The sequence below is a fragment of the Peptoniphilus hominis (ex Hitch et al. 2025) genome (genome assembly GCF_040096015.1).
Classification (GTDB): domain Bacteria; phylum Bacillota; class Clostridia; order Tissierellales; family Peptoniphilaceae; genus Peptoniphilus_A; species Peptoniphilus_A hominis.
In genome coordinates, this window is the sequence record NZ_JBBMFO010000001.1 from 1 (window position 1) to 57,671 (window position 57,671).

Annotated in this window: 58 protein-coding genes and 1 other annotated feature (1 of these 59 running past the window's edge); of the genes, 47 read left to right on the forward strand and 11 right to left on the reverse strand. The window is 32.2% G+C overall.

Features of this window, described 5'->3' with window-relative positions:
• On the forward strand, positions 1-461 hold a 461-nt coding region (locus WMO19_RS00005; RefSeq protein ID WP_349169623.1), incomplete at its 5' end, for a transposase.
• A 202-nt stretch (positions 462-663) separates the two neighbouring features.
• Here the strand turns inward: WMO19_RS00005 and WMO19_RS00010 are convergent.
• Positions 664-1,683: a PTS transporter subunit IIC gene (locus WMO19_RS00010; RefSeq protein WP_316718839.1), complete on the reverse strand. Its 1,020-nt coding sequence runs from the start codon at positions 1,681-1,683 to the stop codon at positions 664-666.
• Entirely contained in the window at positions 1,683-2,264 is a 582-nt protein-coding gene (locus WMO19_RS00015) for a nitroreductase family protein (protein ID WP_349169625.1), read from the reverse strand. The genes WMO19_RS00010 and WMO19_RS00015 overlap by 1 nt, the downstream gene beginning before the upstream one ends.
• Positions 2,265-2,583: 319 nt before the next feature.
• On the opposite strand from WMO19_RS00015, the gene WMO19_RS00020 reads away from it, so the two are divergent.
• Together WMO19_RS00020 and WMO19_RS00025 are read left to right on the forward strand one after the other, a co-directional pair.
• Positions 2,584-4,521, forward strand: a complete 1,938-nt coding sequence (locus WMO19_RS00020; RefSeq protein WP_349169627.1) for an acyl-CoA dehydrogenase family protein — start codon at positions 2,584-2,586, stop codon at positions 4,519-4,521.
• A gap of 11 nt (positions 4,522-4,532) precedes the next feature.
• Positions 4,533-5,774, forward strand: a complete 1,242-nt coding sequence (locus WMO19_RS00025) for an FprA family A-type flavoprotein (RefSeq protein ID WP_297392365.1) — start codon at positions 4,533-4,535, stop codon at positions 5,772-5,774.
• Positions 5,775-6,079: 305 nt separating this feature from the next.
• Here the strand turns inward: WMO19_RS00025 and WMO19_RS00030 are convergent, their stop codons facing one another.
• The 3 genes from WMO19_RS00030 to WMO19_RS00040 are packed head-to-tail and all read right to left on the reverse strand — an operon-like array spanning position 6,080 to position 8,161.
• Complete coding sequence (locus WMO19_RS00030) at positions 6,080-6,391, reverse strand: DUF5960 family protein (protein WP_316718842.1); 312 nt, start codon at positions 6,389-6,391, stop codon at positions 6,080-6,082.
• The gene (locus WMO19_RS00035) at positions 6,388-6,732 is read right to left on the reverse strand and encodes a hypothetical protein (protein WP_349169629.1); all 345 of its coding nucleotides are present in this window, start codon (positions 6,730-6,732) and stop codon (positions 6,388-6,390) included. Before WMO19_RS00035 ends, WMO19_RS00030 begins: the two co-directional genes overlap by 4 nt.
• A gap of 16 nt (positions 6,733-6,748) precedes the next feature.
• Entirely contained in the window at positions 6,749-8,161 is a 1,413-nt protein-coding gene (locus WMO19_RS00040) for a Y-family DNA polymerase (protein ID WP_349169631.1), read from the reverse strand.
• 400 nt (positions 8,162-8,561) lie between these two features.
• Between WMO19_RS00040 and WMO19_RS00045 the strand changes: the two genes are divergently transcribed.
• Positions 8,562-9,566: a DNA adenine methylase gene (locus tag WMO19_RS00045; RefSeq protein WP_349169633.1), complete on the forward strand. Its 1,005-nt coding sequence runs from the start codon at positions 8,562-8,564 to the stop codon at positions 9,564-9,566.
• A gap of 1 nt (position 9,567) precedes the next feature.
• Positions 9,568-10,356: a TRM11 family SAM-dependent methyltransferase gene (locus WMO19_RS00050; RefSeq protein ID WP_349169635.1), complete on the forward strand. Its 789-nt coding sequence runs from the start codon at positions 9,568-9,570 to the stop codon at positions 10,354-10,356.
• Between the two features lie 23 nt (positions 10,357-10,379).
• Here the strand turns inward: WMO19_RS00050 and WMO19_RS00055 are convergent, their stop codons facing one another.
• The 3 genes from WMO19_RS00055 to WMO19_RS00065 are packed head-to-tail and all read right to left on the reverse strand — an operon-like array spanning position 10,380 to position 12,340.
• Positions 10,380-11,510 (reverse strand): hypothetical protein, encoded by a 1,131-nt coding sequence (locus WMO19_RS00055; protein ID WP_349169637.1) that lies wholly within the window; start codon positions 11,508-11,510, stop codon positions 10,380-10,382.
• Position 11,511: 1 nt separating this feature from the next.
• Positions 11,512-12,120 (reverse strand): hypothetical protein, encoded by a 609-nt coding sequence (locus WMO19_RS00060; RefSeq protein WP_349169639.1) that lies wholly within the window; start codon positions 12,118-12,120, stop codon positions 11,512-11,514.
• The gene (locus WMO19_RS00065) at positions 12,113-12,340 is read right to left on the reverse strand and encodes a helix-turn-helix domain-containing protein (protein WP_349169641.1); all 228 of its coding nucleotides are present in this window, start codon (positions 12,338-12,340) and stop codon (positions 12,113-12,115) included. The genes WMO19_RS00060 and WMO19_RS00065 overlap by 8 nt, the downstream gene beginning before the upstream one ends.
• Before the next feature lie 476 nt (positions 12,341-12,816).
• Between WMO19_RS00065 and WMO19_RS00070 the strand changes: the two genes are divergently transcribed.
• Entirely contained in the window at positions 12,817-13,434 is a 618-nt protein-coding gene (locus tag WMO19_RS00070; RefSeq protein WP_349169643.1) for a DUF4357 domain-containing protein, read from the forward strand.
• 90 nt (positions 13,435-13,524) lie between these two features.
• A complete protein-coding gene (locus tag WMO19_RS00075; RefSeq protein WP_349169645.1) occupies positions 13,525-14,274 on the forward strand; it encodes a hypothetical protein in 750 nt (249 codons plus the stop codon).
• A 209-nt stretch (positions 14,275-14,483) separates the two neighbouring features.
• Here WMO19_RS00075 and WMO19_RS00080 read toward each other — a convergent pair whose 3' ends face one another.
• Both WMO19_RS00080 and WMO19_RS00085 read right to left on the reverse strand, forming a co-directional pair.
• Complete coding sequence (locus tag WMO19_RS00080) at positions 14,484-15,140, reverse strand: hypothetical protein (RefSeq protein WP_349169647.1); 657 nt, start codon at positions 15,138-15,140, stop codon at positions 14,484-14,486.
• Positions 15,141-15,197: 57 nt separating this feature from the next.
• Complete coding sequence (locus WMO19_RS00085) at positions 15,198-16,340, reverse strand: tRNA(Met) cytidine acetate ligase (RefSeq protein ID WP_349169649.1); 1,143 nt, start codon at positions 16,338-16,340, stop codon at positions 15,198-15,200.
• 101 nt (positions 16,341-16,441) lie between these two features.
• On the opposite strand from WMO19_RS00085, the gene WMO19_RS00090 reads away from it, so the two are divergent.
• The 19 genes from WMO19_RS00090 (at position 16,442) to WMO19_RS00180 (ending at position 29,425) form a co-directional block, all read left to right on the forward strand.
• Positions 16,442-17,638: an acetate kinase gene (locus WMO19_RS00090; RefSeq protein WP_349169651.1), complete on the forward strand. Its 1,197-nt coding sequence runs from the start codon at positions 16,442-16,444 to the stop codon at positions 17,636-17,638.
• A 72-nt stretch (positions 17,639-17,710) separates the two neighbouring features.
• Positions 17,711-18,244, forward strand: coding sequence for a YceD family protein (locus tag WMO19_RS00095; RefSeq protein ID WP_349169653.1), 534 nt, complete (start codon positions 17,711-17,713; stop codon positions 18,242-18,244).
• A 2-nt stretch (positions 18,245-18,246) separates the two neighbouring features.
• On the forward strand, positions 18,247-18,429 hold the full coding sequence (rpmF, locus tag WMO19_RS00100; protein WP_019124550.1) for a 50S ribosomal protein L32: 183 nt from the start codon (positions 18,247-18,249) through the stop codon (positions 18,427-18,429).
• Positions 18,430-18,596: 167 nt separating this feature from the next.
• Positions 18,597-18,992 (forward strand): NusG domain II-containing protein, encoded by a 396-nt coding sequence (locus tag WMO19_RS00105; protein WP_349169655.1) that lies wholly within the window; start codon positions 18,597-18,599, stop codon positions 18,990-18,992.
• On the forward strand, positions 18,989-19,498 hold the full coding sequence (locus tag WMO19_RS00110) for a Gx transporter family protein (protein ID WP_349169657.1): 510 nt from the start codon (positions 18,989-18,991) through the stop codon (positions 19,496-19,498). Before WMO19_RS00105 ends, WMO19_RS00110 begins: the two co-directional genes overlap by 4 nt.
• A 1-nt stretch (position 19,499) precedes the next feature.
• Positions 19,500-20,075 carry a Maf family protein gene (locus tag WMO19_RS00115; RefSeq protein WP_349169659.1) on the forward strand — a complete coding sequence of 192 codons (576 nt, stop codon included), beginning with the start codon at positions 19,500-19,502 and terminating at the stop codon, positions 20,073-20,075.
• Between the two features lie 4 nt (positions 20,076-20,079).
• Positions 20,080-20,799: a RadC family protein gene (gene radC / locus WMO19_RS00120; protein WP_311565320.1), complete on the forward strand. Its 720-nt coding sequence runs from the start codon at positions 20,080-20,082 to the stop codon at positions 20,797-20,799.
• Positions 20,800-20,807: 8 nt separating this feature from the next.
• The gene (locus WMO19_RS00125) at positions 20,808-21,356 is read left to right on the forward strand and encodes an SGNH/GDSL hydrolase family protein (protein WP_349169661.1); all 549 of its coding nucleotides are present in this window, start codon (positions 20,808-20,810) and stop codon (positions 21,354-21,356) included.
• Entirely contained in the window at positions 21,343-22,524 is a 1,182-nt protein-coding gene (locus WMO19_RS00130) for a hypothetical protein (protein ID WP_349169663.1), read from the forward strand. The genes WMO19_RS00125 and WMO19_RS00130 overlap by 14 nt, the downstream gene beginning before the upstream one ends.
• Positions 22,511-22,954 carry a prepilin-type N-terminal cleavage/methylation domain-containing protein gene (locus WMO19_RS00135; protein ID WP_349169665.1) on the forward strand — a complete coding sequence of 148 codons (444 nt, stop codon included), beginning with the start codon at positions 22,511-22,513 and terminating at the stop codon, positions 22,952-22,954. The genes WMO19_RS00130 and WMO19_RS00135 overlap by 14 nt, the downstream gene beginning before the upstream one ends.
• Positions 22,938-23,318 carry a type II secretion system protein gene (locus WMO19_RS00140; RefSeq protein ID WP_349169667.1) on the forward strand — a complete coding sequence of 127 codons (381 nt, stop codon included), beginning with the start codon at positions 22,938-22,940 and terminating at the stop codon, positions 23,316-23,318. The genes WMO19_RS00135 and WMO19_RS00140 overlap by 17 nt, the downstream gene beginning before the upstream one ends.
• Entirely contained in the window at positions 23,263-23,769 is a 507-nt protein-coding gene (locus WMO19_RS00145) for a PilW family protein (RefSeq protein WP_349169669.1), read from the forward strand. Before WMO19_RS00140 ends, WMO19_RS00145 begins: the two co-directional genes overlap by 56 nt.
• The gene (locus WMO19_RS00150; protein ID WP_349169671.1) at positions 23,762-24,730 is read left to right on the forward strand and encodes a hypothetical protein; all 969 of its coding nucleotides are present in this window, start codon (positions 23,762-23,764) and stop codon (positions 24,728-24,730) included. The genes WMO19_RS00145 and WMO19_RS00150 overlap by 8 nt, the downstream gene beginning before the upstream one ends.
• A 13-nt stretch (positions 24,731-24,743) precedes the next feature.
• A complete protein-coding gene (gene efp, locus WMO19_RS00155; RefSeq protein WP_019124539.1) occupies positions 24,744-25,301 on the forward strand; it encodes an elongation factor P in 558 nt (185 codons plus the stop codon).
• A gap of 12 nt (positions 25,302-25,313) precedes the next feature.
• Positions 25,314-25,622: a CD1247 N-terminal domain-containing protein gene (locus WMO19_RS00160; protein ID WP_019124538.1), complete on the forward strand. Its 309-nt coding sequence runs from the start codon at positions 25,314-25,316 to the stop codon at positions 25,620-25,622.
• 67 nt (positions 25,623-25,689) lie between these two features.
• Positions 25,690-26,958 carry a dihydroorotase gene (locus tag WMO19_RS00165; protein ID WP_349169674.1) on the forward strand — a complete coding sequence of 423 codons (1,269 nt, stop codon included), beginning with the start codon at positions 25,690-25,692 and terminating at the stop codon, positions 26,956-26,958.
• Positions 26,959-27,048: 90 nt separating this feature from the next.
• Positions 27,049-28,806, forward strand: a complete 1,758-nt coding sequence (locus tag WMO19_RS00170) for a DUF4153 domain-containing protein (RefSeq protein WP_349169676.1) — start codon at positions 27,049-27,051, stop codon at positions 28,804-28,806.
• Between the two features lie 10 nt (positions 28,807-28,816).
• The gene (locus WMO19_RS00175) at positions 28,817-29,182 is read left to right on the forward strand and encodes a hypothetical protein (protein ID WP_349169678.1); all 366 of its coding nucleotides are present in this window, start codon (positions 28,817-28,819) and stop codon (positions 29,180-29,182) included.
• 75 nt (positions 29,183-29,257) lie between these two features.
• Complete coding sequence (locus WMO19_RS00180; protein ID WP_349169680.1) at positions 29,258-29,425, forward strand: hypothetical protein; 168 nt, start codon at positions 29,258-29,260, stop codon at positions 29,423-29,425.
• 2 nt (positions 29,426-29,427) lie between these two features.
• On the opposite strand, the gene WMO19_RS00185 is transcribed toward WMO19_RS00180, so the two are convergent.
• Entirely contained in the window at positions 29,428-31,062 is a 1,635-nt protein-coding gene (locus WMO19_RS00185; RefSeq protein ID WP_349169682.1) for a putative manganese-dependent inorganic diphosphatase, read from the reverse strand.
• A 91-nt stretch (positions 31,063-31,153) separates the two neighbouring features.
• Here WMO19_RS00185 and WMO19_RS00190 point away from each other — a divergent pair, with 91 nt between their 5' ends.
• The 21 genes from WMO19_RS00190 to WMO19_RS00290 form a co-directional block, all read left to right on the forward strand.
• Complete coding sequence (locus tag WMO19_RS00190; RefSeq protein WP_349169684.1) at positions 31,154-32,347, forward strand: NAD(P)/FAD-dependent oxidoreductase; 1,194 nt, start codon at positions 31,154-31,156, stop codon at positions 32,345-32,347.
• 86 nt (positions 32,348-32,433) lie between these two features.
• Complete coding sequence (locus WMO19_RS00195) at positions 32,434-33,711, forward strand: NAD(P)H-dependent oxidoreductase (protein WP_349169686.1); 1,278 nt, start codon at positions 32,434-32,436, stop codon at positions 33,709-33,711.
• A gap of 35 nt (positions 33,712-33,746) precedes the next feature.
• The gene (locus WMO19_RS00200) at positions 33,747-34,154 is read left to right on the forward strand and encodes an RrF2 family transcriptional regulator (protein WP_316719723.1); all 408 of its coding nucleotides are present in this window, start codon (positions 33,747-33,749) and stop codon (positions 34,152-34,154) included.
• Positions 34,149-34,337 (forward strand) — a binding site (T-box leader). (Overlaps the previous gene by 6 nt.)
• Positions 34,338-34,390: 53 nt before the next feature.
• Positions 34,391-37,492 carry an isoleucine--tRNA ligase gene (ileS, locus tag WMO19_RS00205; protein ID WP_349169688.1) on the forward strand — a complete coding sequence of 1,034 codons (3,102 nt, stop codon included), beginning with the start codon at positions 34,391-34,393 and terminating at the stop codon, positions 37,490-37,492.
• A 236-nt stretch (positions 37,493-37,728) separates the two neighbouring features.
• Positions 37,729-38,091: a YbaN family protein gene (locus tag WMO19_RS00210; RefSeq protein ID WP_349169690.1), complete on the forward strand. Its 363-nt coding sequence runs from the start codon at positions 37,729-37,731 to the stop codon at positions 38,089-38,091.
• 2 nt (positions 38,092-38,093) lie between these two features.
• Entirely contained in the window at positions 38,094-39,812 is a 1,719-nt protein-coding gene (locus WMO19_RS00215) for an ABC transporter ATP-binding protein/permease (RefSeq protein WP_349169692.1), read from the forward strand.
• The gene (locus WMO19_RS00220) at positions 39,796-41,454 is read left to right on the forward strand and encodes an ABC transporter ATP-binding protein (protein ID WP_349169694.1); all 1,659 of its coding nucleotides are present in this window, start codon (positions 39,796-39,798) and stop codon (positions 41,452-41,454) included. The genes WMO19_RS00215 and WMO19_RS00220 overlap by 17 nt, the downstream gene beginning before the upstream one ends.
• Before the next feature lie 4 nt (positions 41,455-41,458).
• Positions 41,459-42,292, forward strand: a complete 834-nt coding sequence (locus WMO19_RS00225) for a hypothetical protein (RefSeq protein ID WP_019124526.1) — start codon at positions 41,459-41,461, stop codon at positions 42,290-42,292.
• A 221-nt stretch (positions 42,293-42,513) separates the two neighbouring features.
• Positions 42,514-43,995 carry an NEAT domain-containing protein gene (locus tag WMO19_RS00230; RefSeq protein WP_070610877.1) on the forward strand — a complete coding sequence of 494 codons (1,482 nt, stop codon included), beginning with the start codon at positions 42,514-42,516 and terminating at the stop codon, positions 43,993-43,995.
• Positions 43,976-44,938, forward strand: coding sequence for a heme-binding Shp domain-containing protein (locus tag WMO19_RS00235; RefSeq protein ID WP_019124524.1), 963 nt, complete (start codon positions 43,976-43,978; stop codon positions 44,936-44,938). Before WMO19_RS00230 ends, WMO19_RS00235 begins: the two co-directional genes overlap by 20 nt.
• The gene (isdE, locus tag WMO19_RS00240; RefSeq protein WP_349169697.1) at positions 44,931-45,851 is read left to right on the forward strand and encodes a heme ABC transporter substrate-binding protein IsdE; all 921 of its coding nucleotides are present in this window, start codon (positions 44,931-44,933) and stop codon (positions 45,849-45,851) included. Before WMO19_RS00235 ends, isdE begins: the two co-directional genes overlap by 8 nt.
• Positions 45,838-46,827, forward strand: a complete 990-nt coding sequence (locus WMO19_RS00245) for a FecCD family ABC transporter permease (protein ID WP_349169699.1) — start codon at positions 45,838-45,840, stop codon at positions 46,825-46,827. Before isdE ends, WMO19_RS00245 begins: the two co-directional genes overlap by 14 nt.
• Positions 46,817-47,578 (forward strand): ABC transporter ATP-binding protein, encoded by a 762-nt coding sequence (locus tag WMO19_RS00250; RefSeq protein ID WP_270675267.1) that lies wholly within the window; start codon positions 46,817-46,819, stop codon positions 47,576-47,578. The genes WMO19_RS00245 and WMO19_RS00250 overlap by 11 nt, the downstream gene beginning before the upstream one ends.
• Positions 47,579-47,587: 9 nt before the next feature.
• Entirely contained in the window at positions 47,588-48,091 is a 504-nt protein-coding gene (locus WMO19_RS00255) for a flavodoxin family protein (protein ID WP_349169701.1), read from the forward strand.
• Between the two features lie 262 nt (positions 48,092-48,353).
• Positions 48,354-50,990: an NEAT domain-containing protein gene (locus WMO19_RS00260; protein ID WP_288167334.1), complete on the forward strand. Its 2,637-nt coding sequence runs from the start codon at positions 48,354-48,356 to the stop codon at positions 50,988-50,990.
• Between the two features lie 14 nt (positions 50,991-51,004).
• A complete protein-coding gene (locus WMO19_RS00265) occupies positions 51,005-51,652 on the forward strand; it encodes an NEAT domain-containing protein (RefSeq protein WP_288167333.1) in 648 nt (215 codons plus the stop codon).
• A gap of 2 nt (positions 51,653-51,654) precedes the next feature.
• Positions 51,655-55,053 (forward strand): S-layer homology domain-containing protein, encoded by a 3,399-nt coding sequence (locus WMO19_RS00270; RefSeq protein ID WP_349169703.1) that lies wholly within the window; start codon positions 51,655-51,657, stop codon positions 55,051-55,053.
• Positions 55,054-55,103: 50 nt separating this feature from the next.
• Positions 55,104-55,976, forward strand: coding sequence for a copper amine oxidase N-terminal domain-containing protein (locus tag WMO19_RS00275; protein WP_349169705.1), 873 nt, complete (start codon positions 55,104-55,106; stop codon positions 55,974-55,976).
• Positions 55,977-56,150: 174 nt separating this feature from the next.
• Positions 56,151-56,570, forward strand: a complete 420-nt coding sequence (gene tnpA / locus WMO19_RS00280) for an IS200/IS605 family transposase (protein WP_349169707.1) — start codon at positions 56,151-56,153, stop codon at positions 56,568-56,570.
• A gap of 287 nt (positions 56,571-56,857) precedes the next feature.
• Positions 56,858-57,136 (forward strand): ArsR/SmtB family transcription factor, encoded by a 279-nt coding sequence (locus WMO19_RS00285; RefSeq protein WP_349169709.1) that lies wholly within the window; start codon positions 56,858-56,860, stop codon positions 57,134-57,136.
• Between the two features lie 32 nt (positions 57,137-57,168).
• Positions 57,169-57,671 carry the 5' portion of a UvrD-helicase domain-containing protein gene (locus WMO19_RS00290; protein ID WP_349169711.1) on the forward strand. It continues 2,434 nt past the right edge of the window, so only the first 503 of its 2,937 coding nucleotides appear in the window; it begins with the start codon at positions 57,169-57,171; its stop codon lies off the right edge, out of view.

Here is a 57,671-nt window from a genome sequence, read left to right on the forward strand (position 1 = left end):
TAGAGAATGTTAGAAAGAGGATTCAAAAAGATATTTCTTCTAAGCTTAGAAAATATTTTAAGAGAAGTAGAAGTCTAATTACAAAACCTGCTTCTAAACTAACATCTGAACAAGCTAAAGAAGTTTCTCTAATGCTCGATTTAAGCAATGATTTGAAGTTGGCATATAGGTTAAAAGAGTTATTCTACCAATATGTTCTTAGTCAACCCAATAAAGTTAGAGCAGCTAAATCTTTAAGAGAATGGATAAAAAGAGCTGAAGAATCTAATTTAAAAGAATTTAAAGCTTGTATAACTGCTTTTAATAACTGGTTTGATGAAATATGTAATTCTTTTGATTATCCATGGTCTAATGGTCCTCTTGAAGGTACTCATACTAAGATAAAGACTTTAAAGAGAAATTGTTTTGGTATGAAAAATTTTAATTTGTTTAGAAAAAGAATTATGTTTGCTTGTAAGTAATGATAGGAAAACGAGAAAATTCGCAAAACCCCTAGGGGTTTTGTTTGCTATACCTATTTTTAATGGTTTTTTAGTTATTTTAGTTTTGATATTCTATTAGCGTCTAAGTATTGATTTTTAAATGAAAAGAGAGACTCGAGTTAACGAGTCTCCCCAATATTTGACATAGAGCCAAAAATAACGAGCCTTGAGCTCGTCAATTTTATTTAAAATATAATTTCATGTCGCCATCTTGAATTAGACCCTTGCGATAAAATATTTCATAAATTGCAAAAGTCACAAGAGCTGGCAAAATTATGTGCATAAGTAAAACTATGCCAAGAAGCTTAGTAAAGGGAACATCAGGCATTGCTGTGAAAGTAGAAATTTGTCCCACAAGTCCACTTGTACCCATGCCAGATCCCAGAGGTGTGTTTTCAAGTTTAAAGACCATAGTAGAAACTGGTCCTAAGATTGCCGATGAAATAATTGGCGGAATAATAATTATTGGTTTTCTAACAATATTTGGCATTTGTAGCATTGATGTTCCAAGACCTTGTGCCACAAGCCCTTCCATTTTGTTGTCGCGATAAGAGATAACTGCAAAGCCAACCATTTGACAACAGCAGCCAATAGTTGCAGCTCCACCAGCAAGAGATGAAAGGGAAAGCATCATGCAAAGTGCAGCTGATGAAATTGGAAGAGTGAGGACAATCCCAACTATAACAGATACGATGATTCCCATAAAGAAGGGAGCCTTTTCTGTAGCATTAATAATAATTGCACCGAGAAGGTTCATAAAGGCACCTATGTATGGTCCAACGAAGTTTGCTATGAAGACACCCACTAAAACTGTAACAGCAGGAGTAATTATAATGTCGATTTTTGTTTTTCTGCTGACAAGTTTTCCAAACTCAACAGCAAAAATTGTGGCTATATAAACTCCCATAGGTCCGCCAAGCTCGTTGCCTGCAATGCCCACAACTGTTGCAGCATAGACTACAAGACTTGGGGCAGACATTGCCGTTGCAATAGCTACTGCTATGGCAGGTCCTGTTGCCTTTTGTGCCAAGGGCCAAAGGACTTCTGTCAAAAATTCAATGTTAAAACTTTTGCCAATGGTATTTAAAATTGTGCCCACAAGCAGGGTGGCAAAAAGCCCAAAAGCCATGGCACCTAATGCATCAATAAAATATAACTTTGCCTTCTTCTTCAATTTTTCGTTAAAACTTTCTTTTGTCATTATATTCTCCTAACAAGGTCCTTTATTTTATATTTTGGCACTATGTAGTTGCCATCTTCGTCTAAGTAATAAGACTGGTCTTCACCTGCGTCTATTTCCTTTATACTTGACTTAACTTTTGGATAGCCAAAGGCAATTACTACTTCGCAGGAATACTTATCTTCATAATTTAAAATCTCACGCATTTTTTTGTCGCTTACACTTCCAATGATGCAAGAGCCAATTCCTTTTTCTGCGGCAGTAAGAGTTAAGTTAGAAATAACTAAGCCCTCATCAATGCCATTAAATCTTAACTTCTTTTCATCGTCACTTAAAATTGCAATGAAATAAACAGGCCTTTCGCCTTCCTTTGGTCTTCCCATATTGTCAGCTAGGGAAGCAGCCCATTTTGTGTTTTCAAAAATTTCCAAAACCACATCTCTACTTTCAATAGAAATAAATCTAAGATACTGTCTGTTGTTGGCGCAAGATGCAAATTTAATAGAAGATAAAATTTCATCAATGTCTTCTTTTGAAAGGGGCTTACTTTCGTCAAACTTTCTATAAGACCTTCTCCACTCCAATAAATTTTCTAAATTCATTTTTCCTCCTTTAAAGTAAATTTTTATCCTCGTTAACTTTATATTTTATAACAAAATATTTATTTTACAATAAATTATTAAAATTAACTAAATTCATGTTTTATTTAATAAAAAGGGGTATATATACTTTAGTCAAAGAATATAATAATGCGAGAAAAATTTTTAAAAATTTTAACTCAAATTTGATGAAAATGTTTTGACACTTTAGGTAAGTTGATGTATACTTTAATTATTGTATACCGCTTTGGTGTATCTTTTGTTTTTCACAATTAAAGTGAAAAATATTTCAAGTATTCTTTAATTTAAAAAGGAGGAAAATATGTCAAATATGTATAAGACTACTGCTGAACATGAAGCTCTTCGTAAAGCTATAAGAGAGTTTGCAGAAGCAGAAATTAAGCCATTGTCTTTTGGACTTGATCAAAACAATGAATTTCCAGAAGAAATCATTAAGAAAATTGGCGAAAACGGTTGGATGGGTCTACCTTATCCTGAAGAAGAAGGTGGAGCAGGTAAGGATGTTATCTCTTATGCCATCGCCGTAGAAGAATTATCAAGAGTAGATGCTGGTGTTGGCGTTGTTTTATCAGCTCATACATCACTAGGTTCTTATCCAATCCAAGCTTTTGGTACTAAAGAACAAAAGGAAAAATATTTAAAACCACTTGCTCAAGGTAAAAAACTTGGAGCTTTCGGTTTAACTGAACCTAATGCAGGATCTGATGCAGGTGGCACAGAAACTACTGCTGTACTTGATGGCGACTATTATATTTTGAATGGTAATAAAATCTTTATTACTAACGCTCCTGCTGCTGATACTTATGTTGTATATGCAGTTACTACACCAGGTATTGGAACTCACGGAATTTCTGCTTTCATAGTAGAAAAAGGTTGGGAAGGATTTACTTTCGGAGATCACTATGACAAATTAGGTATTAGATCTTCAACTACTGCTGAACTTCAATTTAACAATGTTAAGATTCCAAAGGAAAACTTACTTGGTAAAGAAGGTCAAGGATTTAGAATTGCAATGCAAACTCTTGACGGTGGTAGAATTGGTATTGCATCACAAGCTCTTGGTATTGCACAAGGTGCTTTCGAAGCTGCACTTTCTTATGCAAAAGAAAGAATCCAATTTGGTAGACCAATTGCTCAACAACAAGCTGTTGCATTCAAGCTTGCAGATATGGCTACTAAGATTAGAGCTGCAAGACTTATGATTTATTCAGCTGCTGAAATGAAACAAAATCATGAAAATTATTCAATGGAAGCTGCAATGGCAAAAACTGTTGCATCTGAAGTTGCAATGTGGGTTGTAAATGAAGCTCTTCAAATCCACGGAGGTAACGGATACCTAAAGGGAATGGACGTAGAAAGATTCTTCAGAGATGCTAAGATTACTACTATCTACGAAGGTACTTCTGAAATCCAAAGAGTTGTAGTTGCAAGTCACCTTGTTGGTAAGGCTCCTAAGAAGAAAGGTAGAGCTGCTGCAATAGATAAAAAAGCTGGTCCTATCACTGGAGAAAGAAAGAGAGAAATAATTAAAGCTGACACAGCAGAAGAAGCTGTTGAAATTTTAGTTAAAAACTTAAAGAAAGATGGATATGATTTCTCAGTAGGAATTGATATCGACACTCCTGTTTACGATGCTGAAAGAGTTGTTTCAGTTGGTAAGGGAATTGGCGGAGAAGAAAACATGGATATGGCTAGAGAACTTGCACACGCTGCAGGTGCTGCCCTAGGTTCTTCAAGACCAGTTGCTGAAACATTAAAACTTGTACCACTTGAAAGATATGTTGGTATGTCTGGACAAAAATTCAACGGAAACCTATACATTGCATGTGGTATTTCTGGAGCAAGCCAACACTTAAAGGGTATTAAAAACGCATCAACTATTGTTGCAATCAACAAAAATGCAGGTGCTCCAATCTTCAAGAACTGTGACTATGGTATAGTTGGAGATATGTTCGAAATTATGCCACTACTTGCAGAAGCTCTTGGAACTGGCGAAAAAGAACCAGCACCTCCAATGAAGAAAGTTAGAAGATCTAAACCTAGAAAATTAGCTCCAAACTATAAAGTAATGGTATGTCCAGGATGTGGATATGAATATGATCCAAACTATGGAGATCCAGAAGGTGAAATTGATCCTGGTACAGATTTCGATAAATTACCAGATGACTGGACTTGTCCAGAATGTCAAGAAGAAAAACAAAACTTTATTGAAGCTGATTTCCCTGCTGATAGAAAATAAAGGAGGATATAATGTATACTGTTAGAAAAGTTACAGATGATCTTTACTATGTTGGTGGCAATGATCATAGATTAGAATTATTTGAAAATATATTTCCTATTCCTGAAGGAGTAACTTATAATTCATATTTACTAAAAGACGAAAAGAATGTATTATTCGATACAGTTGACTGGTCAATCGTAAAAGACTATTTAGAAAATGTTTCTGAAGTTCTTGATGGAGAAGATCTTGATTATCTAGTAATCCATCACTTAGAACCAGACCACGCAGCTGCTATTGATGAAATAACTTTAAGATACCCAGATGTAAAGGTAATCGCAAGTGAACAAGGTTTTGAATTCATGCGTCAATATGGATTCCATGTAAATGAAGAACAATCAATGATAGTTGCTGAAGGAGACACAATTTCCTTTGGTAAACACGAATTTGTATTCTTAGAAGCACCAATGGTTCACTGGCCAGAAGTTCTTGTATCTTTTGATACAACTGACGGAGTACTATTTGCTGCTGATGCCTTTGGTACTTTCGGAACACTTGATGGAAAACTATTTGCTGACGAAGTTAATTTCGAAAGAGATTACCTTGACAGTGCAAGAAGATATTTAACTAATATCGTAGGAAAATATGGACCATTTGTACAAGATGTTCTTAAAAAAGCATCAACTGTTGACATTAAAATGATTTGTCCACTTCACGGACCAGTTTGGAGAGATAATCTTGGTTGGTTCATTGGAAAATATGACAAATGGTCAAGATACGAACCAGAAGAAGAAGGCGTAATGATTGTTTACGCATCAATGTATGGAAATACAGAAAGAGCTGCACAAGCCCTTGCATCAAGACTTTGTGACAAGGGAATGACTAACGTAGTAGTTCATGATGTAAGTAACACTCACATGTCTTACCTAATTGCAGACACATTTAAATACTCTCACATTGTAATTGCATCAGTAACTTACAACTTAGGTATTTATCCTGTAATGAAGAACTTCTTAATGGACCTTGAAGCTCTTAATGTTCAAAACAGAACAGTTGGTATCATCGAAAATGGTACTTGGGCTTGTACAGTTGGCGATAAGATTGAAGAATATATCGACGAAAATCTTAAAATGTTCGACGTTCTTCCAGAAAGAGTTACACTTAACTCTGCTCTTAACAAGGCTAACGAAAACGACATGGAAGCTCTTGCAGATTCTATTATTGAATCTATGGCAAAAATTAGAGAAGTTAAAGAAAAATCCGCTAACCAATAATACCAAAGCGGTGTGGATATTAAATTCGGTTATATCATTTGATATAGCCGAATTTTTTTTGCCCTATAATATGGCCCTATAATATCTGTTGGGGGAGTAAATCTCTAACAGATATTTTTGGCTCTATGTCAAATATTGGGGAGACTCTTTAATTTGGGTCTCTCTATTTTTATGTAGACATATAAAATTTATTGGGGATAAAATGATAGTCCTAATTATAAAAATTTATTGAAGCTTAAATTTATTGAATCTAAAGATAAAACAAGAATTAAAAATTACAAAAAAAATCAGCCAAGGGCTGAAAACTATTTGCTGAAATAAAATTTAAAAAATTCGGCAGTAGATAAATTTCCAAGATACTCAAATTGGCTGATATACTTATTATCCTTGTTATTTAATTTTTTGAAGACAAAATAATGGTCCCTCTCGTCCACAGAATTCTTTGCATTGAGTCTAAAATAATTGTGCCCAGTAGAAACCATGTGCAGCAAGAGATCATCAGTTAAAAAAGTTAGAGGAATGTTAATAGTGGCAAACTTATAAAAATCTTCCTCAAAACGCTTATAATTGTTAGAGAAATAATCAAACTGAATACAACTTTTTTCTAAATCATTCATACTTCCTCCAAAAGAACAATCTTAATAATATCTCCAAAAGAAATAATAAGACCTTCATCTCCACATAAATAAATACTTCCCTGAAAAATTTCATTGACCTTACCTACAAAGGGCTCTAGCCTAAGTCTTGTGTAGACCAGAACAGAAAGCCCATTTACATAAACTTGACTAAGGGCAAGAACAATATCATCGCGGCTCATCTCTTCAGAAACATCAATGACATCGCCCATGTGGGAAAGAGCAGAAGTATGTTCAGAAATAAAAAATCCCATCCACTTTGCCATGCCCCTGTCCACATAAGCCCTTGCAGACTTATAGGGCAAATAAGACCTATCAACCATAAAATCACCTCACAAATCAAATGGTGCCGTCCATGCCGCCACAGTGACCTCCAATTAAAGAGCTTCTTTCAATGACGCGAGAGCCTTCCAAAAGGCAAGTCGCCCTTTGAACAGAAGTAAAACCAAACCTGTCGCGAATAGAATCAATAGCCTTGTCGAGATTTTCCTCACGCTCAATTTTCCTATAATCATCAAAAAAATTAAAAATCGTAGAAGACTCATCAACTAAATTATCATAAGTAACGCCAAGATTTCTCACAGCGCCGCCCTTATACCTTTCACGGAAGAGTTTCAAAACCTCACCACACAAAACACCAGTGGACTGACTTGGAGAAATAGTCCTCCTTGCATTGATGGATTTTTTATTCTCACTGTAAGAAAAACCAACATGAATAGAAATAACAGTAGCCTTCTTCTTGATTCTTCTGATTCTAATGGCAACCTGCTCAGCAATTTCACATAAAACAATCTCAATTTCATATTGACTAGAATAGTCGCGAGGAAGAACTTGAGAATTGCCAAGACCCTTGGACTTAGGCTTGTAGGGGAGAGTGACCTTGGACTCATCAACGCCATTGGCGTGAAACCAAAGCTGAAGACCAATGACGCCAAGTTCCTTCTTTAAAATATCAGGATTATAAGTGGCAAGGTCCTTGACAGAAAAAATATAGAGATCATTTAACCTCTTCTTCATCCTAGACCCAATGCCCCAAAAATTTGTGAGCTCATCAATCCCCCAAAGCTTAGTCTCCACATCTTCGTAGGACCAATTGGCACGCATAGTTCTAGTCTTTTTCGCCTCATTGTCAAGGGCAAGCTTGGCGAGAAGAGGATTGGCATTGCTCATGCCCACAGTAGAATAAAGACCCATGGACTCCCAAATTTCCCTTTGAATCAAGGAAGACACAAGGTCCAACTTGTCGCGGCGAGAAATACTTTTGTTGGGGACAAAATAAGAAAGGCTCTTAGTGAGGTCGATAAAGCCTTCATCAATAGAGTAGGGGAGAATCTCTTCCTTGGCAGCATAATTTTGAAAAACCCTTTGAATTTTTAAATTTTCCTCGATATAAAGAGCCATCCTCGGCGGCACGATGAGAGTGTTCTTAGCCCACTTCTCAATATAATCAATATAAGACTTAGTGATCTCAACATTTTGATGTCTAGCCTTTTCAAAACTAAACTTCCTAGTCTCAATGTCAAAGGGAAGGTCCCTGGCTCTACCAACATTATTCTTGCCAAAAACCCTTTTAAAGAGGGGAGAGCTGGCAAGGATGAGTCCACTAGAATTTTCAGACCTACTCATGACGCAAAGAGAAGTGGAGAGAGGGTCAAGCTTTCTCTTGACGCACTCCACGCTGGCGTAGAATGACTTAATATCCACAAAGGCAATATCAGACCTTGGCTCCAAAGAATAATCAATAAAACCCATAAGCCACCTCCTAGAAAGAAATAAAAATATATTTAAACACAGGTTTATTTAACTATATTGTAGAACATTTGACCGAGAAACACAAGTTTCAGAGAATGAAAATGTATAAAAAAGTATTATGTTTAGTTTTATTTCTTTTTGAATTAATATAGAATATTGCAAGCATTTATAATTTTTTGTTATTTATGATATAATTAAAAATATAAAAAACAAAATATAAAATTTGAAAATAACATAGAGTTTTCATACACTAAATTAGTGAAATTATTAACAGATAAAATTATAAGAAAAAGAGGATTAAGATGTTAGTAATAACATTTAGTAAAAATAAAAAAAAGACATGGAACTTAAGCAAAAGTTCAGAAAATATTGTTGTATATATAAATAAGGTAGGAATTTAATGAATTATATTGGTTCTAAATATTCTCTGCTTGATTTTATCCACAAAACTATATCTGAAGTCACTGGTTACAGACCTGGAGACGAGTATGTTTTTGCGGATTTATTTGCAGGGACCAGTGTTGTTGGAGCAAGTTATAGAGAAAAAGGATGTAAAGTAATTTCAAATGATATTCAATATTACAGCTATGTAATTAGCAAATATTTTATTGAAAGTTCACAGAAAATTGATGAATCAATAGTAAATGACCTGAATGCACTAAATGGGGTAGAAGGTTTTATTTTTAACAATTACTGCAATGGATCAGGTAGTGGGAGGAATTATTTTACTGATTATAACGGCAAAAAATGTGATGCAATAAGGATAGAAATTGAGAGTCTTTTTAAAAATAATATTATATCAGAAGAAACTTATTTTGGGCTTTTAGCAAGCCTTATTAATTCTATTGATAAATATGCAAATACTGCATCAGTATATGGGGCTTTTCTAAAAAAAATTAAAAAGTCAGCAAAAAAACAATTTTATTTAGAGATTTTACCAGAAATATCTGGTCCAAAGGGAAAAGTTTATAATAAAGATATAAATGAGCTGATAACTAAAGTTCAAGGAGATGTTCTATATCTTGATCCACCTTACAATGCAAGGCAATATTGTTCAAATTATCATGTTCTTGAAACAATTGCCAGGTATGACAATCCAGTGCTAAGAGGTAAAACCGGACTCCGTCATGCAAACGAACAGAAAAGTAAATATTGCTCTAAAAAAACACTGGAAAGTGAATTTGAATATTTGGTAGAGAATGCAAATTTCAAATATATTTTTTTAAGTTATAATAATGAGGGTTTGATGTCCGTTGAAAAAATCAGGGATATTATGTCGAATTATGGAATGTATAAATGCTTTACTAAATCTTACAGAAGATTCAAAGCAGATACGGAAAAAAATAGAAATATTTCTGGAAGCAAAACAACAGAGTACATACACTGCTTGATTAAGGAGGTTTAGCGTGGCTAAATATAATGATATAGATTTATCTAATTGGAAAGAATACACGGATATTGAAACAGATTCTTTGTGGATAATTGAAAAAAGAGATAACAGTGGAGCACACAGCGGATATTATCATGGGAACTTTGTACCTCAAATTCCGTATCAATTATTCTCCAGATATACAAAGAAGGGAGATTGGATTTTGGATCCTTTTATGGGTAGTGGCACATCGTTAATAGAAGCTCAGAGAATGGGTCGAAATTCTGTAGGAATTGAAATTCAGCATGATGTAGCTAAAGAAGCTTATAATAGAATTATTACGGAAAAAAATGATATTGTAAAAACTAAAGTTTTTGTTGGAGATAGCCAATATTATGATATTAGCAAAATATTAAAGTGTGAGTGTATAGATAAATTTCAGTTTGTTATAATGCATCCACCATATTGGGATATTTTGAAATTTTCTAATGACCCTAATGATTTATCTAATTGTGATAGTTTAGATAAATTTTTAAAATCATTTGGGAGAGTGGTTGATAATACAATAAGCTTCTTAGAAAAAAATAGATACTGTGCTGTAGTTATAGGAGATAAATATGCCAATAGTCAGGTTGTTCCGATTGGATTTCGCTGCATGAATTTAATGATTGAAAAAGGTCTGCTTTTAAAAGCTATTTTAGTCAAAAATTTTGGGGAAACGAAAGGGAAATCAAATAAACAAGGGATTTGGCGTTATCGTGCGTTAGCTAATGATTTTTATGTTTTTAAACATGAATATATTTTTGTATTTAAAAATGTAAATTGATTAATTCAATTTACATTTTTAAATTATAAAATTTTATTAATTAAAATATTATCTTCTTTAATAGTGAATGCGTAATAATTAGTACTATTTATTGAAGAATAAGGATAAGGATTGTCAAAATTTTTTCTTGAAATATAATTTATCAAGTTTTGGTCTTCTGTTTTAGCTGCAATTATACAAGGTGTTATTTCAACAAAACTGTTTTTATAGTTTGGAACGATGTAGTCGAATAACCATTTAACATACCAATTAATCTGAGAATCCACTAGAACTTTTGTAGGCTGTTCATCTTTCAGTTCAATTAATTTAAAAAAGGTTCTATTTTCAATTCTCTGTATTATTAATAGATCTATTCGTTGCATACCAACTCCGCAAGAAACTTCATTACCTATCCAAAAATCTGATTCAGGGTAGTCAAGTAAATTTAGAGATTTAATGTTTTGTAAAATAAAAGTTTGTAGGTGTGTTTCGAAAGCATAGTTCCCTTTTGCCTTATATAATAATCTATCTTTTATAAACAATGTATTTTGTCTGCCTTTATAAACCATATTATTATTGCTATCAAATATTTCGTTCTTAAGGTAGTCATATGTATAATTATTGGCAGAAGGTAGACTACAACTTTTGTTTTTTAATTTTATTAATAAATCATTGAATTCAAAATCCGTAATCATAGTACAACCACGATTACCTTTCAACTTTCTATATATTAAACTCCAGCATAATTCAAATGGGGAGGTTTTTCCTTCCAAAGAGTCTAAGTATTCGTGTTCTGTTACGCCTTTTGGATAAACACCGTAATCTGAAGCTTCAATAAGTACACGATATGATAATCCTTTTTTAAGTTCATTCTTTAAATAATTATCTGAGTCGTTTTCATCAAAAAAAGCTTTTGATTTTGCTCTAAACACACCAAAAAAAAGTCCTTGATTTCCATTAGATGCTTGTAAATAAAAGATTATGTTGTCACCGACTTGTATTCGAGAAATGTCGGCTATCATACCAACTAGATTTCGTTCTGTAGCTGAATTAAACTGTATGTTTGAATCTAATAAAAATGTAGATTTCTTATCAGATGCTCCAGTACCGGCAAACATATACTCTAAGTGATATTTGAATGTTTGCGAATTTACAATAAAAACGTGAGTATTCATGTTATTTCTCCTTTAAATGTTTTCTAAATTCTATAGGGTCATACCAAAAGCAGCCATCACAAGCATCCTCTTCTTTATTATGTGTTGAAGTACCTTTATAGTATGAAATAGGATATCCTAATTTTTTTGCATCATATCTTATGCCGGTTTTTATACATTCTTTACAAAACTGACGTTTTGCATCATTTGCAGCTTTGCTTAATGGTTGAAAATCAGATAGTTGTTGATTTTTATTTCGCATAACTCTATCTTCATTTTTCATTCCATTTTTATGATCTACTTCAGGATTAGATGTACCTAATATAACGCAACGTTGTTTTTTTATCTGTTTTCTAATACTAGATTTAACATGTTGCGAATAATCACAATCATTAAAACCAACAGTTCTAATAGCATCAGTTTTGTTTCCAGGTGTAAGAGATTTATCTCTTTCTATTTTGTATTTTTTGCCAAAAGACCCATCATCTCTGGACCAGCCAGCACCATTTAAAAGCTGCAATCCTTGGTATTTATCTACGAATTCATCGACATTAACCCACCTGCTAAAGCCGTTCTCATCAATATTTGCCAACTCTTCAAATAATTCGATTTTTGTTTTTTTCCTAGTCATCGTCTTCCTCTTCTAAAAATAGTTTATAAGTTTCAATTTCAAGAGCATCTGCAATTTTTTGTATATTATCTAAAGAAATGCTTCTTCTATAACATTCAATTGCACTAATATAAGTACGGTGCATACCACATTTTTCAGCAAATTTTTCTTGTGATAAGCCCATATCTTTTCGTCGTTTTTTTAAATTATCTCCAAATACTTTTATAATATTCATGTACATAGCCTCCATTGTGTATAGTATATTTGCACAGAACACTAAACGTCTACAGACAATAAGTATCAGCAAAGCGTTATTAATATAAAAAGTAATAAAATTTTATAAATGAATTAGAATGCTCAATATTTTTAATACAAATTTAGAAATTATATTCCATCCAAATAAATAATATATAGAAATCATAAAAGACAATATATTTAACAATTGGAATTTTAATTTATTTTTAATGAATAGTGAAGTTACAAGAAATATAAAATCTATTTTAAAGGATTGGATATTAGTAGCATATAAAATCTATTTTAAAGGATTGGATATTAGTAGCATATAAAATCTATTTTAAAGGATTGGATATTAGTAGCATATAAAACCATAGAATACATTTGGGAAAATATAAAAATTTACAAGATTTAAAGCAAATAGAGTCTTTTATAAAGTATTAGAACATTTAAAATATTCCTTTTTGTTTTTTTGATGTTATAATGGTTACAACTCAAAACAACTCTTTTGGGCCAACGGAAATAAGTTATCTAGAAAACAGATTTACAAATATTGCAATTGAAATTGATAGGTACAAGGTTAGGAATGTAAATGATCCTAATCCAGGTAATGTTACAGAAGAAAAGGAATCTGAACTAGAAGAATTTATAGACTACTCGGAGATGGTCCTAGGCGTTTTAGGTTACAAGATTTTTGTGCCAATATTAGATGTAAATACAAAAGAAGACCTAAGTTTTAAAAATAAAGAATTTAAATTATATCTATCAAGATATACGAGAAAGTCAAATAAATTAATTCAAGCTATTTGTAAGATAACTAATGAAGGTTTTGTTGTTTTAAAAGATAGCATGATAGAAGAAAATGATTCAAGAGCTATTCCTAAGACTATAAGAGAAATTAGAAATAAATGTAGAGAAAACAATGAAATTATAGATGGCAGGATAACAAAAAATTTTCTATTTAACAGTCCGTCTTATGCTGCTGCCTTTGTGCTTGGCATGAATACAAATGGAAGAACTGATTGGAAAACAGCTGACGGTATTACTCTAAAGGAATTGGAAGAAAAAGAGTTAGAAAATAGTGAAATTATAAAAGAGTGATTTAATATATTAAGAATTTAAACTCGGGGCTAGGCTTCGAGTTTTTTATGTGTTATAATATAATAAATTCCAATAAAGGAGGGTTTTGTTATGAGTAAGGGTAAGGCTAGTAAAGTTTTTATTGGCTTATTTATTTTCTTAGCTATTATTTTTGCCTTAATTTGTTTGGCATTTTTTGGCAATCCTATTTCTAGGCTTATGGCGGAAAAGTCTGCCACTAAATATATTGAAACCCACTACAAGGACTTGGACCTAAATCGCGACAGGGCCTATTATAATTTTAAGGACGGCTACTATATTGTTAGGCTCCGCGACAAAAACAGCGAAGACACTAAGTTTTATTTAGGCTTTGATTCTTTTGGCAGACTAAAGGCAAATACTTACGACTCTATTTTGTTTAATACTTTTATAAGGCTTGATAATGAATTAAATGATTATGGTAAAAGCCTTGCGGAAGAATATAATTTTCCTTATGAAATTTCTTTGACTACAGTTAATGATGATATTGAAGAAAAACTCGTTCTTGATCAAAAATTTGATTTTAATAATTTTAAAGAAGATATAAATGCTCAGGCTTTTGGCTATGTTAAAAATCCAAGTCTTGAAAAGTGCTTTGATGTTCTCTGTGATTTACAAAAAATTATGGACAAAACTTCTTTAAAGGTTACGAAATATTCTATTATTTTAATTCCAGAGGAGAATAAAAAGCCTGATGGGGAGGCTGAGTCCTGGGGAGGTTCTATTAGCGTCCATGATGTTCCTCGAGAAGTCTTGAGGAATAAGGATATAAAAGAATTTAAAAATATTTATGAAAAGTCAATAAGTGAGACTAAAGATTAATAAAAAACTCTCATTCTAAGATTTCCATTTTAGGATTTCTTAGGATGAGAGTTTCTTTTTGCCTTTAATTAAAAAATTTGATTTTTATAAACTTATCTTGTTAAGTTTTTTGTTTTTTATGTTATAAAGATCACTTACAATAATTTTTTATGGAAGTTTAAACACATACCACTTGTTTATTGAGTGATAGGTGTAATTTATTAAGTTACTTAAGATAGGTACCATTTTCCATTAGGGTAGAGGGATAAACTTCCTTTTCTTTCAGAGATTAGATTTCCATCTAAATCTAGGATAAGTAATTTTTCATAGTATTTATAGTTATTGGTTATTTTATCTCCTTCTACGCCTTCTTCAATCCATTGGTTTATATAAAGTTTATCTTTGTCGATGTATAAAACTGATTGGTCTGGCTTCATGTCTATGCTAAATTTGCGTGGGTAGTAAGAAATAAATCTATCAGAGGAGCCACATATATGAAATTCATAACCATCTTCTAAAGATAAATTATATAATTCCACTTCCTTTATTGGTATTTTGTGTACACTTTCTAAGCTTTGTTCTGGAAAATATTTTATTAATTCTACAATATTTTTGTTGAAATCTACTTTTAAAAAAAAGAAAAAATTATTTTTAAATTTTGCATAGGAATAGCTTACATCTTTTTCTTTTTCAAAGGGGGTATAGACTTTTTTGTCTAACAAATCATAAAATCTAATGACTACCCCTTGGTAGTAGCCAGTGCCATTAATCCAGTCAGGTATTTCATAAAAACATTCTGAATCTGAAAGGGAATTATAATATCTATCTTGTCCTAAGATAGGTTCAAGATTTTCTCCAAGAATTTCATTAAAAACTTCTATTTCCATTGTAAGTGCCTCCATTATTAATTTATTTAGTGTATTCTCATTAAGAATTAATTAAAATTATAATTTTTTATAGACTTCTCTTGTGAAGTCTGTCTTTATTTTTCCAGATTTTATGTTGTAGAGGTCACTTGCCAAGATTTCTTTATCAAGCATCTCTTTTGTAATGCCAGAAGACTTGTCATAAAAGCTTTTAAAGGAATAAATTTTATTTTTATTTTTTGATTTTTTTAAAATCTCTATGCCTCTTTCGTCGCAGGCAAGAACTCTTGTGTAGGGAGTTTCCAGGGATTTTTTTATGGAATCTTTTTTTATGTCTAAGAGAATTTCTAGGACCAGTCTTTTTATTCTTGACTTGCTGTGCCTTTTTGAGTGGACTTTTTCTATTAGTTCTTCAAAGTTTTTGGCGTCTAAATTTTCTAAAATCCTATTTTCTAGTCCCACTTCATAGTCAAAGTAGTCGGTGAAATTTATTTTCCCTGCAAGCATTTTGTATTTAAAGATTTCAAAATAATTTTCTAATTTATTTTCCACCACTAAGTCATAGCCTGGCAAAAAGCTTGCTACATCTTCGCCCCTATAGGCAAGCTTTCTTATGTGTGATGCTGATGCAAAGCCTTCAAGGGCAAAATCGTCCTTGTGATTTACATTTTTTCTTGGCATAGAGTGGGCTTCTATTTTTGAATTTAACTTTTCTAAGTTTTTGATGTATTCCAAACCTAATATGTTATTTGGTTTTTTTAAAATTTCCTTTTCTTTTTGACTTAAAAAATCCATGGCAAGCTCGCGAGACTTTATATAAGAATTTCCCTCAGCTAAAAATTTTTTTATTTTCTCATCATCTAAGTTGTCTTTAATTTTTTCTGACAAATTTTTTAAAGTAGATGCGTCATCTTCACTTCCAAAGTAAAGCCTGTCAATGATTTCCATAGAATTTAAAATAGTAATGCCGCCGCGAGCAAAAATTTCTGCGTTAGATGTTGCATAGTAGAGGGGAAGCTCTAAGACGAGACTTGCGCCCTTATCCACTGCAATCTTTGCCCTTTCAAATTTATTTATTATGGCAGGTTCGCCCCTTTGGACAAAATTTCCCGACATAATAACGACAATAAAATCTGAGTATTCACTTTTTATTTTTTGAATTTGGTAGGCGTGACCCATGTGGAAGGGATTGTACTCCGCAATTATAGAAGCAATTTTCATATTTTAAATCTCCAATTATTGACTAATGTTTACATCTGTTATAAACTTATTATTAGTTATTATACTATATTTAAGAAATTTAAAAAACATGAGGAGGAAACATGAAGATATTAGTAATTAATTGCGGATCTTCTTCTCTAAAATATCAACTCATTGATATGGAAACTGAAGAATTGATGGCAAAGGGTTTAGTTGAAAGAATTGGAATTGATGGTTCAAGAATTAAACACGAAACAATAGGAAAGGAAAAGAAAACTATTGAAACTCCAATGCAAGACCACAAGAGAGCTCTTGAACTTGTAATGGAATCCCTAACAAATGAAGAATACGGTGCAATCAAGTCACTTGATGAAATTGATGCAGTAGGTCACAGAGTTGTACACGGTGGCGAAGACTTCGCTCAATCTGTTATTATTGACGAAAAAGTTTTAAAGGGAATTGAAGATAATGTTGAAATAGCTCCTCTTCACAATCCACCAAACATTATGGGAATCAAGGCTTGTCAAAGACTTCTTCCTAATGTTAAGCAAGTTGCAGTATTTGATACAGCTTTCCACCAAACTATGCCAGCTGAAAGCTACATCTATGCACTTCCATACGAATACTATGAAAAATATAAGATTAGAAGATTTGGTTTCCACGGAACTTCTCACAAATACATCACTAATAGAGCAGCAGAAATGCTAGGAAAAGATGTTAATGAAGTTAACTTAATCACTTGTCACCTTGGCAATGGTTCAAGTATTTGTGCAGTTAAAAATGGTAAATCCATTGACACTTCCATGGGCTTCACTCCACTTGAAGGACTTGCAATGGGAACTAGATGCGGTGATTTAGACCCAGCTATTCTTCCGTTTTTAATGGAAAAAGAAAATCTTTCTACTGATGAAATTAACACTTTAATCAATAAAAAATCTGGTGTACTTGGAATTTCTGGAGTATCTAGTGACTTTAGAGATATCGAAGCAGCTAGAGATGAAGGAAACAAGAGAGCAAAACTTGCCCTTGATATATTTGAAAAAAGAGTTCGTGGCTACATTGGTTCTTACATGACTGAACTTGACCATGTTGATGCAATTGTATTTACAGCAGGCGTTGGTGAAAACTCAATTGAAATGAGAGAATCTATAGTTAATGGATTAAAATCTCTTGGAATTAAAATCGATACTGAAAGAAACAATGTAAGAGGAGAAGACAAACTTATCTCTGCTGATGATTCTTCTATTAAGATTTTTGTAATCCCAACTAATGAAGAGCTTATGATTGCGAGAGATACAAAGGCACTTGTTGAGGCATAATTTTCAAGATTTTTATTGACATTTGAAAAATAAAAAGTTATAATGATTTGTATGTATTTTTGAGGTGAGTATATGAAATTAGATCTTAGTACTTTTTTGTCATCTGATGATGTTAGGCTAGATTTCCAGGGTAGCTTAAAGGAAAATGACACGGATTTGAGTTTAGAAGATCTAAATCTCATCTATCCAATAGAGTACAAGGGATATATTCTTGATTTGACAGGGGAATTAGAACTTTGTCTTGATATTTCCTACAAATTCAAAGCAGTCTGTGACAGATGCCTCAAAGACTTTATAAATGAAAAAGAGACATCTTACATTGCTTACAATTTTAAAGACCCAAGTCTATATGATGAGGATTCTGTAGACGAGTATTTTAAAATTATTGATGATTCAGTAGATCTTTCAGAGATTATCTTCTCGCAAATTATTACATCAATTTCTGGTAAAAATTTGTGCAGTGAAGATTGCAAGGGACTTTGCCCTCATTGTGGCAAGAACTTAAATGAAGGTCCTTGTGATTGTCATGAAGAAGAATCTGTTGAAGAGACAGTGGATCCAAGATTTGGAAAGTTATTAGATTTATTTAAAGATGAGGAGGTGTAGAAATGGCCGTACCTAAGAGAAAAACTTCAAAACAAAGAAAGAATAAGAGAAGAGCATCTTCTTACAGATTAAATAAAGCAACAGTAGTTGAATGTCCTAACTGCCATGAAATGAAATTACCTCATAGAGTTTGTCCTTCTTGTGGACACTATGCAGGCAAAGAAATTATTGCAGAAGCTGAATAATAAAGTGAGACTTAGGTCTCGCTTTTTTTATGCAAAATTTTACTCTATAACATTTTAGATATATGTCTAGAATATTATAGGGTTTTTTAATTTTTAAGCAAATTAAAGCTAAACCATATTAAAATTTAATTGAAAAAATCCTCTTAAACTTGTGCTATAATAAAATTATGGAAAAGATAAAAAAAGCTGATATTTTAGTTATTATTTTAATAGTTATTGCTTCTTTTTTAATTTATTTTTTTACAAACAAACTTCCCAAGGAAGATGCAAATATTTCAAAAAAAGTTGTCATAACTGTGGACGGGAAATTATATAAAGAAGTTCCCTTAACTAAAAAGACAGAAGAAAAAATCGATATAAATACTGTTTACGGTAAGAATGAAGTAATAATTGAAAAGGGTGAGGTGCACATGCATGAATCTAATTGCAAGGATAAAATTTGTATGAAGATGGGGAAAATTTCTATTCCTGGAGATTCAATCATCTGCCTACCTAATAGAGTCATGGTAAAAATTGTCTCTGACAAAAAGAACCATGATAGTTTGGATTTGATAATAAAATGAGAAATAATAGAAAATTAATTTATTTATCTCTACTTAGCGCCTTAGGAATTGTTCTTGGTCTCTTTGAAAGTGTGATTCCACTTCCTGTAGCCATTCCAGGTGCTAGGCTAGGTCTATCAAATATTGTGGTTCTTGTAACTATAGTTGCCATTGGATATAAGGAGGGCTTTTTTGTCTCAATTTTTAAGACTGTAATCTTGGCACTGGTCACCGGTGCTGTGTCTAGCTTCTTTTTCTCCCTGGGCGGCGCTCTTTTAAGTTCACTTGCCATGATTATTTCTCATAAATTTTTGAGAAAATATTTATCTCTAATTGGAATTAGTGAAATTGGATCATTTTTTCACAATTTAGGTCAAGTTTTAGTTGCATCCTACATCATGAAGACTACAGCAATACTTGCCTATCTGCCACTGCTTGTTATTTTAGGGATTTTCACAGGATTTTTTGTTGGACTTGCTTCAATTTATATAGTTGACAACACAAATATATCAAAGGAGAGAGCTTGAAATGGAAAATATTATTTTGGCATCAAATTCTCCAAGAAGGAGAGAAATTTTATCGCATTTTATAGATTTTAAGGTAGTTTCGAAAGATATTAATGAGATAAAGGACGATTCCTATTCGCCATGGACTACTGTCATGGCACTTGCCTTTGAGAAGGGAATAGCAGTGGCAAGGGATAATGAAGATGCCATTGTTTTAGCTGCAGACACCTTGGTTGAACTTGAGGGAAGGCTTCTTGGCAAGCCAAAGGATCGCGAAGATGCAAGAGAGATGATTAAAAGCCTAAGAGGAAGGACTCACAAAGTCTTTACAGGTTACGCAATTTTTAAATTATCTCAAAAAATTAAATACCTAAACTACGAAGAATCTTCTGTAAAGTTTTATGATTTAAGTGATGATGAAATAGAAAAATATTTGGACACTCTTGAATACAAGGACAAAGCTGGTGCCTATGGAATCCAGGGCAAGGGGTCTCTCTTAGTTGAAAAAATAGAGGGAGACTATTTTAATATTGTAGGACTTCCAATAGGAAAGATAAATAGAGATTTAGTGAGATTATTTAATTTAAGCTTGTGGTGATTTTATGAAAGAAAGAGAAATTGAAAGATACACTATTAAGGAGATGCCAGAGGAGGAAAGACCTCAGGAAAAACTTTTAAAGTTTGGTCCAAATTATCTCTCCAATGCAGAACTTTTAGCTCTTATAATAAGGACTGGGTCCAAGAGTGGCGATTCAGCCATTGACACAGCCAATAAAGTTCTCAGAAGTTTAAAATCAGAAAATGATAGGAACGGCTTAAATAGTCTTAAAAATGCAAATTTTGCCAACTTAATGAAAGTTGAAGGCATTGGTGAAGCCAAGGCAGCCATGATAATTGCAGCTGTGCAACTGGGCATGCGACTTTCTGTAAGCTCTTATGATTCAAAAATTAGGGTTACATCACCATCAGTTGCTGCAAACTATGTTTTAAGCGACATGAGTATCTTAGAAGAAGAACACTTTAGGATTATGACTCTAAACACGAAAAAAGAAATTAATTATGTGAGAGAAATTTCTAAGGGTACTATAAACATGACTCTCGTTCATGCCAGAGAGGTTTTTAGGGCTGCCATTTCTGACAATGCCCACACAATTATTTTGTTACATAATCACCCAACAGGGGATCCAAAGCCATCAAAGGAGGATATTGACCTTACTAACACCTTAGTTGAGGCATCAAAGATAATTGGAATTGATATTTTAGACCACATAATCATTGGAGATAATAAGTATTTTAGTTTCTTAGAAGAAGGACTTATGTAGGAGGTTGTATGAGAATTTGTGCTCTTGGAGACTCCATTTTTGAAGGATATTTAGTTGGAGGAAAATCTTTAATTTATTATTTGCAGGGAAAAGGTTACGATATTGATAACTACGGGGTAAATGGTTTAACCACTGATGAAGTTCTATATGCAATAAATAATTTGATGATTTATGATTTATATTTTCTTCTCATTGGCTTAAATGATTTTTATAATGGAAGATCTCTTGACTATGTCACAAAAAATATAAATAAAATCATAGAAAAATTAAAGAGCTTAGGCGGCAAAATTATTGTCATCACACCTTATCCCACATCTTTTAAAAATCTAGACGAGGCCTATGAAAGCTTTATTAACTTCAATTCAGTGAACAAAAATATAGAAAATCTTGACAAAGTTTTAAAGGAAAATGCCAAGGATTATAAAGTCCTTTCATTTTATGACTATGCTAAAGAAAATTACATTGAAGATGATTTAATAGATGGAATACATCCAAATGAAAGGCTTCATGAAAAGTTGGCAGAATTTGTAGAGGAAAATTTAAATGGATATATTTGATATTTTGAGCAAAAAAATTGGTTATAGACGATTTTCAAATCGAGAAAAGATTTTATTTGTAATTTTGATTTTGTTATTTATAGAATTTTTATTTTACAATTTTCTCATAAGAGCTGAGGCACAAAAGGTCTCAGAAGTTGACTTTAACGAGAGCCTTAAAAGTGAAGAGCGAGGCTACAAGTACAGTGGTTTTAAGGATTTTTCTAAGGAAAATATTGATAAAATTTCTGCTGAAAATAATTTAAATAGAGATAATTTTACCAAGGAAGGGCAGACTGATATAGAAACTCTTGCAATTTCTGGAAAAATTGAAAATAGCGACATAAGTAAAATTTCGTCTTTTACAAATTATTATGGATATTCAAATATTGAGTTAAATAGAAGGGACGAAAATACTTTTACATACAGATTTGAGGCAGAAAAACTATCTAAGGCAATTTATTATTCAGATTTAAAGGAAGCTTACTTTAGCGAAAATAAAGAGGAAAAGACAAATAATGAAGATCCTAGTGGAGAGGCTTTAAATTCTAAGGAAGATAATAATACTAAGGCTGAAGAAATAAAAAACACCAAGGCTGAGGAAGTAAAAAATAGTAAGGTTCAAAAAATCACAAATACAAAAGCCATAAATCCTAGTAAAGCTCCAACACCAGAAAAAGTTTCTGCAAAAGCAAGTCAAAATAAGGACAACAAAATAAAGGGTCAGGAAGTATCCTTATCAATTTTTGATGATTTAAATGACAATTCAAGCAATAAGTCTAAAGATAAGGTTGAAAGTATTTTTGATGACTTGGATTTTGAAAACAAAAAGTCCAAGGAAAATAAATTTTTAGTTGATGACAGCATTAGGACAAATTATTACAGTGAATCTGGAGTTACATCTTTTTATGCAAAGGCAGAAAATATTTACGACGACATAAAACTTGGAGTGGAAAAAAATTGTCAGGAAATTTCTATTTCAATTTTATTTCCCTATGATTCTTGTAAAGAAATTGGGCTTGTAAATCTTAAGGGAGAAAAAATTCCTTACACAGCAAGCATATATCAGGGTGAGTGGTTTAGAATAAATTTATTTGCAGAAAACATCAGCCATGTTTATTTAGTGCCAAAAAATAATAAAGACCTATTATTTTTTGTAAAAGAAGTTGACTACAATGAAGACATATAAAGGCTTTACCTTAATCGAACTAGTTATAACTCTTGCAATTACAATGATACTTTTGTCTATAGGCATGATCAATTTTAATGTTCGCGACAAAATTGAAGCCAGGGAACAAATAAAAAGTCTGGCTCTTGATATAAAGTTTTTAAAAAATTACGCTCAAGTGAATAATTGTAAAACTAGTATAAAAATAGAAGATGATGGCTACAAAATGGTTTTTGGCAGCAAGACCAAGGCTGTAAAATTTAATAAATTAGTTAAACTCAAGGAGACTAATGTTAGAAATATTAATTTTACAAGTGGCGGCAAGCCCTCTTATGTGGACAACAAAAACTCTGCTGGGACAATTATTTACTCCATAGGGGATAAAAAATCAATCAAAATCACAGTGGAGCCTGTCACTGGCAAGGTGAATTATTATGAACTTAAAAACTAAAAATAGAGGACATTTGATGATTGAAGTCCTGTTTTCTATAGCATTAATTGGACTAATAGCCTCTGTAATTATGCCCAATATTATAACCCTTTTGGAAAACCAAAATCATTTAAAAGAAAGAGAACTTTTAATTTATGCTGTAAATTCAAAAATGGAAGAAATAATTGGTGAGTCTTATAACAACAAGGATTTAAAAATAAACTTTGACAGTGGAGAAGGGGAGAATCAAGATTTTATTATTGATGTGACGAAAAATAGCGAGGGAAATTTAAATCATGTTATTGTCAGGGGAAAGAGGCGAGATAGTGATGAAGAAATTAAAATGGAGGTTTACCTGCCGAAGGAAGGGCTATTCACTAATTGAACTTGTCCTTTCTATTGCCATGCTTCTAATTATAGGCATGGTCTTAACTTCTATTTTGGGAATTTCACAAAAGGCTCTCAACAAAACTTATATAAATCAAAATGTAAATTCAGACTTGTCCTATGCCCTTGAGTACATAAAAGATGAAATCGAAAGTTCTGATTATTACACAAATATTGGCAGCAAAATTTATTTTATAAAAGAATTTCAAGGGAAATATATTTATATAAACTACGGCAAAATGAATGGCAAATTATATAGATTTGCCTCAACAGAAAAAAATCTCACAAAATTTGATCTACTTGAAGCTAAAGGAAAGAACGCTTTGACGGAAAATATAGAGGATTTTAAAATTAGCGATGAGGGGAATTATTTTTCTGTCTATTTAAATTACAACGACCTTGATAAAATAAATTTTAAAATTGCAAAGAGGATACAGTTCTATGAATAAAAGAAAAGAAGGCTTTATCTATATTTTTACAATAATTTTAATTTCAATACTTGCTCTCTTCTTTTATTTTATTTACTCCTACACTTCAAATACATCCTATATAAATTTACATAGAGTTGAGAGGATTCAGTCAAAATACGCAGCGGAATCTGTTTTAAATATGAAGATTGCCGAAGAAAATTTTAATGAAGAACTAAAAGAATTTATTTTATCAAGAAAACATTCAAAGAATTTGAGTGTAAAAACTTTGCCCAGTGACACGAAGCTAGAAAAGCTTGTAATATCAAATGAAGATTTTGTGGACAAAAATAAAAATTATGTAGATTTAGTAGAATTGAGGACGGAAGTAAAATATAAAAATTCACTTGTTGGGGCTAGGATTAGGGCGAACTTTGTAAATAAAATTTATAAAGAGGAGGATGGAGTTTTAAATTCTGGAAAAATAAATAAAGATGACATAGAAAAAATAAAAAGTTCTTTTGACAATAATAATTGGTCTATTCCAGGCATAAAAGTAATAGACTTAGATGGCGATTTTATTTACGGAGAAGAGAAGGGCAAAAAATTTATTTTTGAAGAAGTTGAAGAAATTGATGAAAAAACCGAAGAAAAAATTATAAAGAGAAATCCACTTTATTCTTTAGAAGACGATATGGTAATTAATCAAAGAAGTGGTAGCTTAAAGATTGAGTCAAGGGTAAGTAATCAAATTTTAATATTAAATGACAAAGTTTTGTTTAATGATAATGCAATATCTGGTATAATTATTGTAAATAATAATGCGCAAATTTCTAATAATTGCAAATTAGAGGGATATTTAATTGATTTATACGACAAAAATCCTAGTATAAGCCTTAAATATCATCCACTAGTCTTAAGAGATTTTAGTTCAGTGCTACCTGATTATATAAAATTTCAGCCAAGATCACTTAACTATTATGATTTAGAAGACAATACTTAATATGGAGGAAAATATGATAACAGCAGGAGATTTAAGAAAAGGACTTACATTTGAATGGGACGGAGATGTTTGGGTTGTAATAGACTTTCAACACGTTAAACCAGGTAAGGGTGCAGCTTTTGTAAGAAGTAAAATTAAATCAGTACTTACTGGTGGCATTAAAGACACAACTTTTAACCCATCAGAAAAATTTGAAAAAGTTGTAATTGAAAATAAAGAAATGCAATACTTATATTCTGATGGAGCACTTTATTACTTCATGGATCAAGAAACTTACGAACAAATTCCACTAGAAAAGGACATGGTTGAAGATGCTCTTAACTTCATGAAAGAAAATGATATGGCAACTATTAACTTCTACAAGGGCAAACCATTTAGAGTTACACCTCAAAACTTTGTAGAACTAGAAGTTACAGAAACTGAACCAGGTGTCAAAGGAGATACATCAAGTGGTGGCTCTAAACCTGCAACTGTAGAAACAGGTTACACTCTTAATGTACCACTTTTCATTAATACAGGCGACGTTATAAGAATTGACACAAGAGATGGCGAATATATGTCTAGAGTTTAATTTGGAGGTACTATGGAATATTTATTAAAGAGAATATCATATTTACAAGGACTTTGTGACGGATATGATTTGGACACAACTACTAACGAAGGCAAAATCATATCTGAACTTGTAGATATCTTAAGCGATGTTATTGATGAAATGAGAGAATCTCGTGAAGAAATCGAAGACTATGTTGACATCATTGAAGAAGATCTTTCAGATCTAGAAGATTATGTTTATGAAAATGAAGACATGGATTTTGATCTATACGATGATGATTTCGACTTTGATGATTTAGAAATCTATGACGAAGACCAAGAAGATAGCGAAGAAGAATAATTAAATTTTTAAGAAGGCGAGGGTTTCCTCGTCTTTTTTAGGATAAAAATTTTTAATAGGAGAAAATATGATTATAAAAGGCGGAAGAGTTATAGATCCTCTTTCAAATACAGATGAAATTTTAGATATAAGAATTGAAAAGGGAACAATACTTGAAATAGAAAAAAATATTGACGGGAGAAAATTTCCAGGTGAAGAAATTCTTGAAGCCAGGGGAAAAGTCCTTGTCCCTGGACTTGTTGATGTCCATGTTCACTTTAGAGACCCAGGTCAAACCTATAAGGAAGATTTAAAAAGTGGAAGTCAGGCTGCCATAGCAGGTGGTTTTACAAGTGTTGTTCAAATGGCAAACACTAGCCCTAAAATTGACGACAAGGAAAAAATTATTGACCACTACAAAAAAGCACGAGACCTTCCCTTAAAAGTATATACTGTTTCTGCTTTAACAAGAAATTTTGGAGACCTGGAGCTTGTAGACATGGAAGAAAATTTTAAGGCGGGAGCAGTAGCCTTTACTGACGATGGAATCCCCAATAGAAATTCTAAACTAATAGTAGATGCCATGAATCGTGCAAAAGAATTAGGGGCAATAATTTCTTTTCACGAAGAAGATCCAAATTTAATTGAACAAAATGGAATAAACCATTCAGAAGTTTCCGAAAGATTAAATATTTATGGCTCGCCAACTATTGCTGAGACATCCTTTATTGCAAGAGATGTAGCCATGGCAATTTACACTGGAGCAAAGATTTCCATTCAGCATATTTCTACAGGGCTAGGAGTTGATCTTGTTAAATTTGGAAAATCCATGGGAGCAAATATTTATGCAGAAGTTACGCCACACCACCTTGCCTTAAATGACAGGGCAGTATTAAAATACGGCACTCTTGCAAAGATGAATCCACCATTAAGAAGTGAAGAAGACAGGCTGAGAATCATTGAGGGCATAAAGGAAGGCACAATAGAAATTATTGCAACAGACCACGCTCCTCACAGCCCTGAAGAAAAGGCCAAGGAAATCACAAAGGCACCATCAGGAATTATTGGACTAGAGACATCTTTTTCAATCTGCTATGAAAATTTAGTCTTAAGTGGAGAAATTTCTCTCATGAAATTAATTGAACTCATGAGTACAAATCCAGCAAAAATGTATGGACTTGAAGGCGGAGAAATTGCAGTAGGTAAGCTTGCAGATTTGGCTATAATTGACCTTGAAAGTGAATATAAAATTGAAAAATTTAAATCAAAGTCCTCTAATAGTCCTTTCGCAGGTAAAAATTTAAGGGGAGAGGTTCTTTATACTATCTCTGAGGGCAAGATGGTCTATAAAAAATAAATATGTCAAAGTGGATACAATGACAAAGATTTAATCCAAAAGCTTTAAAAATCAAGGTCCTTGATATATTATTAAAATTAGGAGGATATTATGAAAATTTTTAATTTTACATTACTTAATTTTAATAGTATTAAAAACACCTTTAAAAGGTTTCCATTTACAATAATTTCAGCAATACTTGCCACAATATTTTTAATCTTGTCAACTTTCGATGAATACGCAGAAGCATATAATAACAAGATGTTGAGCTTTGGTCTAGTTTTTGTTTTTGGAATTTTTCTTTATGCTTTTATTAAATTATTCAATGAGGGTCTCAGAAATTATTACGACCTAAAAAATTTAAAAAATAATAATTTATTTAAAATATTATCCTATGTAATAACTCTTCCAATTCTATATGGGGTTTATGAGCTTGTATATCAGGAAAACAAAGTCTTGGAATTTTATGACAATAATTTTATATACTTTACCCTAATTGCAGCCTTAGTAGTTGGCACTTCCTTTGTGGGGAAATTTAATTATCACAAGGATTTTGTTGTCTATGTTGCAAAGATATTGAGGGCCTTTATAATTTCAAATATTTACAGCTTTATTGTCTTTGTTGGTATAAGTGGAATTATTTTTGCACTTAACAGCCTATTTAAATTTAATTTTGGGTCTTCAGTATATTTAAGAGTTGCAATTTTTTCCTTTATTTTATTTAATGTGGTGACATTTTTCTCTGATTTTCCAAAGGTGAGAGATTCTTTCACAGATTACAAATATCCAAAGGCTTTTAGAATTCTCTTAGTCTATATAATTACTCCAATCGTAATTATTTACACGGCAATTTTACTAGCCTACTTTGTAAAGATATTAGTCCTTTGGCAAATTCCAAATAATTTAATTGTAAATTTAGTTATTTGGTTTGCAAGTTTTTCAATTGTATATTTATTTTTCCTTTCCAGAGTGGAGACTATTACTTTTATAAATAAATTTAAAATATTTTTTCCATTTACACTTTTTCCACTACTGGGAATGATGTTCTTTGCAATTTATTTGAGAATCAAAGAATATGGAATGACTGAAAATAGATATATTGTAATTGCAGTGGGACTTTGGATCTTCCTATCTCTAATTTATTATATTTTTTACAGAGAAAATTCAAATATAAGTATTCCAATATTTTTGTCTGTAATAATTTTAATAACAGGTATTGGTCCTGCATCAGCAACAAGTCTAAGCATTAGGTCACAAAATGCTAGATTCGAAAAACTTTTAAGGGACAATAAGATGATTGCAGGAGAAGAAATAAAGCCCAACATAAATATTGAATCCGATGCAAAAAGTCAAATTGTGGACATAGTAAGCTACATGGTAAGGACAGATAGGGTGGACAAACTATCTTATATGCCAAAGGATTTTAAACTAAATGAAGACAGCTTTACAAAACTTTTTGGCTTCTCCAATATTATTGAAAACAAAAATTATCTTGGCTATTCTTACACTGATAATTTGCCTAAGGACAGCGAGCTTGGATTTGATATTGATATTGAAGGCTACAAACATTTAATTTATGTTTATTCTCTTGACGATGTTGTAACTTCAGGAAACTATAAATTTGAAAAAGATAAAAAAGAAATAAAAATTTATAAAAAATCAAAAAGTGATTGCAAAACAATTATGACTATCGACTTGGCTAAACTTCGAGATAATTTAAAACTTTTGTACAAGACTAAGGACCGCATTGAGCTTGAAGATTTGGCAATAGAAAAAGATGGCTATAAAGTTTTATTTACAAATATTTATTTCGGAAAAGAAGACAATCTAGATGATGCCTATATCGAATTTTATCTTTTGACTAAGTAGGAGTGATTTCTTGTATTATATTAATTTTGAAAATGATGTCTTTATCGACGAAGAAATTGACCTTAGACCAATTTCTGATATTCTTAAAATATATTTAAATAAATGCGATTCCTATCAAATAAAAATTTTAAAAGATGATAAAAAGTCAAAAAAATTAGTTGAAGAATTTGCAGTTTATTCAGATGAAGATGGATATGAATATATTTTTCAGGGAATAATCGACGACGACTTAAAAAAAATGATTTTAGAAAATTTAATTGGTGAGACAGCCCTAAACTTTATGGGCATAAGCCTCTATGACGATGGCATTTTGAAACTAGAAATTTTAAATTATGGAGTGAAGTTTACATCTATGGTTTTGACAAAAAATCTGTAGTTGCCTTTTCTGAAGAGCTAGAAAAAGTCTATGGCATAAGGGACTTAAATGTCTATATAGAAGAGATTGAAGATTATGAGGAAGAAGCCCATCAACATGACCACCACCATGAGCATGACCATGATTGTAGTTGCCAGCCTGATAAGGACGATGAAAATTCTTGCGGCTGCCAGGGAGAATGCTCTAAATAAAACAAAAAAAAAGAGTCTATCAAAAGTGATAGGCTCTTATTTTTTGATTTGAAATTATGAAAGTTCTTCAGAAATAGCAGCGCTTACTTTTGGAAGGAGTTGTTTTTTTCTTGAGAGAAGTCCTTCTGATAAAAATTTATCATCAACAAGTTCTTTATCGAATTTTCTTGCAATAGCTTCTTTAAAACTTCCTGCCAAAATTATTTCTGAAACTTCTTTAAAGATATCTGTAATCATGAGGACAAAAGTTTCGGCATCTGAAGTTTCTATGAAGTGTTCCATGGCTTCCTTTAAATCTTTTTCCACAGAGGCTGTGCTTTCCAAGTCCATAGTAAAAATTTGGCAGACTCTAACATTTACGCCTTCAATTGAAAAGTTTTTGACATCAGATTTTAAAAGTTCGTCAGGTTTTCTACCTTCGAGGCTTGTGCCTGCTTTAAACATTTCCATGGCAAATTCTTCTACATCAATAGCTGCAATTTTTTTCATTTTGTTAAGGACATACTTATCCGTCTCTGTTGAAGTTGGTGACCTAAATAAAAGTGTGTCAGAAATAATTGCTGCACAGAGAAGACCTGCAACTTCGCGAGATGGTTTTATGCCATTTTCAAAAAACATTTTTGAGACTATAGTAGCTGTTGAGCCAACAGGTTCGTTTCTAAAGTATATTGGAGAAGAGGTAGAAATATTTGCAACTCTGTGATGATCTACAATTTGCACAATTTCTGCAGAATCAATGTCGTCAATGGATTGGTTTCTTTCGTTGTGGTCCACTAAAATTATTTTTTTCCTTAAATTTGAAATTAAGTGGTAACGGGAAATATTTCCAATTACTTTGTTTTTGTTGTCAAGAACTGGATAGGACCTAAATCTTGACTGTGCCATTTTTTCTCTGACATCGTCGATTAAGTCGTCCTTGTGAAAGACAACTAAGTCATCTCTTGTCATTACATATTCAACGGGAACTGCTTGGGGCAAAATTCTTGCAACCATAAAAGTTGAAAGACCAGTTGAGATAACAGCTACATTATTTTCTTTAGCAAGCTCTAAAAGTTTGTCGTCAAGCTTACTTGAAATCGTCAAGATCAAAAGAGAGATGCCCTTTTTTATTACCGATTCTTGGTCCTTTACATCGTCTCCAACTATTACGATGTCGCCTTCATTTATTAAATCTTGATTTTTTATAGCTTTGACAGCCATTTTGCCAGATAATTTTCTTGGCTTTTCTGGAAGATAGAGGACCTTTCCTCTCAATACATCTAAAATATTTTCAAAACTTGTATTACTTCTTCCAATGATTGAGTCATCCCAAATTTCCATATAAGTAGATGCAATGTTTGATAGGCTTACAATACCAATTAAGTTGTCGTCATCGTCTACAACAGGCAAGGAGTTGATATTATTTTTTTGAATCAAATCCATTGCCGATGCCATGGAAAGGCTTGGATTGACGCAATAGGCAGCGTCTATTTCTATATCTCTCACTTGAGGTTTTATAGAAGTCTTTAGCCTTGGCTTTTGCACGCCAAAATGTTTAAGTACAAATTCAGTTTCTTTGTTTAAGTTGCCAAGTCTAATTGCCTCAGCATCTTCGCCCATTTTTGTTTTTAATTCTGCAAGGGCGATGGCGGAACATATACTATCAGTGTCAGGATTTTTGTGACCTGTTATATAAATTTTATTTTTCATAATTCCTCCAAATTTCTTAGCTATTATAGCACAAATTTTCCTATTTATTGTAAATTTTCATAATTTTAGGATATAATTTATCTGTGATACTATGAATATAATAATTATTGGTGCAGGACCAGCAGGAATGGTTGCTGCCATAAATGCAAAAAATGAAAATAACAAGGTAATATTAATAGAAAAAAACGAAAGAATTGGAAAAAAACTCTTGGCTACAGGAAATGGCAGATGCAATTATACAAATTTAATTTTGTCAGAAGAAAATTATTCTTCAAAAGATTTTGTGAAAGAGACATTAAAGGATTTTTCCAATGAAGACCTGATAAATTATTTTAAGGTCTTGGGGCTTGAGTCCACCACAGATGGCAATAGGGTCTATCCTCTTACCTTAAAGGCAAATTCTGTCCTAAATATTTTAATTTATTGGCTTGAGAAAAAGGACATCGACATTAGGACAAATACTGAAGTAAGGGAAATCAAAAAAAATAAAAGTGGCTTTGATGTAATTACTGATGGTGAAACAATTAAGGCTGATGTGGTTATTGCGGCCTTTGGTGGAAAGTCCATGCCAGCAAGTGGCTCTGATGGCAGAAGTTTTGAAATTCTAAAAAAACTTGGCTTGAAGATAACAGACCTAAAGCCAGTCCTCACTCAAGTAAAGTTGGAGTCTAAATATTTAAAACACCTTAGTGGGACAAAAGTTCTTGGAGAGGCAAAATTATTTAAGGGAAATAAAGAAATCGACAGGAGAAGGGGAGAAATTTTATTTACCAACTATGGAATAAGTGGACCACCAATTTTAGACTTATCAGTAAATATTTCTGATGATAATTTTATTGAAGTGCCTCTTATAAATAATGTAGATGAAAAGACGGTGGACATGCTTTACAGCAGGTACTATATGTTCCCAGATTTTTCTCTTGAAGAATATTTAATGGGAATAGTGGACAAAAAGTTTATTCACTACATCGTGGATTATTTAAATTTAGACAAAAAAATTGCCATGAATATGATCTCTATGGCAGATTTTCAAAAGATCATAGAAGTATTGTTGAAGTCAAGCTTTAAGGTAATTGGCACAACAGGTTTTAAAAATTCTCAAGTTACGAGGGGTGGCGTGGATTTAAGCCAAATAAATTGCCATGACTACTCAACAAAAAGATATGAGAACCTGTATATTATTGGCGAAGCACTTAATATTGATGGAGACTGTGGCGGCTACAATTTGCACTTTGCCTTTGCCTCTGGATATAGACTTGGCAAAATTCTAAGTGCAAAAAACTAACAAAATATTTGCAATAGAAGTTAATTCAGATTAAAATAATTTTGGCGTAAAAAAATTTTAATCACTCAAACAAATTTGGAGGAAGAATGTTTTACTTACAGAAAAAATTAAAGGAATATGGGAATATTTCTGTTGGAATAGTGGGCTCAGGCATTATGGGCACATCCCTATTTACTTTGTTAAGTCAAAATGAAAATTTTTATCCCATAGTTTTTTCATCAAGAAATAAAATTACACTTAAAAATGCAATAGATTCAGCAAATATAGATAAAAAAGATTATGCCTTTACAGATGATTTGGAAGAGGCAAAAAAACTTTTAAAAGAAAAAAAATATATAGCTACAACTAATAATTTGCTTGCGGCGACTCTTGTTGATTGCCTAGTAGACTGCACTGGAGATACAGAAACGGGAACAAAATTATCTCTTGCTGCCATAGAAAATGGTGTTGACATAGTTAGCTTAAATGTGGAAATGGATGCAACGGTTGGTCCAATTCTTAAGGTTATGGCTGATGAAAAGGGTCTAGTCTATTCTGGCACTAAGGGTGATGAACCTGGCGCCATTGTAGAAATTTATGAGTTTGCTAAGAACTGTGGCTTTGATGTTTTAGTCCTTGGCAAGGGTAAAAACAATGAATTAAATAATTATGCAAGTCCAGAAAGTTTAAAGGAAGCTGCAGAAAAAAAGGGAATCAATCCAAGAATGCTCACATCTTTTGTAGATGGAACAAACACAATGATAGAGTTAAACGCAGTTTGCAATGCCCTTGGTTTTGTACCAGATATAAGAGGTTGTCACTTTGTAGATACCAGTCCAAAGAAAATTGCAGATGACTATAAATTAAAAGAAGAGGGTGGAATTTTAAATTCCTATGGAGTAGTTGATTTTGCTACGGGGATTGCTCCTGGAGTCTTTGCAGTCGTTAAAGCAAAATCTAATATTATAGATGAAGAAATGAAGTATCTATCCATGGGTCAAGGTCCAAATTATACAATATATAGACCTTATCACTTGACTAGCATTGAGACTATAGTTTCTATAATAAAGGCAGTTGTCCTAAGAGATGCATCTATTGCACCAATGGGAGAGCCCTATGCAGAAACTGTAGCAGTTGCAAAAAGAGATATAAAAAAGGGTGAAAAGCTTGATTCTATTGGCGGAGGAATGATTTTTGGAACCCTGGAAAGAAAAGAAGATCAAGTAAAGGGAAATCATGTGCCAATAGGAATTGTAACTGAAGGTGCCTATGCAAATAAAGATATTAAAAAGGGGAGCCTTCTCACTTATGAAGATTTGTCCTTAAATGAGGCTGCAGAAATAGTGAAATTGAGAAAAAAACAAGATAAGTATTTCAAAAAGTAAACAAATCTGATATAATATTCGCAATAGGTGATGATATGAGAATAACACAAGAAACAGATTATGCCTTTAGAATTGTAAGTTATCTTGCTAAAAATGAGGGTAAAGTCATTGGAGCGCCACAAATTGCTGAAAGTGAAGGTGTTACAAAGAGATTTACTCTTAGAATACTTAGAAAACTAAATTTGGCTGGAATAACTGATGCAAAAAGAGGTTCTAAGGGTGGTTATTATCTGAAAAAACCAAAGGAAGACATAACACTCTACGACATAATTGTAGCGGTTGATGGACCAATTGTAATTAATAGGTGCTTGCAAGAAGATAAATATTGCAACAAAAATAGGGCAAATGAAGTTGGAAACTGCAAATTCCACACTACACTTGCCATGATGCAATCAAACATTATTAAAATGTTTAAAAATCAAACAATTGACAATTTTATATAAGCTTTGATGAGGACGGTAAATTTTAAGAAACTAAGAGAGCAGTTGTTTGGTGCGAAACTGTGTTTTATAAATTTATAGATCACCTCGGAGCTCAAAGGTCAAAAGCCTTTGCGCATTTGCGTTAAAAAATTAAGTGATAGTTACCTATAATTAGGGTGGTACCGCGGCTAGTTCGTCCCTTCTCATTTGAGAGGGGACTTTTTTTATAAAAATTTTGGAAGAATAAGGAGTTTTAGATGAAAAATTTTAAAGAATTGTCTAAGGACAAGGTAAGTGTGAGGGAAGAAGAAATCTCAAAATTTTGGGATGAAATTGATCTTTTGCACAGATCTGTAGAATCAAGAGAAGATGGTGAAAGTTATATCTTTTATGAAGGACCTCCAACTGCAAATGGTAAACCAGGCATACACCATGTCATGGCTAGAACCTTAAAGGACTTAACTTGTAGATATCATACAATGCTTGGATATAAGGTTAAAAGAAAAGCAGGCTGGGATACTCATGGTCTACCAGTAGAAATTGAAGTAGAAAAGAAACTTGGGCTTCACAACAAGCAAGACATTGAGTCCTATGGAGTAGAGGATTTTAACAAAAAATGTAAGGAATCTGTTTTTGAATATGAAAAGGAATGGAGAACACTTACTAGGAGAATGGGCTATCTTATAGACTTAGATCACCCATACATCACTCTTGAAAATACTTATATTGAATCAGTTTGGCATATACTAGACAAGATGTTTAAGGATGGACTAATTTATGAAGGACATAAAATAGTTCCTTACTGCCCAAGATGTGGAACTGGTCTTGCATCTCATGAAGTTGCACAAGGTTATGAAGAAATAAAAACAACAACAGCAACTTGTAAATTTAAATTAAAAGATAAGGAAAATGAATATTTCTTGGCATGGACAACTACACCATGGACTTTACCATCAAATGTTGCCCTTGCTGTAAATCCAAAGGTTGAATATATAAAAGCAAGGCACGCTGATGGCAATATTTATTATCTTGCAAAACCACTTGCTAAGGCTGTATTTAAAGATGATGAATTTGAAGTTATAGAAGAATTCCTTGGAAAAGATTTAGAGTACATGGAATATGAACAACTTCTTAAATTCTTAGTACCAGACAAGAAAGCCTTTTACGTAATCTGTGCTGACTATGTAACTACTGAAGATGGTACTGGTATTGTTCACATTGCACCTGCCTTTGGTGAAGATGACTATCAAACTGCAAGGGGCTACGACCTTCCAATGCTAAAACCAGTTGATGAAGAAGGTAAATTTACAGATACACCTTGGAAGGGGCAATTTGTAATTGATGCAGACCACGATGTACTTCACTACTTAATGGACAATGACTTGATGTTCTCAAAACAAAAAGTAGTTCACAACTATCCACACTGCTGGAGATGTCACACTCCATTAATTTATTACGCTCATCCATCTTGGTACATTGAAGTAACTAAGTTTAAGGATAAATTAATTGAAAACAACAATGGAGTAAATTGGTTCCCAGACTTTGTCGGTGAAAAGAGATTTGGCAATTGGCTTGAAAACTTAAATGACTGGGCAATTTCAAGATCAAGATATTGGGGAACTCCACTTCCAATTTGGAGATGTGAATGTGGTCACACTGAATCTGTTGGCTCAATTGAAGACCTTAGAAATAAGGCTGTTGAAGATGTGCCAGCTGATGTAGAACTTCACAGACCTTATGTAGATGACATCCACCTAAAATGTCCTAAGTGTGGTAAAGAAATGACAAGGGAAGCTGACGTAATTGATGTTTGGTTTGACTCAGGTGCTATGCCTTTTGCTCAATGGCACTATCCATTTGAAAACAAGGACAACTTTGATGAACTTTTCCCAGCAGACTTTATATCAGAAGGTATTGACCAAACAAGAGGTTGGTTCTACTCACTAATTGCAATATCAACTTATATGACAGGCAAGAGTCCTTACAAAAATGTTCTTGTAAATGACCTTATCCTTGATAAGGAAGGAAAGAAGATGTCAAAGTCAAGAGGAAATACAGTTGCACCTTTTGAACTCTTTGACAAGTATGGTGCCGATGTAGTTAGGTGGTATCTACTTTATGTATCTCCACCATGGACTCCAACAAAATTTGACGAAGATGGACTTCGTGAAATTGAATCAAAATTCTTTAGATCACTAAGAAACACTTACAACTTCTTTAGTCTATATGCCAATACAGATAACATTGACCCTAGAGAACACAAGGTAAGCTATGAAGATTTAGAAGAAATCGATAAATGGTTACTTTCAAAATACAATAGACTTGTAAAGACTGTAAGAGAAGACATGGAAGTATTTGAACTTACAAAGGTTGTAAGGGAAATCCAAGAATTTGTAATAGAAGATGTTTCCAACTGGTACATCAGAAGAAACAGAAGAAGATTCTGGAAGACTGACAAGGACAACACTAAGCTTGCAGTTTATAAGACAACTTACGAAGTTTTACTTGGCGTTACAAAATTAATTGCACCAATAGTTCCATTTATATCAGAAGAATTATTTAAGTCACTTACAGATGAAGAATCTGTTCACTTGACAGACTATCCAACTTATGACGAAAATATGATTAACGACAAGGTTGAAGAAAAAATGGACTTAGTAAGAGATCTTGTAACATTAGGAAGAGCATCAAGAGAAGAAGCTAAGATTAAAGTTAGACAACCACTTTCAGAAGTTATAATTGATGGAAAGTATAAGGAAATTATTGGTGACTTAACTGACTTAATTAAAGAAGAACTTAATGTTAAGGATGTTAGATTTGAAGATAATCTTTCTGAATATATGGAATTTGAACTTAAACCAAACTTTAGAGTTTGCGGAAGTATCTTAGGTTCAAAGGTTAAGGACTTTGGCAAATATTTAAGAGAAACTGATGCAAAAGAACTTCTCGCTAAATTAAACGAAGGCGATGTAAAGCTTGAAATCGCTGGAGAAGAAACTGAAATTAAAAAAGATTATGTTGAAGTAAAAATTAGTGCAAAAGAGGGCTTTGACGTCGTAATGGAAAATAATCTTTTTGTTATCCTAGACACTGAGCTTAATGATGAGCTTCTTAATGAAGGTTATGTAAGAGAATTTGTATCAAAAATTCAACAACTTAGAAAGAAAAAAGATTTAGAAATCTTAGACAACATTAAGATAACTTATAAGTCTGACGAAGAAGTAGAAAAGGCTCTTGCTTCTGAAGAAGAATTTATTAAAACAGAAACCTTGGCAAAAGAATTAGTAAAGGCAGATGTTGAAGCAGAAGTTGAAAACCTAAATGGTCACGACATTAAAATTGCAATAGAAAAAATGTAAATTAATTAAAGTAAGGCTCTGAGAATCCAGGGCCTTATTTTTTTGCCTTGAACCATATAAAAATTAACTGTGGTTAACAAGGGTCTAGTCCTTATAAATCAACATATAAGACAAAAAAAGTGAATATATTTAAGGAAAATAAAATGATATCCAATATCAATATTATTTACTTATAAAAATTTCTTTGTTAGTATTTATCTTGAAAAATTAAAAAACCAAAGTTAAGGAGGATATAATTGAAGATTTTATTTTTAATACTTGGATTTATATTTTTAGGGATTGGAGTAGTGGGGATATATATGCCTTTATTACCTGCAACTCCCTTTTTGTTACTGGCAACATATTGTTTTTCCAGAAGTTCAAAAAAATTTAACGACTATTTTATTTCTACTAAATTATACAAGGATAATATTGAGCCAATAAAAAACAAGAGTGGAATGACAAAAGAGAGAAAGATAAAGATTCTTATGACTATCACTATTTTTCTTGGCATATCATTTTGTTTAGTAAACAACTCACATGCTAGAATTACACTTTTGTTAGTGCTAATTTTTCACTACATATATTTTATTTTTAAGATTAAGACAATCAAGGAGTAGAAATGTTTAATAAAAAATTATTTAATGAGTTAAGAAGTGAAAAAATACAAATTTTAAGACTTTTGCTTATAAAAATTATACAAATGGCGACTAATGTTGCCATGATTTTTTTAATAGGTAAGTCTATAGAAAGTATAATTAATTCAAATTTTAGCGGGAGCAAATTTATTTTATTTATGTCCTTAATAATGGGACTAAATATTTTCTTAATAAAAATAGAAGCTAGTATATCTTACAAGGTTTCCTATAGGATAAAAAACACCTTGAGAGAAAGATTAATGAAGAAGGTTTTTTCTTTTAAGATGGAGTATGGGAGCAAGGTTTCTATTTCAGAAGTTATAAATTTAGGTGTAGAGGGAATAGAGCAACTCAACTTATTTTACTCTGCTCTCTTGCCACAACTTCTATTCTCTTTAATAGGACCTGTAATTTTATTTATTATACTTTCATTTTTAAATCTTAAAATAGCATTAACAATGCTCTTACTAATACCACTAATACCTCTTGCCATAATGATGGTGCAAAAACTTGCAAAGAAAGTCGTGAAAACTTATTGGAAATCATATACAAATCTGTCAGAAGTTTTTATAGACTTCCTATATGGCTTAACAAGTTTAGAAGTTTTCAATGCAGATGAAGACTACAATGACCTATTAAATGAGAAGGCAGAAGACTTTAGGGTCAAAACAATGAAAGTTCTCATGATGCAACTAAATAACATTACGGTCTTAGACTTAATTTCTTATGCAGGTTCAGCCTTGGGAATTATCTTATCAATTTACTATTATTCTAGGGGTCAGCTTTCTGTCTTTGCAGCCTTTTCCTTTATACTCTTAAGCCAAGAATTTTTCTTGCCTTTAAGAAGATTGGGGGCACTTTTTCATGTGGCTATGAATGGGATCACAGCAGCTAATTCCCTCTTTGAAATTTTAGAAATAGAAAGTATAGAAGATTTTGAAGACGTAATAAAGGATGAGAAAGTAGATGTAGAAGTAAAAAATTTAAGTTTTTCTTACAGAGAAAAGGAAATTTTAAAAGACTTAAATATGAAGATTAAGTCGAACAAAATCACAGCTATAGTAGGAGAAAGTGGTTGTGGGAAGTCTACTCTTGCGAAATTAGTTGGTGGTTTTGAAAGGAATTATGATGGAGAAATACTTTACAATGGCTTAAGTGAAATTTCAAATGATTCTTTAAATGAAAATATAATGTTAGTAGACAATAACCCCTACTTCTTTAAGGAAAGTCTTAGATATAATCTTAAAATGGCAAATAAAAATGCAGATGATGATAAGCTAATAGAAGTTTTAGAAGAAGTTGGTCTTTATTCCTACTTTAAAAATACCGGAGGCTTAGATAGCATCCTAGAAAGTGCTGGCAACAACCTATCAGGTGGACAAAAACAAAGGCTTGCAATAGGAAGGGTCCTTTTGAAAGAACCAAAGATTTTAATTTTAGATGAGTCCATTTCAAATATAGATAAGGAATCAGAAGATTTGATTTTAAATCTTATACAAAAATTAAAAGAAAAAATGACCATAATTCTTATTACTCATAGACTCAACACAGTCCTTCAGGCAGACTATATTTACTATCTTGACAATAAGAAGGTAGCAGAAGAAGGAAGTTTTGAAGAATTAAGTAAGGGAGAATTATTTTCTGGTATATATAAATACCAAAGGGAATTAGAAATGTGGGGTTTAAATGAAGAAATTAATTGAATATAAAAATTTAATAGGAAAACTCCTATCTCTTGTAGATGATCTGAAGTTACAAATGTTTTTTGCCATATTTTTTGGCGCAAGTGGACACATATTTGCGACCTTGTTGCCATCATTAGGTTTATTCTACCTAAGTAAACTAATTTTAAATCAAAGTATAAATTTAAAAATAATAATTGGAATTTTATTTACTTTGGCTATACTAAGAGCGATATTTAAGTACCTAGAGCAGCTTTTAAATCACTATATAGCCTTCAAAATTTTAGCAATATTAAGAGATAAAATTTTCAAAAAACTAAGGTCTTTGGGACCAGCCAAGATGAATGGGAAAAATAAGGGAGAATTAATTTCTATAATTACATCAGATATAGAGTTACTAGAGGTCTTTTACGCACACACAATTTCTCCTGTTTGTATAGCCCTAGTTCACACTTTATTTTTCTTTAGCATCTTATGGAAATTTAATCCAATCTACTCTTGGATACTTCTAGTTTTCCACTTGATATTAGCTTTGGTTATCCCAATTATTACTGAGAAATCTGCGGGAGAGCTTGGCCGAAAGCAAAGGGAGAATTTATCAATTTTAAATTCTCTAATCCTGGAAAGTTTTAAGGGAATTAAAGAAATTATTAATTTTTCTTATTTTGAAGATAGGTATAAAGAGATTGAATTTGAAGCAAATAAGCTAAACAGGTCTACCAAGGCTCTTACAGAAAAGTCATCAAATAACTTTGCTCTTACATCTTTTACAATAATACTTGGGGATTTAATTTTTACTTTGATGTCCTTTAAGCTTTACAAGGATTCTATCATTGACCTTAGTGGCTTATTATTTCCCTTGGGAGTTTTCATTTCTTCTTTTGGACCGACAAGTGCTCTTTCATCTCTTGCAAATAACTTGGTTTTAACCTTTGCTTGTGGCAAGAGAGTCGTGGAACTCTTGGAAGAAGATCCTCTTACACCAATAAATTATAATGGAGAAGAAATTGATTATGAGAATATCTGTCTTGAGAAAGTGAATTTTTCTTATGATGACACAAAACTCATTAATGATTTTAATTTTAAAACTGAATTAAATGAGATAATAGGATTAAAAGGTAAAAGTGGTTGTGGCAAATCAACATTAATAAAATTAATGATGAGATTTTATGATACAAAGAATGGTAAAATTTGCCTAAATGATAAAAATATAAAAGACTTAAATACATTAAATTTAAGAGAGAACATTTCATACCTAAGTCAAGAAACCCATCTCTTTAGAGGTAGCATTAGAGATAATTTAAAAATTGCAAAAAAAGATGCAAGTGAAGATGAATTAATAGAAGCTTGCAAAAAGGCAAATATTTATGATTTCATAATGACCCTCGATAGGGGATTTGACACAGAGATAGTAAAGGAAAATAATGAAATCTCCACTGGACAAGCTCAAAGGTTGGCTCTAGCAAGAATCTTTTTAAGAAAATCAAAGCTATACCTACTTGATGAACCAACGGCTAACATTGATGCATTAAACGAAGGGATAATTTTAAAGTCCCTATATAATGAGAGAAAAAATAAAAATATTATAATTTCATCTCACAGGGATAGTTCTCTTAGGATTTGTGACAGAATAGTAGAAGTTAAAAGAGGAATGGAGTCATAATTTTATGATAAATTTGAATATAACTAAAGTACAAATTGAATATTTATTATTTATAAAAAATTATGAAGGCAAGAAGACTATTACAGAAGCAAGCTTATTTTTTAACTGCTCTCGTGCTAACTCAAAAAAGATTCTAGACAAGATGATTGTCACGGGAATCTTGTACAAGGAAGATAATGAGTATAAGTTAACTAAAATTGGGTGTGACCTTTCTAAATTTTATAATGAAAATCTTGAAAAGAATTTATTTGTATTACAAAAATTTTTGGATGTTGACGATAATCTCGCTAGAAGCATCAGCCTTGAAATGTTGTCAAAGAGGCTTATTCCTTATCAAGAGGCACTGGAAAAAAGATACAAGAGTATGATTTTAGCTAAAGATATTCAGGGTAGAGAGAGGGTCCAAGATATTTCTAAATATTTAGAAAAAGGAAGGCATGCAATTAATTTTTCAATTAAGAAGATTGATGAAGAAAGAAAAAGATCCTTTGTTGATAATTCCATGGCACTTATGGGTTTTGATGATCAGGCATATTTGATAATTGGGGAAGAATCCTATATAGAACTTTCAACTAAGACAATAAAGAAAGCTCATCACGGTTACTTAAAAAAAGCAATTGCTACAAAGTTATTTTATTTTGATGATGGAGAAGAAATAGAAATAAATTCCAAGGATAGGATTTTTAAGATTCCCCTCAATTTAATTGATTATTGGTCAACATCAGATGGGATAATTTTAGAGGCATCCTTGATTTTAAAAATTAAATCTCAAATGGGAATAACAATACATGAAAAAAAAGCAAATTTTTTATTTATAGTTAACCTTTGTTTAACTTAAAAACTTAAACTTATACACCATAAAATATGTAAAAACATTCTAAACTCTAGTCAGTGACTAGGGTTTATTTTTATTATAAAAATTAAAATAATATATTTATAAAAATTTTTCTGCGAGTAAACCGGAGTTAACAAAATTTTCATAATTCTTTTATAGCTTATTTAATTGATAAGTAATATCATTACCTAAGTAATATAAATTGATAACAAGGGGTCTTTATAATGAAAAATAAAAAAATTTACATATCTCTAGTATTTTTATTATCTTTATTATTCTTAACGAATTTTGTATTTGCGGATAATGAAAGCACACCAGAGAAAAAAGAAATAAAATTAGAAGATGGCTACTATGAAATTCCAATTAAGTTATGGCATTCCATCGAAGAAAAACCTAGTATGGGCAACAAAGCGCTTGTACAAAAAGCCGAGATTGAAGTGAAGGATGGAGAAGCAAACCTCTACATAGGATCTGACAAGATGGAATACTTATCAATAACAGCTTCTCTAATTAATATTTACTTCCAAAAGGAAGATGGAATTTATCACAGGGCAGAGGCAGCTTGCTATGACTTAGAAGTACCCAAGGAAAAAGATAAAAGACCAAGAGTCTTTAAGACATCCCTAGTTAATATGGATGAAATGACAAGGGTTTATGTAGATCCAAAAGTAGAACCTATGGGGGATGAACCAATAAGGGCAAGAATAAAACTTGACTATGGCGAGATTAAAAAAATAAATGAAAGCGATTCAATATTAATAAACAATTTTAAAGAAGGAGCAAATAAACCAGAATTTAATTCAAAGGAAGCTGGAGAAGTTCAAAATAAAAACATAATAGTAAACTATGATCCTGATACCTTTAATGAAGAATTTTCTTTTTATGGAAATAGATTATCAGGAAAGCAGGCAGAAGAATTCACAAAGTCCTTTGACAAATTAGATCAAGTAAATGTTTTTAAGATAGAGTTTTTAGGACCCCTAGATGAAATACAAGGCAATGAAGAAAGTATTCAAGCAAAAAGAAAAAAGATTTATGCAAACAAAGAATTTGATTTAAAATTACCTCTTTTAAAATTTAAAGGACAAGACAAGCTAAGTCTTTATGAAGTAAATAATGGAGAAAAAAAGAAGATAGATTTCAAAGTCAATGGAGATCACATTGAATTTAAAACAAAAGATTCAGCAATTTTTATAGTGGTGAAAGCTGCTGGATCAGGTATGCAAGTAAATGAAAGCATAGATAATAATAAATCACCGACATTAAGCAATATAAGTACAAGCAATAGTAGTTCAAAGGAAGAAAGAGCAAAGGCCTTTATGACGACAGTTAAAAAGCCACAGGCACAAAAAATATCAAGCTCTTCAGATTCCTCATCCCCTATGCCAGTAGAAGGACCACAAGTTAGTTCAACAACACTAAACACAAGTCCACCTTCTATAGGCTCACAACAAAGTAAAATTTCAAGTCAAGAAAACAAGGGACCATCCTTCAATCAAAATAAAGATGCAGAGATTGGAGCAGAAGGACAAGAAATTGAAGAAAAAGAATCAAAGGGCATTATTATTTTAATACTCCTAATATTTATAGGATTAAATTCAATGGCCTTTGTTGTAATTAGAAAAAATTTTCAAGAAGTAAAAGAAATGAAGGATGAAATAATATTTTTAGGAGGGCTTAAAGATAATGAAAAAAATAATAAATAACTTATGTATCTTGGCTCTCATTTTTACAAGTCTAATAAATGTTACCTATGCCTATTCACAAGAAATAGCAAAGGCGACGCCCTACTATATCCATCCGGTTACAGGAGTCATAGAAGACCCTGGTAACAATCCAGGAATAGGACAGGGTATGACAGAAAATGTACTATGTCCACAAGCCTTAGTAGAAACAACAGATGACGGAAGAATATTTTTGTCAGTTCGCTATAACCTAGCCAACTACATAAAAAATGAAAGTTTCGCAGTCCAAAATTATGGCGACAATAGTTTCTATTCTGTAACAGCAGAAGTTACAGGAAAGACTGAAGAAACACGAGATTACAGATTTGAGATACCAAGCAAAAATGTAATAGTAAGGGCAACTTTTTTTGTTGGACCTATGGGAAGAGATGTAATTTTTTACTACACAATATCAGATTTAGTTAAAGGTAACACAGATTTTGCAAGCCTTCAAAAAAGCTCATCAAACCCTTCTAGCAATCAAGCGCCAACAGAGGAAGCTCCACAGGTAGATGCAAACATTCCTAAATCTAGCACAAACTTAAACATGCCTAACCTAAGCAACTTAAAACCACTAGACAATGATGAACAAGTTGGAGAAGTTTTACAAGCTCCTAACCAGGGAGAAATAATTGAACAAAAACCAGTTAACTCAAAATTTTCTGCTGGAGACTTAGGTTATGACCATGGACTTTTAACAAAGGATTCTCCAATAATTAAAAAATTATATTATTCAGATGACCAAGATGAAAAAGAAACAACTAAGACAAAATTAGGCAAAATAACTTTGGCTTTTATTTATGGCTTAATAGGACTTCTCGTAATATTGACAGGAGGATTTATCATACTAGCCCTCCTATCATATAACTACAAGAAAAAAATAGAAGATGAATTAGAAGAAAAAAGGAGAAACATCTATGAATAGAATAAAAAAGATTCTAGCCATACTTCTATCAAGTCTATTATTAACGTCTTGCGTGAGTCAAAAATCTGGCAAGAAAGAAAATAATGGCGAACTGAGAATAGCAGCAACATCAATGGCAACAGTTTATATAATGGAAAAATTAAACATTGACCTAGTTGCAGTGCCAGACTCAGAAATAGATCCAATGCCAGAAAGATATAAGGATGTTCCTAAAGTTGGGATGGCAATGACACCAGACATTGAAAAATTAAAACAAATAAATCCAGACTATGTTTTTTCACCAGTGTCCTTAATTTCAGACCTACTTCCAAAGTACAAGGCAGCAGACCTTGACTATGGATTTTTGAACCTAAACAACACAGATGGAATGTATAAGTCAATAGAGGATCTTGGAAAATTACTTAATAGAAAAAAAGAAGCCAAAGACTTAATTGATGATTACAAAAAATTCATAGACGACTATAGAGAAAAACACAAGGACAAAAAAGCACCTAGAGTATTAATCTTAATGGGTTTGCCAGGGTCCTATGTAGTAGCAACAGAAAACTCCTATGCAGGAAGCCTTGTAAAACTTGCAGGTGCAGAAAATGTATATGAAGGGACAGACCAACAATTTATAACAATAAACACTGAAGATATGTTAAAGAAAGATCCTGACATAATTCTTAGAACAGCCCATGCCCTACCAGATCAAGTAATGGCAATGTTTAAAAAAGACTTTGCAGAAAATGACATTTGGAAACACTTTAGGGCAGTTAAGGAAGGCAAGGTTTACGATCTTGACTACAAAAAATTTGGCATGAGTGCGAAATTTAACTACAAGGAAGCCTTAAATGACTTAGACAAACTCTTCTATGGAAAAGACTCAAATGAAGTAGGAAATATAGGTGATAAGACAAATGAAGAAAAATAAAATCATTCTAGTTTACACCATATCAATCCTAGTCCTAATAGGACTCATCCTCTATTCAGCAAAAACAGGCTCCATAGAAATGACCTTTGGGAAATTAATAAGAGGCTTGTTCATAGAATATGATCCCGACGTAGCAACAATATATGACCTTAGGTTTCCAAGAATAATAATATCAATACTAGCTGGAGCAGCCCTAGCAACATCGGGGGTTCTCTTACAGGCAGTAATGCAAAACCCTCTAACAGATCCAGGCATAATAGGTATATCATCAGCGGCAAGCCTATCAGCAAGCCTTGTAATGATATTATTCCCAGGTCTATATGCCTTTAGCCCACTTTTTTCAGTAGTGGGAGGACTCCTTGCCTACCTCTTAATATATTCACTAGCCTGGAACGGAGGATCCAACCCAATAAAACTAATACTTGTAGGTGTAGCACTTAACATGACCCTAATGGGAGTAAATGAAGGAATAAAATCCATGATGGGGGGCAACCTCACAAACGTTCAATCAATTATAGAAGGTAATGTAGCTCAAAAAACGTGGGCAGATGTAAAAATAATGGCAACTTATGGAATCCCCTTCCTAATAATTTCACTCTTTACCATAAGGACAGCAAACTTACTTCAATTAGAAGACCAGACGGCAAAATCTTTGGGAGTTAATGTAAATAGAGATAGGTTTATCCTAGCTCTTATAGCAATAATATTGGCATCAATATCTACAGCTATAGTTGGAGTAATAGGTTTTTTAGGTCTAGTAGTACCACACATAGGAAGAATAATTCTTGGCTCAAACCACAAGAACCTAATACCCTACTCCATGATACTGGGAGCAATAATCCTCCTCTTATCAGACACCTTGGGGAGAGTAATAGCCTACCCTTACGAAATAAAACCATCAGTAGTAATGACAGTAGTGGGTGGAATATTCTTTATAGGCCTATTAAAAGTAGGAGGGAAAGATTATGGAAATTAATCACTTATTTTTCGCCTATGACAAGAATATGGTTATAAAAGACTTAAATCTAAAAATAGAAAAAAATAAGATCACAACCCTTCTAGGTGCCAATGGCTGCGGCAAGTCAACTCTTTTAAAACTAATAACAAGAGTGGAAAAACCAAAAATGGGTTTCATAAGTCTTGATGGCAAAAATATAAAAAATATAGAGAGAAAAGAATTTGCAAAAAAAGTTGCCATAGTCAGACAAAAAAATCAAATAGCAGGCGATATTAAAGTTGAAGAACTTGTTGCCTATGGAAGAAATCCCTATGTAGGCTTTATGCAGAAGCCAAGTCAAGAGGACAAAAATAAAATAAAGGAAGCAATAGAAGTTTGTGGCTTAGAAGAAATAAGAAAAGAGAGAGTAAACTCCCTATCAGGCGGACAAGTCCAAAGGGCGTGGATAGCCATGGCAATAGCACAAGATAGCGAGATACTTCTCCTGGACGAACCCACAACCTACTTAGATATCAAATACCAAATAGAAATTTTGAAACTAATAAGAAATTTGAATAAAAATCTAGGCAAGACAATAATTATGGTTCTTCACGACATCAACCAGTCCCTAGAATATTCAGACACCATAGTTGGAATGATGAAGGGAAAAATCGAATTTCAAGGAAAGGCAAGCCAAGTCTTAACAGAAGATAAGATAAGCAAGATCTACGACACAAAACTAAAAATAATAGATATAGAAAATAAAAAATATGTATTTGCAGAAGATTAAGGAGGAAAAGTGAAAGGACTAATAATTTATTCATCAAAGACAGGAAACACAAAGAGAATGGCAGAAAAAATTTATGAAGTCTTAAAAGATGAACACCAGATGACTATAAAAGACATAAGAGATGCACCTGAAGTAGAAAAATTTGACTTTATACTTTTGGGAGCTTGGATCGATAGAGGAAGCCTAGAGCCAAAGGCACTAAAAGTCCTAAAGACCATCAAAAATAAAAAGCTTGGATTATTTGCAACACTTGGAGCAATGCCAGACTCAGAACATGGAAGGAAGGTGATAAAAAACTTAGAGAATCTTTTAATAGACAGGGACTCCTTGGGACAATACATATGCCCAGGTCTAGTAGACCCCAAGATGATAGAAAAATTAAAAGGAATAAAAGGAGTGATAGTACCAAAGAAGATTAAAGAAAAAATGATAGACACAAGCCTTGCATCAAGAAAGGCAACGGAAGAAGAACTAGAAGCAGCAGCAGACTACTTCTTTGAAAAAATTAATTAATTTATAAAAATTAGTGGGTGTATGGGTGGGATTAGGAAAGTACGTTTATAACTTTTTAAAGAACTAGATACTAGTAAAAAAATAAAAATCTCATAAAATTTCAATAAAACAAATAGATGAAAAATGTTTTAATGATAGAGTAAAGAAGATTTTTAAGTAAAAAGATAAAAAAAGAAGGTGGTTAAAAAATTTGAGGACTAAATAAGCTGACGAGTAAGAATGTAGGCATTTGTATTTTTAATGGTAAGAGAGAGGAGCTGAAATGAAAAAAATTAAAAGTTTCATATTTTTTAGCTTATTAATCTTTATATTAACTGGTCAGACTTTTGCAAAAGCAAAGCTTGACTACAGGAATTTGCCAGATGGCGAATATAGTGTAAAGATTGAAGTTAGGAAGAATGGAAAAACATCATTATCTATGATGGATGGAGCTGTGGAAAAGCCAGCAAGTATTGTAGTTGAAAATGGTAGTTATTTTCTCAAGTTTAAAATGTTACCTTTAACGCTTGATGAATATGGGGCAACAGGATATTTAGGAGATATATATTATTTAAATTCTAATGATATTTTTGCTAAAGTTAATGTGCTAGATTATTATGATTATGAAGATGAACTATCTCAAAAGTATAAATTGAAATATCCAAAAAATATTATGTATCCTATTGATAAGACTAAACTTGAAAATATTCAAGAAACAAAAGTTAGAGTATTTGTTCCAGTAATGGAAGAATTCGGTGAAGAAGGAGAAGAAATGGGGACTCAATATGCAAGACCAACTATATATTGGGACACTCTTCAAGAAAAAGATTCAAACGAATTTGTAAATATCAATTTAGCGGATACAAAATTTGCACAACCAAAACTAAGGAAGATAGTTGACCAAGTTGGAAAAGTTGTTGAATACCAAGGGAAAAAATACTTGTATATTAACTTCTTCAATTTAAAACTTGATAGCAGTGGCTATGATGATGGTACAAAGACTTTGGGATATTCCTACGGAGAAGACCAAACACGTTATAGCTTACAAAGTAAGGTAATAGAAGAAGGAAAAATTGGTGGCAAATACCAACTATCAGAAGCCTATATTCCAATAGATGGGGCTGAAGAAATTTATCTTTATGGTAAATTCCAAACAACAAAGTACAAACAAGAAAGATATGAGCAATCTGCTAAAATTAATTTAAGCCTATTGACACCAGTAAAATCCGATTCAGATGACTTAAAACTTGAATTTGTAAAACAAGATGATGTAAGCGTAAAGAAAAATAAGTCTAATAAACTTCCTTATGATTTCAATATCGGAGGAGTCTTATATTCACCTTACACATCAATAGATGGAAACAAGTTTAGGTTAACAAGAGATGGTGAAAATGTAAGGTTCATATTTAAGAAAAACTCATTCCTTACAAGTAGTATAAGAAATATTAAATATACTCTCGATGGAAGTGAACCTAATGAAACTTCCTTTGATGCAGACTTAAGTTTTTACAATCAAAGTAAGTTTCATGAAGACTCTTATTATAATGTTGAGATTGATCCCCTTAATATGACAAATATATCTTCTATGGGTGGAAATGTAACTTTAAAGGTAAAAGCCTTTGATAAAAATGGTATAGGTGTAGGCAATACCCAAACTTATGTTATACCTTACGACAAGGAAACTATATCAGAAGTTAAGGGAGATACTATGCCAGGTCTAGGATGTCCTATGATTTTAAGCACGGGTAAAAAAGCTGCATTACCAAAGGATTCAATGATATATGCAGAGGAATTATCAGACTACAATATGCAGGATGAATTAAACTATCTTGCAGAAGAAGAGGGGATTTATAATCCAAGCCTTGTAAAGCTAAGCCTATATGATGGCAATAAGCCTTTAGAATTAAATTATAATGGTTCATGGAATGCCAATGTATGCCCTCTTGCCACAGTAAAGTTAAAGGGAAATAATTTAGGAAATTATTTCGCTTATGAATATAAGAATGGTAAGCTAATTCCATTGGCATCAATGGCAAGTTCAAGGGAACTTATATTTAATATTTCAAGTAACCAAGGATATTATGTTATTGGACAAGTTGATAAAAATAATATCAAGAAAATGGCAATAAATCTCTTGTCTAATAAGATCAAAGAAGCAGAAGCTTATTTAAACAGCGGAGAAGTAAACCTATACTCACTTATCTTAGAAGGAGATATAGAAAAGGCGAAAAATGACCTTGAAAAATTTAAAACTTCTTATATCTGTCTAAGTGGAGTTGAAAAGATTGAAAGAACTATGAACTTAGCAAAATCTTCTGGAGATGAATCCCCAGAATTTTATAAGGAAAAGGCTAAGGTATTAGTCCAAGTAGTAAATGAAATATTAAATAAAAATATTTTAAATAAGTCTAGTGAAAATGAATTACAAGGGACAAGAGATGGTATTCAATATGCTATTAGTAATAATGACCTTAATAGGTTAAGGGATTCTATAAAAAATCTCGATAAGGCCTTAAATAATCTTTCATATAAGGGTAAGGGACAAGCTGTAAATATAAATATACTAAAGGAAAACTCTGATCAAAGATCTATGGCAAGTAATGTTTTTGAAAATCAAGGAAAATTGTTACAAATAGATGGGAAATATTATTTGGAACTTGGGTTAAAAACAATGTACTTTGGGAATATTAGAGCCCACTTACTTGATCTTGAAGTATTTGAAAATGGTCTAGGTACAAGGGTATTAAATCTTACTCCAATATCAAAGTTTTCAGATACAGGACTCCAAGGAGTAGAATTTTACAATAAAAAAATTCTTCTTGAATTAGGAAGTAGACCAAGTAGTGAATATTATATAAGAGTTAAAAATGATGCAATGGGAAATGCAAGACCTGTTGCTAGATTAACAATAAATTATTAAAAGGAGATAATAAAATGAAAAAAATTTCAAAAAATTTAGTAGTTGCGGGCTTAGGCCTTGCAATAATAACAAGTGGTTCTGTTTTTGCAGAAGGTGGCAAGGCATTAAGTGATAATAATAGTTTATTTAGTGGAAATCTTATAAAAGAAGCTTCATTAGGAGATAACTATTTAGATTATAAAAATCTTCCACAAGGTGAATATAATGTTGAAATGAAAATCATGAACTCTGATCCAGACAAGAAAGATAAGCCATCTATGATGAATAGAGGAGTTGTTAGTAGTAAAGTTGAAGTGGATTCAAATGGACAATATTGGCTTCATATAACTATGACAAAGATTAAGAGAACAATAATACAAAAAGGAAAAAAACATACACTCGAAGGATATATGGAAGACCTTAAATATTTTGATAAAAACCAAGAACTAAAAGATGCAGAAGTATTGTCATGGCAAAAAGATCTAAGAGATTTACAAGATCCTGAATCAGGGCTAGTTAATTATCCAAAAGAAGTAAGGTTTAAAATTGATAAACCTATTAATAAAATTCAAAGTATTAATATAAAAGTTCATGCTAGTGTTATGGAAAAAATTATGAAAGGAATGGGGACACAAGATGCAATTTCAACAATAAATTGGGATAAGCTTAGTGTTATTAAATAAATATGAGAAAATTTAAAAATATTTTTATACTAGTTCTTGTATCAGTTCTTTTGATAACATCTGTCCCTGTATTTGCAGAGGAAGCTACTGATGATATAAAGCAAGACATCAAACAATATTTACAAATAGTTGATCAAATAGATCCAAACCTGAATCCAACATACCTAAACATAATAAAGGAAGGAATAAAATCCGCATCGAAAAATTATGAAGAGGAAAGTGATGAAGAGAAATTAGATGATATAAGGAGTGCTGTACGCACTAACATATTGAACTATTTATTTTATAGGATTTCTATGTTAAGAGGAACTGAAGTCTTTGATGAGGCAAATGATAAGAGAACAATAGAAGATAAGGAATTATATGATTTAGTTTCAGAATTTAAAAAAGGAGACAAGCCATATAAGGATACAAAGGAAATATTTGATCTTATTCAAGGGTTAATAAGAGAACAAGCAGCTCTAATGGATAGAAATTCTTCAAAATTAAATCTTTCAGCTAATGAAATAAATCTAAAAACAAGGGAGTTTTATGAAAAAACTAATAAAATAGTTGAATTAATAAAAAAGGCTAATGCGACTACAAATAGGAGTACAGTTGTTCCTTTTGATAAGTTAGAAGAAAATAAGACTTATCTTGCAAATATTATGTCATATCATACTGTAAGAGATCAAAAATCTATGTCGGATGCGGCAATTGGGGAAATTGCAAAATTAATAAAAAAATCTGATGGGAAAATATATATTCAGATTGAAATGAATCCAATTGCTATAAGTATGTATGATGCTTGGTTTTCAGGTTATCTCTTAGAGTTGAGACACATAAAAGATTTTGATAAAAGAGCTAAGGATAAAGAAAATTTTGAAAAAGCTAACTGTTTAAAATATTATGATTACACAGATGAATTATGTGAAAAATATGGAAAAGATATGAAGTATCCAAAGATTTTGGAGTTTCCGTATGAAACAAAAAATTATAAGAGATATTGGGGAAAAAGATATCCAAATTTAGCAGAAAATAAATTTAAAAACACAATTCCAGCACAAGTAGAAGTCTTTGTGCCTATTATGCAAGAGTTTACAGATGTAGCAGACATTAGTAATTATACTGGTGATCCAGACGATATCAATGCCGCTTATAAATTTGATTTTGAGCAAGATGATAGAGACGGAATGGGTAGTCAGTATGCTATTCTAAATATTTTTTCTGATTCAATAGAAGAATATAAAGAGGGAGATAAAGCGACTGTAGAAACTACTTTAACTAAGGCAAAAGCAATTAACGAAACTAATAATAACAAGGAAGCATATAAAGACTTGCAAAAAATAATTAGTGAAGTTGAATCTAATTTAGATAGACTTATATTTACAAAAGATGATGAGAATGATTACATTTCAAAGCTTAATGCAGCTATGTCTAAGTGCAATAAGACAAGTGAGGAAAACTTAGAAGTACCTATAAAATTATGGCATGGATATCAAAACAAACCATCAATGGGTAATGGTGCTTTAGTTCAAAAGGCAAAAATTACAGAAGAAAATGGTAAGACTTATATGACTATAAAATTCAAAGCCCTAAGAAAAAAAATAAATGGACTTGATCTTATAGGTCATCTTGAAAAGTTATGGATCTATGAAAATAATAATTTTGATTCTAATGCTAAAGAAGTTACTGATGTTACAAAGGTAAAAGAAATAGGCTTAGATGGGACTGTAAAGGAATATCCTTCCTTATTAAAATTTGAAATTGATCCTGAACTTGCGACAAAGGACGGAGAAATTTGCGTTAAAGTTTTTGTAGATGCAATGGAATTCATTGGTAAAGGAATGGGGACTCAAAATGCTAAAATATTAGTTAATGGGTCCCAAGCAAAAGCTTGGACCGGATGGGGAGATGAAGATCAACCTACACCTACACCGACACCAACACCTACACCTAATGTGCCAAGTAGGGAAGATGTTGTAGATGCTTTGAAAAGATATGCCAACTTAGGCGGACCTCAATACACTTATCAAAGCAACATGATGTATGTTAACGCATATAATTCTTTAATGAGTTTATTGACTAAACCTAATGCTACGGACATGCAAGTAAAATTTGCCATTGATAATTTAAAAGCTGCTGCGGCAGGACTTACATTAGATACAAGTAAGCCAAATAATTCTGGCAACAACCAAGGTTGGGGCAATAACAACCAAGGTTGGGGCAATAACAACCAAGGTTGGGGCAACAATAACCAAGGTTGGGGCAACAACAACTCTGGCTGGGGTAACAACAATCAAGGCTGGGGTAACAACAACCAAGGTTGGGGCAACAATAACCAAGGCTTGGGCAACAATAACAAAAACAACCAAAATAACGGCCCAGTTACAGTTCAATATGAAGTTCCAGTAGAAGTTCTTCATGCTCATCAAAGTGGTTACTCAATGGCAAATGCGGCTATTAATCACACTGCTAGAGTAGAAGAAAGGGATGGAAAATTCAGATACAGTGTTAATTTCCATGCTATCCAAAGAGATTTCGGCGGCAAAACTTTGACAGGCAACTTAACAAATCTGTTTATCATTGATGGCAGCAAGTACAGAGCGGATCAATCAGGCAACACTTGGTCATGGACCATGAACGGCAAATATGACAGAGTAAACGTTGCGGTTTGGGTAGATGCTATGGATGAAATAGCAGGCAAAGGTCCGGGAGGAGGAGAGCAGAATGCAATCCTATCCTTTAACTGGAACAATGCAAGAGAAGTAGGAAGAGTTGGTGGAAATAACAACAACCAAAACCAACAAAATCAAAATCAACAAAACCAACAAAAGCAACAAAATCAAAATCAACAAGCTGTTCAAAATAATAATACAAACAACTTTACAGACACAAGCGGACACTGGGCTAAGACTGCTATTGACTATGTTGTAAGCAAGGGATACTTCGCAGGCCTAAGTAATACAGAATTTGGTCCTAACAAGTCTATAACAAGAGGACAATTTGTAAGTGTTCTTGGAAGGATGTTAAATGTCAATGTAAATGACTACAAGGATCAAAACTTTAAAGATGTTAAGTCAGGAATGTACTACAGTCCATACATCACATGGGCAAATAAAGTTGGAATAGCATCAGGAGTAGGACAAGGAAACTTTGCACCTGATAAAGAACTAACTAGAGAAGAAATGGCTGTGATGATGACTAAATTCTTAAAGGTTTCAGGCAAGAATCTTAATGCAAAGGGCAAGACTAATGCCTTCAAAGATGAAGATAAGATTCAAGGCTGGGCTAAGGATTCTGTAAAGGAAATGGCAAGACTTGGAATAGTAAGTGGTATGGGCGATGGTAACTTTGCTCCTAAGTCATCATTTACTAGAGCACAAGTTGCACAAGTCTTATACAATATAGATCACAATTAATTATTTAAACAGGGGGCAGTCTTTGATTGTCCCCATATAAGAGGTGTAAAATGAAAAAAATATTTTTATCAATAATTTTAGTTTTGGTTTTAATACCAACATTTAGTTTTGCAGCTACTAAGTATGAAGTGCCTGTTAAACTTGAAAAGTTTGGCGAACCAGGTAAAGAATCCATGGGAAACCCATCACTTAGACCTACAGCTGAAGTTGTAGAAAAAGATGGTAAGTTTGCATACAAAATATATGCAAAGAAGATGGAATTTATGAATATGGAAGGAGAACTTACAAATTTATTTATCTATGAAGGTGACAAGGATTCTAGCAGAGTGGAAACGAAACAAAGTCCTTTATCAGGAGAGTACAACAAAGTACATGAATTTGTAAGGACTAGCCCAAAAGAAGATCAAATTCTTGTTGCAGTTTGGGTTGATGCTATGGATGCTATTGCTGGTGGTGGAAAGGGTTCAGGAGAACAAAAGGCTTACCTAAAATTTGACTGGGCTAATGCTAAGACCATGGAAGCTAAGGATTCTAAACTTGCAAGCAAGAAGGATGTAAAGACTGAAAAGTCTTCCCCTAACTCTGAGATAAAAATTCTTGTTTCAGATAAGGAAATAAAACCAGAGACTCCCGCTTACATTGAAAATGGTAGGACAATGGTTCCCCTAAGGTTTATCTCTGAAGCTCTAGGCGAAAAAGTTGATTGGAAGGCTGATACAAAAACTGTTCTCATTGGAGACAATAAGGCAAGCCTTGTAATTGGAGAAAAAGAAATTGAAGCTAATGGAAAGAAAATTGCAATTGATTCTCCAGCAGTTATTAAGGACTCAAGGACTTTTGTACCCCTAAGAGCAATTTCTGAAATATTAGGATCTAAAGTAGATTGGGATTCTTCAACAAGAACTGTAAAGATAAGCAAATAATTTTTATAGATCTCCCATAATAATTATTATTATGGGAGTTTTTTGTAATTAGAATCCCCCCAGTTGGACCGGGGGTTCAATTTAGTTTTAGCGATGAAAAACAAATAAAAAAATACCTCCGTGTTAAAATAAATTTGTGGTTTACCAAAACACAAATTAACAGGAAGTATTTTTATGAATTTAAATCATACGCATAGTTTATCACACACAAAATGGAATTGTAAATATCATATAGTATTTGCAGCAAAATACAGAAGAAAAGTATTTTACGGAAGTAAAAGATTAGAGATAGGAGCAATTTTAAGAGAACTATGCAGTTGGAAAGAAGTTAATATAATAGAAGCAGAAGTATTTCCAGATTATGTGCACATGTTACTAGAGATTCCTCCAAAATTGAGCATATCAAGTTTTATGGGATTTTTAAAAGGGAAAAGTAGCATAATGATATATGAAAAATGTGGAAGTCTAAAATACAAATATAGAGGAAGACAATTCTGGTGTAGAGGATATTATGTAGACACAGCAGGCAAGAATACAAAAGCAATAAAAGAATATATACAAAATCAACTTAAAGAAGATGAATTAAGTGGTTAAATAACAATGGATAACACAGACCCCTTCAGGGGTAAGCAAGTAAAAATTGCGAGTGGTAAACCACAGGCGCCCTTGAGGCGCAGCTAGCAATAAAGGTCCTTTGGACCGCATAAGCAAAACCACCGGCTACGACGGTGGATTTTTATTTAGTGTTTTTTAAATCTACACTATTTCACTGTATGAAAATTATTTAAAAGCATTGACAAATGGTGGATTATTAAATATTATAATCTAAGAATATGAAATTTTTCATCAATTTAAATTAAATAATTTTTTGGAGGTTTGAAGTGAAAAATAAAAATAATAATTTAGAAAAGACAGCTGAAGTTTTAAAAGTAATGGCGCATCCCGTTAGGCTTAAAATTATTAAAAATTTAATTGACAATGGTCCATGCAATGTTGGATCCTTACAAGAGAAATTTAATATTCCTCAACCAACTGTTTCATCTCATCTTGGTAAGTTAAAGAGAGCTGGAGTTCTAAATAGCGACAGAAATGGAACTGAAATTTATTATAAAGTTGATAGTAAGTTCATATTGTCTCTTGCAGAAGCCATATTTAATTAATCCCCTTAGTGGGATTTTTTTATGGAGTTTTTATGAAGTTAAATAAAGTCCAACTTGAAGCTGTGACATCCATTGATAAAGATGTCACTTTAATGGCAGGAGCAGGTACGGGAAAAACTAGAGTCCTAACCAGTAGATTTATAAATATAGTTAAAAATAATCATGATCCAAAGGAAATTTTGGCTATAACTTTTACAAAAAAAGCTGCAGAGGAAATGCTTGGAAGAATTTCTAAGGAGCTTGTGGAAGAGAATATTGATTTTGAAGAAAAAGATTTAAATATTATGACTATTCACTCCTTTGCCCTTGAAATAGTGAGGAATTATTCTTATTTAATTGGAATAAATCCAAATTTTACTATTTTAGATGATGGCAAGGCAAAAGAGATGCTAGAAAATGCTGTCAAAGTATCTTTAAATAATATTACAAGTAAAGAATTTCAAAAATATTTAATTGACTTTAAGACTAACCCCTTTGAGGAGAGAAAAGTATTTAGAGATTTATACTTAGATTTTCGAAATAAAGATTTAGATTT

Excerpts from the sequence above, each read along its gene's own strand:
- WMO19_RS00030 (WP_316718842.1), bottom strand. The coding sequence starts at position 6,391 with ATGAATGATTTAGAAAAAAGTTGTATTCAGTTTGATTATTTCTCTAAC.
- WMO19_RS00055 (WP_349169637.1), bottom strand. The coding sequence starts at position 11,510 with ATGAATACTCACGTTTTTATTGTAAATTCGCAAACATTCAAATATCAC.
- WMO19_RS00270 (WP_349169703.1), top strand. The coding sequence starts at position 51,655 with ATGAGAAAATTTAAAAATATTTTTATACTAGTTCTTGTATCAGTTCTT.
- WMO19_RS00010 (WP_316718839.1), bottom strand. The coding sequence starts at position 1,683 with ATGACAAAAGAAAGTTTTAACGAAAAATTGAAGAAGAAGGCAAAGTTA.
- WMO19_RS00180 (WP_349169680.1), top strand. The coding sequence starts at position 29,258 with ATGAGGAAGAAGCCCATCAACATGACCACCACCATGAGCATGACCATG.
- WMO19_RS00015 (WP_349169625.1), bottom strand. The coding sequence starts at position 2,264 with ATGAATTTAGAAAATTTATTGGAGTGGAGAAGGTCTTATAGAAAGTTT.
- WMO19_RS00195 (WP_349169686.1), top strand. The coding sequence starts at position 32,434 with ATGTTTTACTTACAGAAAAAATTAAAGGAATATGGGAATATTTCTGTT.
- WMO19_RS00145 (WP_349169669.1), top strand. The coding sequence starts at position 23,263 with ATGAAGAAATTAAAATGGAGGTTTACCTGCCGAAGGAAGGGCTATTCA.
- WMO19_RS00220 (WP_349169694.1), top strand. The coding sequence starts at position 39,796 with ATGAAGAAATTAATTGAATATAAAAATTTAATAGGAAAACTCCTATCT.
- WMO19_RS00085 (WP_349169649.1), bottom strand. The coding sequence starts at position 16,340 with ATGAAAATTGCTTCTATAATTGCGGAGTACAATCCCTTCCACATGGGT.
- isdE (WP_349169697.1), top strand. The coding sequence starts at position 44,931 with ATGAATAGAATAAAAAAGATTCTAGCCATACTTCTATCAAGTCTATTA.
- WMO19_RS00265 (WP_288167333.1), top strand. The coding sequence starts at position 51,005 with ATGAAAAAAATTTCAAAAAATTTAGTAGTTGCGGGCTTAGGCCTTGCA.
- WMO19_RS00215 (WP_349169692.1), top strand. The coding sequence starts at position 38,094 with ATGTTTAATAAAAAATTATTTAATGAGTTAAGAAGTGAAAAAATACAA.
- WMO19_RS00200 (WP_316719723.1), top strand. The coding sequence starts at position 33,747 with ATGAGAATAACACAAGAAACAGATTATGCCTTTAGAATTGTAAGTTAT.
- WMO19_RS00165 (WP_349169674.1), top strand. The coding sequence starts at position 25,690 with ATGATTATAAAAGGCGGAAGAGTTATAGATCCTCTTTCAAATACAGAT.
- WMO19_RS00225 (WP_019124526.1), top strand. The coding sequence starts at position 41,459 with ATGATAAATTTGAATATAACTAAAGTACAAATTGAATATTTATTATTT.
- WMO19_RS00025 (WP_297392365.1), top strand. The coding sequence starts at position 4,533 with ATGTATACTGTTAGAAAAGTTACAGATGATCTTTACTATGTTGGTGGC.
- WMO19_RS00065 (WP_349169641.1), bottom strand. The coding sequence starts at position 12,340 with ATGTACATGAATATTATAAAAGTATTTGGAGATAATTTAAAAAAACGA.
- WMO19_RS00150 (WP_349169671.1), top strand. The coding sequence starts at position 23,762 with ATGAATAAAAGAAAAGAAGGCTTTATCTATATTTTTACAATAATTTTA.
- WMO19_RS00185 (WP_349169682.1), bottom strand. The coding sequence starts at position 31,062 with ATGAAAAATAAAATTTATATAACAGGTCACAAAAATCCTGACACTGAT.
- WMO19_RS00045 (WP_349169633.1), top strand. The coding sequence starts at position 8,562 with ATGAATTATATTGGTTCTAAATATTCTCTGCTTGATTTTATCCACAAA.
- WMO19_RS00040 (WP_349169631.1), bottom strand. The coding sequence starts at position 8,161 with ATGGGTTTTATTGATTATTCTTTGGAGCCAAGGTCTGATATTGCCTTT.
- WMO19_RS00060 (WP_349169639.1), bottom strand. The coding sequence starts at position 12,120 with ATGACTAGGAAAAAAACAAAAATCGAATTATTTGAAGAGTTGGCAAAT.
- WMO19_RS00105 (WP_349169655.1), top strand. The coding sequence starts at position 18,597 with ATGGAAAAGATAAAAAAAGCTGATATTTTAGTTATTATTTTAATAGTT.
- WMO19_RS00190 (WP_349169684.1), top strand. The coding sequence starts at position 31,154 with ATGAATATAATAATTATTGGTGCAGGACCAGCAGGAATGGTTGCTGCC.
- WMO19_RS00070 (WP_349169643.1), top strand. The coding sequence starts at position 12,817 with ATGGTTACAACTCAAAACAACTCTTTTGGGCCAACGGAAATAAGTTAT.
- WMO19_RS00275 (WP_349169705.1), top strand. The coding sequence starts at position 55,104 with ATGAAAAAAATATTTTTATCAATAATTTTAGTTTTGGTTTTAATACCA.
- WMO19_RS00020 (WP_349169627.1), top strand. The coding sequence starts at position 2,584 with ATGTCAAATATGTATAAGACTACTGCTGAACATGAAGCTCTTCGTAAA.
- WMO19_RS00140 (WP_349169667.1), top strand. The coding sequence starts at position 22,938 with ATGAACTTAAAAACTAAAAATAGAGGACATTTGATGATTGAAGTCCTG.
- WMO19_RS00090 (WP_349169651.1), top strand. The coding sequence starts at position 16,442 with ATGAAGATATTAGTAATTAATTGCGGATCTTCTTCTCTAAAATATCAA.
- WMO19_RS00230 (WP_070610877.1), top strand. The coding sequence starts at position 42,514 with ATGAAAAATAAAAAAATTTACATATCTCTAGTATTTTTATTATCTTTA.
- efp (WP_019124539.1), top strand. The coding sequence starts at position 24,744 with ATGATAACAGCAGGAGATTTAAGAAAAGGACTTACATTTGAATGGGAC.
- WMO19_RS00260 (WP_288167334.1), top strand. The coding sequence starts at position 48,354 with ATGAAAAAAATTAAAAGTTTCATATTTTTTAGCTTATTAATCTTTATA.
- WMO19_RS00250 (WP_270675267.1), top strand. The coding sequence starts at position 46,817 with ATGGAAATTAATCACTTATTTTTCGCCTATGACAAGAATATGGTTATA.
- WMO19_RS00135 (WP_349169665.1), top strand. The coding sequence starts at position 22,511 with ATGAAGACATATAAAGGCTTTACCTTAATCGAACTAGTTATAACTCTT.
- WMO19_RS00110 (WP_349169657.1), top strand. The coding sequence starts at position 18,989 with ATGAGAAATAATAGAAAATTAATTTATTTATCTCTACTTAGCGCCTTA.
- WMO19_RS00130 (WP_349169663.1), top strand. The coding sequence starts at position 21,343 with ATGGATATATTTGATATTTTGAGCAAAAAAATTGGTTATAGACGATTT.
- rpmF (WP_019124550.1), top strand. The coding sequence starts at position 18,247 with ATGGCCGTACCTAAGAGAAAAACTTCAAAACAAAGAAAGAATAAGAGA.
- WMO19_RS00115 (WP_349169659.1), top strand. The coding sequence starts at position 19,500 with ATGGAAAATATTATTTTGGCATCAAATTCTCCAAGAAGGAGAGAAATT.
- WMO19_RS00245 (WP_349169699.1), top strand. The coding sequence starts at position 45,838 with ATGAAGAAAAATAAAATCATTCTAGTTTACACCATATCAATCCTAGTC.
- radC (WP_311565320.1), top strand. The coding sequence starts at position 20,080 with ATGAAAGAAAGAGAAATTGAAAGATACACTATTAAGGAGATGCCAGAG.
- WMO19_RS00235 (WP_019124524.1), top strand. The coding sequence starts at position 43,976 with ATGAAAAAAATAATAAATAACTTATGTATCTTGGCTCTCATTTTTACA.
- WMO19_RS00125 (WP_349169661.1), top strand. The coding sequence starts at position 20,808 with ATGAGAATTTGTGCTCTTGGAGACTCCATTTTTGAAGGATATTTAGTT.
- WMO19_RS00095 (WP_349169653.1), top strand. The coding sequence starts at position 17,711 with ATGAAATTAGATCTTAGTACTTTTTTGTCATCTGATGATGTTAGGCTA.
- tnpA (WP_349169707.1), top strand. The coding sequence starts at position 56,151 with ATGAATTTAAATCATACGCATAGTTTATCACACACAAAATGGAATTGT.
- WMO19_RS00075 (WP_349169645.1), top strand. The coding sequence starts at position 13,525 with ATGAGTAAGGGTAAGGCTAGTAAAGTTTTTATTGGCTTATTTATTTTC.
- WMO19_RS00160 (WP_019124538.1), top strand. The coding sequence starts at position 25,314 with ATGGAATATTTATTAAAGAGAATATCATATTTACAAGGACTTTGTGAC.
- WMO19_RS00080 (WP_349169647.1), bottom strand. The coding sequence starts at position 15,140 with ATGGAAATAGAAGTTTTTAATGAAATTCTTGGAGAAAATCTTGAACCT.
- ileS (WP_349169688.1), top strand. The coding sequence starts at position 34,391 with ATGAAAAATTTTAAAGAATTGTCTAAGGACAAGGTAAGTGTGAGGGAA.
- WMO19_RS00035 (WP_349169629.1), bottom strand. The coding sequence starts at position 6,732 with ATGGTTGATAGGTCTTATTTGCCCTATAAGTCTGCAAGGGCTTATGTG.
- WMO19_RS00170 (WP_349169676.1), top strand. The coding sequence starts at position 27,049 with ATGAAAATTTTTAATTTTACATTACTTAATTTTAATAGTATTAAAAAC.